The organism is Bacteroides sp. AF32-8BH (genome assembly GCF_003435205.1).
GTDB lineage: Bacteria > Bacteroidota > Bacteroidia > Bacteroidales > Bacteroidaceae > Bacteroides > Bacteroides ovatus.
This window is the reverse complement of sequence record NZ_QVLZ01000055.1, coordinates 1-42,430: the sequence shown is the minus strand read 5'-3', so window position 1 is coordinate 42,430 and position 42,430 is coordinate 1. Positions and strand designations below refer to the sequence as shown.

The window sequence follows — 42,430 nt, the reverse complement described above, 5'->3', positions numbered from 1 at the left end:
CAGTGGGAGAGTAGGTAGCCGCCGTTTTTAAGAAGCCCCTTGATTCATTTTGAATCAAGGGGCTTTCTGTTTTTTTATCACTTCTGAATTAGGGCCTTCTCTAAGGCCGGATAAAAGATAACCTCTTCTCTTCTTCTGCAAATAAAATAGCTGTATTTACTAATGCTAGATGTGAATATGCCTGCGGGAAGTTGCCCAACTGTTCTTTGGTTTCGAAATCAATATCTTCACTAAATAATCCGAGGTGATTGGAATATTTCAGAACTTCGTCAAACAGGCAGCGTGCTTCTTCTTTATGGCCGGTTACAAACAATGCCCGTATAAGCCAGAATGTACAAATCGTAAAAGCAGAAGTAGGCAACCCAAAATCGTCTTTGCTGTTATAGCGATACATAAGTCCTTTATGGAAAAGGGCTTTCTTGACTGCTTCCACTGTTTTATGATAGCGTATATCATCTGCTTCTATAAATCCATAGGGTTCCATCAATAGTAATGAGGAATCCATTGCTTGATTATTATATGTCTGTGTGAAGCTTTGAAGTTCCTTATTCCAGCCATATTTCATCACATCTTTCTTTATTTTTTCGGCTTCCAGTTGCCAACGTTCGCTATAATTATATTTGTTAAGCATTTGAGCGATTTTAGCTCCGCGATCTAAAGCTACCCAACACATCACTTTGGAAGAAACAAAGTGTTGTCCTTCTCCCCGGATCTCCCAGATTCCCTTATCGGGCTTTCTCCAGTTTTCTACTACTTTTGCTAAAATGGTCTTTACCATTTCCCACATGTCTTCAATTTCATCCAGTGTGCCGGGCATGAGGCGATAATATTGGTAAATCAGGTCCATCAGGTAACCAAAAGAGTCGTTTTGTTTCTGATGGTATGCATCATTTCCTATTCGTACAGGTTTGGAGTTCTTATAACCGGATAGATGGTCGAGTATCACTTCGGTTAGTTGGTGCTCGCCCCGGATGCCATACATAATTTGATAATCATGTTTGGAAACGAATGTGGATTGGATAAATTTCATAAAGCGTTTGGCTGCACCGGTATGTCCGATTTGAAACATGGTTTCGATGGACATGGAAGCATCCCGAAGCCAGCAGAAACGATAATCCCAGTTGCGCACTTCTCCTACAGCTTCCGGAAGGCTTGTCGTTAGTGCTGCCAGCACAGCTCCGTTGTGGTAGGACATTAGTTTCAGAACCAATAAACTCCGTTCGATTACGTCATTATATAGAGTGTATTTCTTGCTTCTGTCTGTCCAGTTCAGCCAATATACCAGCGTACGGCAATATTCTATTTTCTCCCTTTCTATGTCGATTGGGATCACTTTCTCGTTATAGGAGAGCAGGAGAAATTCGTCTTTCTCAAGAATGATTTCTTTTTTCTCTTTGATGTCCTGAAGAGACAGGGAAGCATATAAATATTGTCTGTCCTTGTTGTCAAAGGAGCAGTAGGATTCGATATACTGTGGAGTGATATTAAGGATCACTTGTCCCTGCGCATAGTTCGGGGCCGGATGATAGTTGATCTTGAAACGCGGTTTCCCTTTTATCCAATGTATGTAGCGGTATAATTCGGCAGGTAAATAATGCCCTGTTTCGTCTTGTGAACGATAGCAGGGCATATAGTCGAGCACTACGAATTCTCCTTCATCGGAGGAGAATTGGGTAGAAAGAATATTGGTGTGGGGGACATAATTTTGTGTGATGCGATAGTCTCCGGAAACTTCGAATCCGAAAGCTCCTCCTTTCTCCCGGTCGAGCATACTGGCAAAAATAGAAGGAGAATCGAAATCGGGAAAACAGAGCCATTCGATATTTCCGTTCTGCGAAATGAGAGCTGCCGTTCGGCAGTTACCTATCACTCCATAATTTAAATTATTCATATTGATTGCTTTTTATTGAGTTTTTAATAGATCTTTGAGAAAGTCGAAAGCGAAAGTCAGGCGATTCTTAATACTTCCTTCTTTTGTGGCAGTTTTTTGTTTGCCTAGTAAAGACCGTAAGAAAGGAAGTACGTCAGATTGGGCAGACAGGTGATAGTTGGCGGCTTCGGATACGCTACCTATTTTAATGGTGATAGCGCTCATCGGCAATGCCTGAAACATATCTTCATCTGTAGTGTCGTCTCCCATCGCTATAACAAAATCATAACGTCTGTTGGCTAGCAGACGCCCCACCTCCGAACCTTTATTGCAATCCGGTGATTTGATTTCGATCACTTTATTTCCTTGTAGAATTTGTAGTTTCTGCCGGGTACAGAGCGAAATCAGCGTGTTGACGAGTTGTTGGGCTCTTAATGTGCCGAGCCATGCGTCACTTTCACGATAATGCCATGCCAGGGCAGTTTCCTTCACTTCCAGATGGGAACGGGGAGTACGGTCTACAAACATTTGAAGAATAGAGAGAATACCTGCTCCCCATTCTATCTTCTTTATGTTTTTATGCCAAACCCCGTTCTCTTTGTAGAAAGCCCCATGTTCGGCAGCCATAGACACAGGAAGGGAGCCAAGCCATTTTTCTAATGTAAAGTGATCCCGCCCGCTATTGATAACAATATGATTGGCGGGATCGCTAGCCAGTTGTTGTAGAATAGAAATGAGTTCCGGTGTAGGTTGTGCATCCTCGGGACGTGGTTTGAGAGCCGTCAGTGTACCATCATAGTCCAGCAGAATCAGGCGTTGTTTGGCTTGGTTATACTTGAGCTTGATTTGTGCGATGGTGGCAGCTACGATGCGTTTTTTCCGTAACATATCATTTTTCATACATGTCGCGTTCAGTTCATTGACAAAGTCGGCTGCCCATTTGTTGACTGTCTGTACGGACAGAATGCTTTGCATACGTTGCAGGCGTTGTTTTTGTTCCTCTTCGGGCATTTCAAGTGCCTGGCAAATAGCATTTTCTATTTGTTCTGTATCGTTCGGGTTGATTTGGATAGCGTCCGTCAATTCTACGGCGGCACCTGCCATTTCGCTAAGGATAAGTACACCGGGATTGTCGCATTTGGTAGCTACGTATTCTTTGGCTACCAGATTCATTCCGTCCCGAAGTGGAGTGACGAGGGCTATGTCGGCCACATAGTACATGGCAGTCAGTTCTTCCAGTGAAAAGCCATGATAGAAATAACAGACGGGAGTCCAGTTCATTGTGGAGTAACGTCCGTTGATAGAGCCGATTTCTTCGTCAATTTTTGTTTTTAGTTCCGCATAACTGCCTACATGGTCGCGTGAAGGGACAATGACCATTGCCAATGTAACTTTACCGTGATATTCAGCATGATGTTCGAGGAAGGTGGCAAAGCCACGAAGACGGTGCAATATGCCTTTGCTGTAATCCAGTCTGTCTACTGACAGGATCAGTTTATGCTCGCCGAAAAGTTTCCGGGTACGTTCAATAGCTTGGTGCACTTCTTTATTTTCCGAGGCCTTATGATAAGATTCATAGTTGATTCCCATTGGTAATGCCTCTACTCTGGTCACCCGGTTGTTGATCTGTACTTCATCCAATTTAAAATCGAGATGTAATACACGTTCTACAGCACTGATGAAATGACGCATATAGTCGTGGGTGTGGAAAGCAATGAAGTCGGCTCCTAATAAGCCTTTCAGTATCTCGGCGCGCTCCGGCAGAATACGAAAAAGTTCGTAGGAAGGGAACGGGATATGATGGAAATATCCGATACAGAGTTCCGGATATATTTTCCTCAACATTCCCGGAAGTAGCATCAACTGATAATCCTGTATCCATACTTTGTCGCCGGGACGTACCAGTCGGCAAATCTCCTCACAGAAAAGACGGTTGACTTGCTGGTAGGATTGCCAAAAACAGTTCTTATATAAGGTATAAGCATAAAAGTAATGGCATAAAGGCCAGATAGTACTGTTACTGTATCCTTCGTAGTAATTTTCAATTTGCTTTTCCGACAAGAAGACCGGATGAAAATTCATTTCCTGTAGTTTCTCGTTAATCTCCTGTTGGTCCTTTTCTTCATTGGCACATATTCCGGGCCAACCTATCCAGTGCTTCTCATAAGAAGTCTGAAGAGAATCCAAACCTGTTGCCAGTCCGCCTTCGCTACGCGAAAATGCGAATTTACCGTTTGTGCCGGCTACTTTGACAGGTAATCTGTTTGCAATAATATAAAGTTTCATATCTATCTCTTTGCAAAGCATATACCAATAGACCTATATTAGTTGTTAATCTCTTATTATCAGTGTATTATAAGTATTATGTTTCCTTCTCTTGCCTTTTCAAAATGAAAATCCCCCTTTCAAAGTGATAATTTGCTTATTTTTTCTCTTCTGAAATTCTGGAAAAGTACAAAGCTTTTCAAAATAGAATCCTTTTTTCAAAATGGAAGGGTATGTTGGATGGATAGAAAGTTTCTTGTGATGTGTATTTTGTTGAATATTAGTCTGTTATCTGTTGTGTGTTTTGTGTGGCACGCATTTGGCATGAAGGGTGGCGAGTAAAAAAATAATAGTAATCATTTAAAAGGTAAAAACATGGGAATAACACTATCATTTATTTTCTGCCTGTTAAGCGGTTTCGCTTGTTTCTGGCTATTTTGGAAATGTGTAGACTGGTTTGAAAATATTTAAAGAAAAAGGAGAATTGATTATGTACACAGCATTATTCGTATTAGGTATTGCGATCTTCGGTTATTTGATGTACGTGCTCGTCAAACCCGAAAAGTTTTAAAGTAACACACACAGTTTAAGGTAAAAAGTATATGAATACAGAAATTTTAGGCGTGGTTGTTCAGATAGCCTTGATGGTGATTCTGGCTTATCCACTGGGAAAATACATTGCTAAGGTCTACAGAGGAGAAAAGACCTGGTCTGATTTTATGGCTCCTATCGAAAGAGTCATTTATAAAGTTTGTGGAATCGACCCCAATGAAGAAATGAACTGGAAACAATTCCTGAAAGCATTGTTGATTTTGAATGCTTTCTGGTTTTTCTGGGGAATGGTACTCTTGGTTTCACAAGGATGGTTGCCCTTAAATCCGGACGGCAACGGACCGCAGACTCCGGATCAGGCATTTAATACCTGTATTAGTTTTATGGTGAACTGTAACTTGCAGCACTATAGCGGTGAAAGCGGACTGACTTATTTTACTCAACTGTTCGTCATCATGCTATTCCAGTTTATTACCGCAGCAACAGGTATGGCTGCTATGGCAGGTATTATGAAGAGTATTGCTGCAAAAACAACCAAAACGATTGGTAACTTCTGGCAATTTCTGGTAATAAGCTGTACACGTATTTTATTGCCTCTTTCTCTGATTGTAGGTTTTATCCTGATTCTTCAGGGAACCCCGATGGGATTTGATGGTAAGATGAAAGTGACTACGATGGAAGGCCAGGAACAAATGGTTTCTCAAGGTCCTACGGCTGCAATTGTTCCTATCAAGCAATTAGGAACGAATGGTGGTGGTTACTTTGGTGTAAACTCTTCTCATCCGTTGGAAAACCCGACTTATCTTACTAATATGGCAGAATGTTGGTCTATCCTGATTATCCCGATGGCAATGGTATTTGCGCTAGGATTCTATACCCGCAGAAAGAAGTTGGCTTACAGTATATTCGGAGTAATGCTTTTCGCTTTTCTGGTAGGTGTATGTATTAATGTCAGTCAGGAAATGGGCGGTAATCCACGCATTGATGAATTGGGAATTGCGCAGGATAATGGTGCGATGGAAGGTAAAGAAGTTCGTTTGGGGGCCGGAGCAACGGCATTATGGAGTATTGTAACTACTGTAACCTCTAATGGCTCTGTGAATGGTATGCATGATTCTACTATGCCGCTGTCCGGAATGATGGAGATGCTGAATATGCAGATTAACACCTGGTTTGGCGGTGTAGGTGTAGGATGGATGAATTACTATACATTTATTATCATTACAGTGTTTATCAGCGGTTTGATGGTAGGACGTACGCCGGAATTTCTCGGCAAGAAAGTGGAAGCCCGCGAAATGAAAATCGCTACGATTGTAGCTCTGCTTCATCCGTTTGTAATTTTGGTATTTACAGCACTCTCAAGTTATATTTATGTGCACCACCCTGATTTTGTGGAAAGTGAAGGTGGATGGTTGAACAATTTGGGATTCCACGGTTTAAGTGAGCAACTTTACGAGTACACTTCTTGTGCTGCCAATAACGGTTCCGGTTTTGAAGGTTTGGGAGATAATACTTATTTCTGGAATTACACGTGTGGTATCGTTCTGATTTTGAGCCGTTTTATTCCTATCGTCGGACAGGTTGCCATTGCCGGGTTACTGGCACAGAAAAAATTCATTCCGGAAAGTGCCGGCACATTGAAGACCGATACTTTGACTTTCGGAGTCATGACATTTGTGGTTATCTTCATTATTGCTGCGCTGTCATTCTTCCCGGTACATGGATTGAGCACAATTGCTGAACATTTAAGTTTGTAATACTGAATTAGAGAAGATATGAAAGATAATAAATCAGCTTCTTTGTTTCCAAAGGAGCAAGTTATAGAAAGTTTGAAACAGTCATTCGTGAAACTGAACCCGCGGATGATGATAAAGAACCCGATTATGTTTACAGTAGAAGTGGCTACAGTGGTCATGCTGCTCGTAACGCTCTACTCCATTGTAAACTCTTCACAAGGTTCGTTTGCTTACAATATTGCCGTGTTTATCATTCTGTTTGCAACCTTGTTGTTTGCCAATTTTGCTGAAGCTATTGCCGAAGCACGTGGTAAAGCACAGGCCGATAGCTTGCGTAAGACTCGTGAAGAGACACCGGCTAAGAAAGTGGAAGGCAATAAAATCGTTACTGTCAGTTCTTCACAGTTGAAGAAAGGAGATGTATTTGTTTGTGAGGCCGGAGACGTGATTCCTTCCGATGGTGAGATTATTGAAGGCTTGGCTTCTATTGATGAAAGTGCTATCACCGGCGAGTCTGCTCCGGTTATTCGTGAGGCAGGTGGCGATAAGAGTTCTGTAACGGGTGGTACGAAGGTATTGTCCGATCATATAAAAGTAATGGTGACTACTCAACCGGGAGAAAGTTTTCTCGACAAGATGATTGCACTGGTAGAAGGTGCTTCCCGCCAGAAAACCCCGAATGAGATTGCGTTGACTATTCTGTTGGCAGGTTTTACGCTTGTTTTCGTCATAGTGTGTGTTACCTTGAAACCGTTTGCCGACTATAGTAATACGGTCATCACCATTGCTTCGCTTATTTCTTTGTTTGTGTGTCTGATTCCGACAACTATCGGTGGACTTCTCTCTGCTATCGGTATTGCCGGTATGGACCGCGCGCTTCGTGCCAACGTGATTACTAAATCCGGTAAAGCAGTAGAGACTGCCGGTGATATTGATACGTTGTTGCTGGATAAAACAGGTACTATCACAATCGGTAACCGTAAAGCAACTCATTTCCATACGGCTCCGGGTGTCAATTTGCACGATTTTGTGGAGACTTGTCTGTTGTCTTCCTTGTCCGATGAAACGCCGGAGGGTAAGTCTATCGTAGAACTGGGACGCGAGTCGGGCATCCGTATGCGTAACCTGAATACAACGGGAGCGCGTATGATTAAGTTTACGGCTGAAACTAAATGTTCGGGAGTAGACTTGGCAGATGGAACACAGATTCGTAAAGGTGCTTTCGATGCTATCCGTAAGATGGTGGAAGGTGAAGGAAATGAATTTCCGAAAGAAGTGGAAGAGATCATCTCTTCTATCTCTAGCAATGGTGGTACGCCGTTGGTAGTATGTGTAAACAAGAAAGTGACCGGTGTCATTGAGTTGCAGGATATTATCAAACCGGGTATTCAGGAACGTTTCGAACGTCTGCGTAAAATGGGAGTGAAGACGGTCATGGTGACAGGGGATAACCCGTTAACTGCAAAATATATTGCTGAAAAAGCCGGTGTGGATGATTTTATCGCTGAAGCTAAACCGGAAGATAAGATGGAATATATCAAGAAGGAACAGCAGGCTGGTAAATTGGTTGCAATGATGGGAGACGGAACGAACGATGCTCCTGCTCTGGCACAAGCCAATGTGGGTGTAGCCATGAATAGCGGTACACAGGCAGCAAAGGAAGCCGGTAATATGGTCGACTTGGATAACGATCCGACGAAATTGATCGAGATTGTGGAAATCGGTAAACAATTGTTGATGACACGTGGTACGCTGACTACTTTCTCTATTGCCAATGACGTGGCCAAATATTTCGCAATTGTTCCTGCCTTGTTTATGATTGCTATTCCTGAACTGGCTGCTCTGAATATCATGCATCTGCATAGTCCTGAAAGCGCCATTCTTTCGGCAGTCATTTTTAATGCGATTATTATTCCGATTCTGATTCCGCTGGCTTTGCGTGGTGTGCAATACAAACCGATAGGTGCAAGTGCTTTGCTTCGCCGTAATCTGCTGATCTATGGTGTGGGTGGTGTGATTGCTCCTTTCGTGGGAATCAAATTGATAGATTTAGTAGTAGGTTTATTCTTTTAATTAAAAAACAATAGCAATGAAAACTTTATTGAAGTCTTTAAAAATAACACTTGCTTTTTGTGTCTTTTTCTCCGTGTTCTATATCCTTATCCTGTGGGTGTTCGCACAGGTAGCAGGTCCTAATAAAGGAAATGCCGAGGTGGCTACGCTGGATGGGAAAGTAGTGGGAGCGGCCAATGTGGGTCAGATGTTTACAAAAGATATTTATTTCTGGGGACGTCCTTCTTCTGCCGGTGACGGGTATGATGCGACGAGTTCCGCAGGTAGTAATAAAGGGCCTACGAATCAAGAATATCTGGATGAAGTGAAAGCGCGTATTGATACTTTCCTTGTACATCATCCTTATTTGAATCGTGCGGATGTGCCTGCCGAAATGGTTACGGCCAGTGGTTCGGGACTGGATCCTAATATCACTCCTCAATGTGCGTATGTACAAGTGAAGAGAGTAGCACAAGCACGTGGATTAACAGAAAAACAAGTAAGAGCGATTGTTGATAAAAGCATAGAAAAACCGTTTTTGGGGTTGTTGGGAACAGAAAAGGTGAATGTCTTGAAATTGAATATCGCTTTAGAGGAAAGCAATAAGTAGATGAAGATTGAGCAGCGTTCCTGTCCGGACCGTTTGGGTTATGCCGCGGTTCAAATTAACAGGGTTGGATGGGGCGCTGCTTTTTTACAGGAACATAAAATAGAATTAGATAAAAAGTATGAAAAGTTTTTTTAGTAAAAAGAGTATTTTAGGAACAATGGCTGTAGCAGCCGTATGTATGTTGGGAACTAGCAATGCACAAGCACAAGAGTTTACTATACAAGGTGATTTGGTAAGTTCGTATGTATGGCGTGGTATTTATCAGGGGGGAGCCGCTTCCTTTCAGCCGACTTTGGGATTTAGCGTAGGTAATTTCTCGCTTACTGCATGGGGCTCAACCAGTTTGAGTGAGAGTAATAAAGAAATTGACCTAACCGCAGCTTATAAGTTTGGTGAAGCGGGACCGACACTTTCTGTAGCCACTCTTTGGTGGGACGGACAAGCTGATGTGGCTAATGGAGAACTTACCAATAATTATTTCCATTTTAAAAGTGGAGACACCGGACATCATTTTGAAGCAGGGTTAGCTTATACGCTTCCTATTGAAAAGTTCCCGTTATCTATCGCATGGTATACCATGTTTGCCGGTGCTGACAGAAAAACGACTGATGAGGGGGAGGAAAAGCAGGCATACTCTTCTTACGTAGAACTGAATTATCCGTTCAGTGTGAAAGGAGTTGATCTGAATGCTACTTGTGGAGTGGTTCCTTATAAGACTCCGCAGTATAATGTGAATGGGTTTGCAGTGACGAACCTAGCTTTGAAAGCAACGAAAGCAATAAATTTTAATGATAAGTTTTCATTGCCTATATTTGTACAGGCTATATGGAATCCACGTTTGGAGGACGCCCATTTAGTATTTGGCGTAACTTTAAGGCCATAAAATAAACTCATGAATTTTTGTGAAACCCGTGGTGATCGTGATGATTACTACGGGTTAGGATGTTTAAAATAACAGATTGACGTAATGGATGATAGAGAACATAGTGTACAGTATTTTTTGGATCTGATAAAGAAGTCCCACCGGGGCAAATTCAAGGTCTATATCGGTATGATAGCCGGTGTGGGAAAGTCATATCGTATGCTTCAGGAGGCGCATGAACTGCTGGAGAACGGTGTGAACGTGCAAATCGGCTATATCGAAACTCATGGACGTGCCGGGACGGAAGCATTGCTGCAAGGGCTCCCTGTCATTCCGCGTCGCAAAATCTTCTATAAGGGGAAAGAATTGGAAGAAATGGATCTGGATACGATTATCCGTGTCCATCCAGAAATTGTAATTGTGGATGAACTGGCTCATACGAATGTAGAAGGTAGCTTGAACGAGAAACGTTGGCAGGATGTGATAACTTTGCTGGATGAGGGAATCAATGTGATCTCGGCAATCAATATTCAGCACATCGAAAGCGTGAATGAAGAAGTGCAGGAGATTACGGGTATTGAAGTGAAAGAACGAGTGCCCGACAGTGTGCTTCAGGAAGCGGATGAGGTGGTGAATATTGACTTGACGGCAGAGGAACTGATTGCACGTTTGAAAGCGGGAAAGATCTATCGTCCGGAAAAGATTCAGACGGCATTGGACAATTTCTTTCGGACAGAGAATATTCTTCAGTTACGTGAGTTGGCTTTGAAGGAAGTAGCGTTGCGGGTAGAAAAAAAGGTGGAGAATGAGGTGGTGATGGGAGTAGCCGTCGGACTTCGGCACGAGAAATTTATGGCTTGTATCAGTAGTCATGAGAAAACACCTCGGCGAATTATCAGAAAGGCGGCAAAGTTGGCAACCCGGTATAATACTACTTTTATAGCCCTGTATGTTCAGACTCCGAAAGAGAGTATGGATAGAATTGATCTAGCCAGTCAACGGTATCTGTTGAACCATTTTAAGCTTGTGGCGGAACTTGGGGGAGAGGTGGTGCAGGTGCAGTCGAAGGATATTTTGGGGAGCATCGTCAAGGTTTGTAAAGAGAAACAGATATCGACTGTTTGCATGGGAACTCCTAATTTAAGGTTGCCATACGCTATTTGTTCTATACTGGGATATAGAAAGTTTTTAAATAATTTGTCACAAGCTAATGTAGATTTGATTATACTTGCATAATATTAATCGTATGAACGTTATGAATATTAAAACGAAACTGATTCTCGGTATCGGAATGCTGGCCGGAATGATTATTTTGCTGGTAACACTTTCAGTTGTGAATCTTCAAATTCTGACAGCGACAGAACCTGATAGTCCTGCTGCTACGCCCGGATTGGAACGTGCTTTGTTATGGATTTCCGTAACGGGAGGAATCTGTATCTTGACCGGACTGATATTGCTTTATTGGTTGCCCCGTACTATCAGTAAGCCTATTAAAGAACTGAAAGAGGGAATTCTTGAAATAGCCAATCATAATTATGAGAAGCGTCTGCAGATGAATAATAATGAAGAATTCCGGGATGTGGCGGATAGTTTTAACCGGATGGCGGAGCGTTTGACCGAATATCGTGCCAGTACTTTGTCGGATATTCTTTCTGCAAAGAAATTTATTGAAGCAATTGTAAACAGTATAGATGATCCGGTGATCGGCTTGAATATGGAGCGTGAAATTCTGTTTATCAATGAGAAAGCACTCAATGTCTTGAATCTGAAACGGGAGAATGTGATTCGTCAATCGGCGGAGGAACTGGCTTTGAAGAATGACCTGTTGCGGCGGTTGATCCGTGAACTGGTGACGCCAAGCGAGCAGAAGGAACCATTGAAGATATATGCTGACGACAAAGAGAGTTACTTTAAGGCCTCTTATGTCCCTATCATTAATACGGAGGCTGAAAAAGGGGAACCTCGCAAACTGGGTGATGTTATTTTATTAAAGAATATCACGGAATTTAAGGAACTGGATTCTGCCAAGACTACATTTATCTCGACGATATCTCATGAACTGAAGACTCCGATTGCTGCTATTATGATGAGCCTCCAGCTGTTGGAAGATAAGCGTGTCGGTGCATTGAATGATGAACAGGAGCAACTGTCTAAGAGTATCAAGGAGAATAGCGAGCGTTTGTTGAGTATCACCGGAGAATTGCTTAACATGACCCAGGTGGAAGCCGGAAAACTACAGTTTATGCCGAAGATCACCAAACCGATTGAGTTGATCGAATATGCGATCAAAGCTAATCAGGTGCAAGCGGATAAGTTTAATATCCAGATAGAAGTGGAATATCCGGAAGAGAAAATCGGCAAACTCTTTGTCGACAGTGAAAAGATTGCCTGGGTATTGACAAATCTGCTAAGTAATGCTATCCGTTATTCTAAAGAAAACGGGCGTGTGATTATCGGTGCCAAACAGGATGAAAATATGATCGAACTCTATGTTCAGGATTTTGGAAAGGGTATCGACCCGCGTTATCACAAAAGCATCTTCGACCGTTATTTCCGTGTACCCGGAACGAAAGTACAAGGCAGTGGCTTGGGATTATCTATTTCGAAGGATTTTGTGGAAGCTCATGGTGGTACGCTGACGGTAGAGAGTGAATTGGGGAAGGGAAGTCGGTTTGTGATGCGGTTGAAGGCATAGTTTTGAAGGAGTTTATGAAAGAATTAGACTTCCGACAGGCACAAAATCTGCTTGCCGGAAGTTTCTCTATTCTTTCTTTTTATCGTTTTCTTCTTCTCCAGCATATCCAAATGCCACACAGACCAATAATAAATGGAATGCCATAGCAATAGATAATTTTGATAGTGGATAGATCCATAGGAGTCAGGCTGATATCTTTGTCGAGATAAGGGGCTCTGGAAGAAGATACCGGAAATTCATTATAGCATAGCCAACGGAATGAACCGGGAATCATATTGAAGTTGAATGAATAGATACCCGGTCTTGAGCTTTTTTGTAGTTCGGCATTGCTGAAACAGTCTGCATCACCCAACACAATGATCCGTTGTTTTTTATCTTTGCCTTTTATCTTGCGGGTTAACGCTATTGCCGTGGGATAGGCTCCTAGCTTTTCACCTTGAAGAGAGTCCAAAGAAAGGGAATCATTCACAAAATCTTTTGTTTGATACTCAATCCATGTTTGTTGAGCGTTGCTTTGTAATAAAACTATTGGATGGAATTTTGTTGTATCGACAACTTCCAGAGCAACAGCCGATGGCATGGTGACTGCGCTATGCGTCTGCCTGTCAACCATACGTTTGTAGAAGCCTCCTATACTGTCGGCGGCTATCTGGGTAGCTTTCGCGAGAACGAGGTCTCCGGGATTAACATCAGAAGGTTGTGCAATGATTCCCGGCAACAGTTTTAAACCAACTTTCCGGAGTAAAGGATTCATTACTTCCTGACGTCCGACGTCTCCCATAATCATCATATTACCTCCGCGTTCAAGAAAACGATCTATGATTTCTTGTTCTTTGGAACTCATGGAAGAACGCATTTCAGCGATAAGTAATATATTGATATTACTTGGTATATCATTCATATCCTTCAGATTCAGTTCCACCAAATCAAAACCTTGATTAATCATGGAATAACGAAAGCGTCCATGTGTGGCAAAAAGTGAGTAATCCTGATCTCCCTTTTTAGTGGTGGAACGTTCCTGATGTCCTGTGATGGCGCCTACCTTCACAGGAGTAACAAGCATTTTCTTCAATGCTGCGGAGATTTCTGTTTCAGAAGGGTGATATTCCATATCGTCGAACAAGCGAAGGCGGGCTTGTTCACCGGATCCACGCTCAACAACACGCACAAATCGGTAGTTTTCTTTTGCCAAGTCTATTTTTTCTTTCAGTTCTTCGGCACTTTTCAGCTTTTGGGGATTGAAGTTCTTTTTCTTGGCAACTTCATAAGCTATCTCACGAATGTTCTTATTCGGATATTGGCGATAAAGGGCACTGTCTTTCGGTGTGGAGTAATAGTAAACATACTCCATCTTTATCTCCGGTTTGAAACGTGTGTACATTTTGAAGCGTGCCATATCCTCTTTTTGCTCTTTTGGAGAAGCGACATCAAATTCTTTATCGAAAATATTGACGTAAGTTGTGATTGTCATAGGTCCGGATAATTGCTTCATCACTTTCTGACTTTCTTCCGAAAGTGTACGTTGTTTGCTGCGGGTAGCATCATAAAAGCCCATCATTGCCGGACGGGAACTGACAAAGCCGATAACTATAATGGTACATACAGCTAAGGCATAGCGCATTGTTTTTGAAAGGAGTGAACGGTGTGTTTTTTCATTGTTCAGTTTAATGACCGATAGCCAGAGGAATAATAAAATTACGGCAAGGAAATAGATAACGTCATCGCTACATATCAATCCTCCAACCATCTCACTGGCACGTCCTTTAATGGATAGCCAATAAGTAATTTCTCTAAAGAATATGGACTCCTGCCCAATTCCTCCCACATAATTGAGAAATGCTAATGCGGAAAGGGTGGCGACAGCTGCCACAACCTGGTAAGATGTGAGTGTGGTCATAAAGAGACCGATAGAACAATAGGTCAGTATCAACAGAAACATGGATAACAATCCCGCCAAGATAAGTGTAATATCGACATGCGGCACGGAGATAAACATTACGATTGTCGGTAGGGCAAGGATGATGACAAAGATCAGGGCGAATACCACCATTGATACAAACTTGCCGGTAATGATTTGGATACTATTTATCGGTGATGAATAAAGTAGTTTGATAGAGCCTGATGAATATTCACGACTCATCAAGTTCATGGTTAATAAAGGAATATACAGATAGATCGTTTCCTGAATTACTTCATATATTCCTTTGAGACCAAGGACAAAACCGGCTGTGACACTGAAAGTGATCGTGTTGCCCAATGCTTTTATTTTTACTATTTCCGTCAGGATATTCATAAAATCGAATCCTACCTGGCATGTAAATGCAATCAGTAGCAACCATGCGACCGGTGAGTAAAAGAGTACCGCTAGTTCGGTACGGGCTATTCTAAGTATAAGTTTTAAGTTCATCTTTTTCTCTTATTAATTTCTTCTGCGGAAAAACCAGATGCCAACTCCTATAAGTAAGAGGATAGCTGGTATAATGATTATGAAAATAGTTTTCATTGTACCAATATCTTTCACTCCGATCGAAAGTTTGTTATCGGTACAATGGGGACGGCGTACGTCGATCGGAAATTCTCCTCCGGAAAGCCAGCGGAAGCTTTCGATAATCAGATTAAAGTTTCCTGATCTATATCCTTCGCGTGAAAGAGTCAGTTCGGTGTTGCTTATGCAATCTGCATCACCAGAGATGATAATACGCTGCTCTTTATCTTTCAGTTGGCGTGAAAGGGCATAGGCTGTGATATAGGTTTGTTCTTTCTCTCCTGCCGAAGCATTACATTCTACTGGCAATTCCTGTAAATCTGTTTGTTCTTTTTCAATCCATACACCTTTGGCGTTTGTTTCAAGAATCGGAGTATATTGGAAGCCGTAATCGTTGTCGGAGGATGTAAGGGCTACACATCCGGGCATAGAGACGCGTAAATCATATTGGAGAAAATCTTCTTTGAATCCGAATGTAAGTTTTTCCGATTCACGGGTTGCTTTGGCTAGAATCAGATTAGGAGAGAAATCAACGGAAGATTGTGCCAGTTGGTATTCTTCCATTTTGATACCGAATTTGCTTAAAAAAGGATTCATAACTTCTTGCCTGCCTGTATCGGTGAGAATAAATAAATTACCTCCACGAGCCAGGTAAGCCTCCAGTTGATTTTCTCCTTTTTCTGTAAGCGGGGTTCTCATTTCTGCAAGGACCACGATATTGATTAGGGAAGAAATGGTGTCTCCGTGAGAAATGTCGATCTCGCAGACATCAAAGCCTTGATTAATTAAGGCGGCTCTAGAATATTTCTCAATGGAGAAGTTGCTATAATCGCGGTCACCGGATTTGGACACCTCACGTTCACCGTCTCCTTTGATAAAGGCAACAGTGGGAGGAGTTGAAATCATCTTTTTGATGGCTGCTGTAATTTCCGCTTCGGATGGCGTTGCATCCATATCTTCAAAATCACGGATGAAGGTACGTTTTCCATCTTGCGTTTCCATAATGCGAACAAATGTATTTTGTTCTTCACGCAGGTCGATGATTTGGCGGATTTCTTCCGGAGATTTGAATAAATGAGGATTCAAGTTATAAATCATGGTCATATAATCACGCATCTCATCTACTGTTTTGCCTTGAAACTTAGGATTATTTGCAACGCCGTTGGGGGCGAAATCATAATAATAGACATATTTCACTTGCAGGTCCGGTTTAGCGAGACAATAAGGTTCGAAGATTGTTTCATTCGCTTTCTTCATGATAGGGAGGTAGCGATATGATTTGTTATCAAGTAGGTTAACATAATTGGTAATAGTTACCGGTCCTGTCAATTTAGCTAATACGTGTTGGCTATTTTCGGTAAGTGAGTTTAGTTTTGTGCGTGTTGTATCCCATACCTTGATCATTCCCGGACGTGAAGTGAAATAGCCAATTGCCATTGCTGCGACAAAAAATCCCAGATAACTGATTGCTTGCCGGAAACGACTGATAGTTCGTCGGTCGGATGTAAGTTTGAAAGTGGTAAATGTCAGGAAAAGGGTTACTACGACCACGAAATAAATCACATCTTCACTCCGAATTACTCCATTCAGCATATCGATTGTTCTTCCGTTTATTGACAGCCAATAAGTCAGTTCGCGTATAAAATCGTATTCCTGGCCGATATTTCCTACAAAATTCAGTATGGCTAATACAATAAGTGTCCCAACTGCTGCTACTACTTGATAAGTCGTGAGTGAGGACATAAAGAGCCCGATAGCGCAATAGGCGCATATTAATAAATAGAGTCCTAGAAGGGCGACTAGTACAGGAGCCCAATCAAAAGAAGGGATTACCAAACTGCCATAAATAGCACTGGCTATCGGGACAAGCATCAGACAGCAACCAAATCCGATGGCTGCAAGATATTTACCCAATACGATCTGACCACTGGTGACTGGGGATGAATATGCCAGTTTGATTGAACCCGATGCCGTTTCGCGACTGATGAGTCCCATTGTCAACAATGGAATATAGATGTATATGTTTGATACGACGGAGGACAAAAAACCGTAACTACCTAAGAAGCAGATACCGCTCAAAGAAACTTCTTTGCCTCCTGACAGATCATAGTCGGTCACTATATTCTCCATTAATGACGTAAAACTTGATGTTGTCAGGAATGAGAAAACAATCAATATGAACCATGCAATCGGCGAATAGAATAAAATGGCCAGATCGGTTCGGGCAATACGCATTATAATCTTTAAATCCGTCATGTTAGATATTATTTTTAAGTTTTCCCGATAGTTGTGCAAAGATTATGTCAAGAGAGCAGCGTTCCATCGTGATTTCTTTCAGCCGCCATCCGTTTTGTATGCTTAAGGCTACTACTCGTTCAGTTATGTTTTCATCGTCATCAAAGCGTATCCGGAATGTACCGGGATAGAGTTCTTCTATATTCAACACATGTTCTATCTTTGCTAGTTCTTCTATAGAAGGGGGAAGGGCAAATGTAACGGTGAAACTACTTGGAACCACATAGTTGTCAAAGTCTTTCATGCTACCTGAAAATACGACTTTACCATGTTCAATCATACGAATATCATTGCAGGTAGCTTGCACTTCCGACAGGATATGAGTGGAGAGTAGGACAGAATGATCTTCAGCAATTTCTTTAATCAGATTGCGTATTTCGACAATTTGGTTAGGATCAAGCCCGTTTGTAGGTTCATCAAGTACTACGAATGGAGGATTATGTACAATAGCCTGTGCAATTCCTACTCTTTGTTGATATCCGCCTGAAAGATTTTTTATCAGCCGTTTGCTAAAATGGGCAATAGCGCAACGTTCTTTGGCTATTTCTACGGCTTCACGAACTTTTGATTTCTCTATTCTCCGCAATGTGGCACAGTGTATGAGATATTCGTCGACAGTCAAGTCTGGATGGAGAGGTGGCTTTTGAGGTAAGAAACCAATATGTTTTTTGGCTTCAACCGGATTTTTTCGTAGATCGATGCCATTGATAAATACATCCCCTTCCGTTTGATTTAAAACTCCACAGATGATATTCATAGTGGTGGATTTACCTGCTCCATTAGACCCTAACAGACCTAATATTCCTGTTTTTTCAATAGAAAAATTGATATCGCGAATGGCCCAATCGACACTATAACGATGGGATAAATGCTTGACTTCGACAATAGGAGTACTCATACTTTTTATTTTAAATGATTAATAGATTTCTTATTCATATTACCATGCAACCCCTCTTGAAATATCCATCCGGTTCGATTTGATTTTTCTGAATTTCCAGGAGAAATTTATGGTAAAATACCGCCCGAAGTTCTCTCTGTCAATATAACTGGTATGGTTATCTTTCATTTGGATAATACGGTTATGATATGAATTTAATAAGTCAAATGCTGTAATGCTTACTTCTGCCTGTCGGTTGAATACTTTCGCTCCAGCATAAATATTTAAGATATTTTCTTTATCAATTTGATGATAGGTTTTGTTGTTCTGATGTTGATAGGTATATGATACCTTTGTAAAGAAGTACTTCAACATGGGAGTGCACGTCATGTCTACCGTTAAACGATTTGTTAATATCCGGTTCGATTGGTCATTCACTTTATTGGAGGCTTGTCGATAGTGGATGCTCCAATAGGCTGATGCACGTAATCGAGGAATCAGATTGGTAGCGAATCTGGTTCCTATCCTTGTTGTGCTTATTTTCGTTATATCCCGTATATTATCATAGTAGTAAGGCAAATGTTCATACTTATTGTTAATATTAACATCTAAATTGGATTTGATTTTTACGATGGGATACATCCAGGAAATATCCCAATCTATATTCCATGCTCCATTTAGATTGTCGTAACTGCTGAGCGTACTATTTGCAATAGCCGTATAGTTAAAATCAGGCAAGTAAGTTGCTTTGTTAAAATAAGTGCTCCTATTGGAGATGCTGTTTTTTATGAAAGCTAGAGTTAATTCCGAATTTATCAAATGTCCGTAGTCATTAAAGCGATACTGTTCTTTCCACCAAATTTTATGTATGGTACTGGCTTTCAGATTTGGATTTCCACTGCTGATAAAGTAAGGATTAGAGTTGTTGACTTCTGAACGTAGTTGTGCTATATTGGGGAGTTGACTATTTATGGTATATTTGATTGTGTGCTCTGCTTTTTCACTAAATCTTCCTCCTAAAGAAATTTGTACTTCTCCTTTTAATGCGTTAAATGATTTTTCAAATTTTGTTTGTGCCGTTTCTTTTCTATCCTTAATAATGGAATGTTTCCACCCTGCTGAAATATCAATGTTGAAGATTCCCAAATCGGGTAGAATAACGGTCGTTTCAGGGGTATGTTCTATCAGGGAATTTCGGTAATTATATGTATTTGTAGGGTCTGTTTCTCCTGTTATTTTGTTCCATGCAAGCTGATTGATATGGCGATTGTCCGATACAAAATTGTATATTAATTCGATGAATGAATATTTATCTTTTGATAACATGCGCTTTAATCCTGTTTTGGCTTCCCATTTATTTCCTCTTCCATTTGTTGGAATGGCTATGATCTCTTGTAGACTTCCACTAGCCTCATTTTGTGTTTTGTTTTCCCGGTTTTCTTCTCCGTTGGACGAGCTATTCGAATAGTTCGCGTTGACGGAATAGTTCCAGTCTCCGAAGAATTTATTCCAACTAACTGCTCCTTGCATCTCTTGAGATTTACCATTGCCATTTTGTTGTAAAATGCCGGTAGATTGGATCTCATCTATGCTATTTGTTATTTGTTGCAATGTATGTTGTTTTGAATGATTAGTCGATAATGTATAATCAATAATCAGATTGCCCCATTTCTTATCATTCATACTGAATCCAGTACTCATAGTATGTTTATTATACTGATTTGTGTTCTGATATTGGTTTAGATAGCTCTTTTGCCAGAAGGCATCTGTAGCGAAGTATTCTTGTTCAGTTCGGGTATTTGCTTCTGTTGCGCTTCGTGCAAACTGATAGCTGCCTTTTATTTCTTTATAAAATCCTGTCTCTTTTTCCCAACGACGGGACAGATTGATGCCTCCAAAGCTATTTTCACTGTAAGTTTGCGATGGGTTCTTGGTACTGAGGAACATTTGCGGTTGATTGGTTGTTCTATTTAAATTGTTGTGCATGGTATTGATCGCTACCAACATTTTCTCTGAGAAGAAGTTAAATGTACCTCCTATGCCATAGCGTACATCATGGTCTGCAAGTTGTTTTTTTTCCATATTTCCTCCGATACTTGCTATTAGATTCCCTTCCTTCGAGTTTACTAATTTGCTTTTTGTCTCAATATTCAGAACTCTGCGTTTCTTACCTTTTCTGTTTTTACGTGTTTGCTCTTTATGCTCATCTTCATCATAAGCGGATATATATACAACATCATTGGCAGGAAGGTGATTCAATGCATTCATTGGATTCTCTCCAAAAATCTTTTTGCCGTCAACGTATGTCTTTTCTACATCTTTTCCAGCAACTTTTACACTCTTTTCCGAAACTTCTACTCCCGGCATTTGTTCCAGAATATTTCGTGCCACATCATCTTCCAATATGTTGATTCCTTGTGGATTAAAACGGATAGTATCGCCTCGATATACCATAGCGGGAATTTTGCCTTTTATTGTTACGGCCTGTAATTGTATAACGCGGTCGGTCAGATAAAAGTCTTTTTGTGTAGTTTGTCCCTCGTGTACATAAAGTGTATCGGAATCTGCGATGAATCCGTCGGCCCACACGATGGCTCGTGCGATACCGACGGGAACTTTATTCCAAAAGAAAAAAACTGAACTTTTATAATCTTCTTTCAATGTATCTTTACCACATATCAGATTTGCCTTGACTGCATCAAGACTTACTTGCATAATACTTGTGCGCAGCTTTACTTTTCCATATTTAGTAACCTTTTGTTGTATAGTAGTGGAATCTGGTGGAGTTATCTTTTGAGCATACAGTATGTGTATATTACAGAGAGAGAGTAATATACATGAAATATAGATTATAGAAGTTACATTTTTCATCGAAGGCTACATTTAAAAATTAGATTTTGTAAATGGAAATAAGTTTTCAGATGTATAATCTAACTGTTGAGCATCAGAACGCATCTGTACTCTAATGACACCTGTATTTGCTTTAATTGTAACTTCCATAGGTATACCTATATAAGAAAAAGCTAATATAAGATTCATATTTTGCCGGACATCGGCCTATATTCGCGTATGCTTCCGTCATTTGTAGTACCTTCGTAGTTCGATTTCACTTTACCAAACCGATAAGCAAAATTTATGGTGAAAAACCGTCCATAATAATTTGTCCACGTGTTTTGAATGTAGTTGGAATACATTTGGCTGTTGAAAGTCCGATGACTATTTAGTAGATCATATGCGGCAATACTAATGTCTCCTTTGCGATTTAACACTTTACAGCCTACATTCAAGTTTAGGGTGTGATTGCGATTAATCTCTTTATTGATTCCATAATCACGGCTGAAAATGAAATTATAATGACTACTTAGATAGAAGTATTTACATATTTGGCTTATATCTAACATTGCTCCTGCCGTCTGATAGAATGTTTTACCTGTATAATTTTCAGTATTGATGCTATGTACATAATGGGTATTGGCACTGATTGTTACTTTTAATCTTTTAGTTAGGCTGCAAAGTAGGAAATGTTCGAGCGATGGATCATAGGTACGTGTTGTTGTCTTATTTTCTCCTATATAATATGGGTTATGTTCGTAGTTGAATCCGGTAGATAAGGTATATTTGGATTTTATGCTACGTATAGGCGCCTGCCATATCAATTTGCCTTTTATGTCCCAATATCCTTCTACGTTTTCAAAACTAATTAGAGAACTGTGTGCAGGTGCTGTATATTGCAATTCCGGTAGATAAGTTTCGGCATTGTAATAGGTTGTCTTTGCAACAGGAGAGTGTTGGCGGATAGAGGCATTGATAATAACACCTATGGTGTGGTTATGTTTTCCTAACATACGATTGCAATTGAAGAGGAACGAATGTAGATATGATTGTTTTAAGTTGGGATTTCCACTGCGCAGCATGTAAGGATTGCTGTTATCTATTTGTGGGCGTAACTGCACTATGTTTGGTGCAAAATTATGCAGTCTGTAAGCGGCACTCCATGACTTTGTTATATCTGTATGCACAAAAGATATTGCTACTGTTGGAGAGATGAATGTTTTACGGTAGTTGTCCATTTCTTTTTCTTTCCGCTTAAGTGTACTTTCCTTCAGTCCGGCTGAAATGTCACAACTTGTTTTTTGAAAAGGAAAAAAGTGAAATGAAACTTCCTGTTTTTGTGTCAGGTTATTTATTTTATAACTATATGTATTGGCTTCGTCTGTTTGTGGATTTGTGGGGCTCAACATATTCCAAGCGAATTGGTGTTTCCATCCGTTTTCGTATTTAACGGAATAGTCAAAAGATATTTGGGTGTCATTTTCTGGATTCAGTATATATATTAATTGCGCATTGCCGTTCCACTCCGTATTGCGGAGTTTTGATGGAATAGTCAGATAAGTTTGTGTTGTCGAACTTTCTAATGTGTCTATCCGTAATGAATGATTTTTGCCTTTATTTATATCTACTGAACTTTCTAATGTATATCCGATTCTGTCGGTAATACTGTTGACATAACTGACATCTTCCTTCACATGAAAATTCTTGTTTAGATTATCGTAATGCATCAGGCTTTTCGATGTTTGAAGATTGTTTTCTTCATTATAGATGTAAAGCGATTGCCAATCTTTGTTGTTGTTATATGTTATAAGCTGGTTCCAACGGAATTCTCCCCATTTGTCATTTGAATTGGAGAAAGAAAATTCGGAATAGTGATTTTGTTTTCTGTCACTGTTGCTATTTTGTTCTTCATAAAGGCGCTGCTGATAATTGTTGCTAGGAAAATAATGTTGTTCGGATCGTGTATTTGTATTATCGCGATTATATCCGAAAGTGTAAAATGCTCTAAATGTACCGTATGTTCCATTTTCTGTGTCCCATGAGCGTTCCGTAGCCAGATCTGCATAAGTCGTTTCGTTGTAAGTACTACCAGGATCGGAAATGGAAAGAACATTTTTGATATTATTTGATTTTCGGTTGATATTATTGTGAAATACATTACTTGTGAGTAAAAATTTCTCGGAGAAAAAGTTAGTGGTGAGTCCGAGCCCTTTACGGAACTTTCCTCTGTCGTTCTTTGAGTCCATGTTGCTGCCTGTACTAGCCAATAGGTGTGCCTTCCATGAGCTGATGAGTTTGCTTTTGGTTTCTATGTTGAGCACTCTGGTGAGATCCCCTCTGTACATTAGTTTTTTTGTTTTCGTATTTTCATATTCATCATAAGCCTTGATTTTTAATACATCTGTTGCAGAAAGATTCTTTAGTGCTGCCATTGGGTCACTTCCGAATATTAGTCTGCCGTCTATATAAGTTTTGGTTACTTGTTTTCCCATGATTTTGACGGAATGGTCGTCAGTCTCTGTTCCGGGAAGTTGCTCGACTATATTCATAGCGACATCCCCTTCTTGTACGTTGACTGCCTTCGGGTTGAATATTAGCGTGTCGCCATTTTGGGTCACAATGGGGATTCTGCCCTTGATGGTGACTTCCTCCAGTTGGATGGATTCATCCAAAATTTCTATGTAAAGATTAGAATTCTTTCCAGCTATTATATTTAATTCTTTTTCAACTTTCCGACACCCTATTGCAGTGATAATGAGTTTTGCTTTTCCTGTTTTTATGGGTTTGAAACGGAATACTCCATTTATGCTTGTTGTTTTCAGTGTGTCTTTTGCATAGATCAAAAAGATATTGGCACCGTCTAATGAACCATTAGATCCATTTTCTTGTTTGTGTATAATAAATCCCGATAGCTCATTTGTTTTATCTTGAGCATTTATCGGTAAAGTAATGTATAACAATAAAAAAATAGAAATAAATCTTTTCATATTGCTGTTTTATAAAAAGTTTAGTGATAGTATGTGATTCTTGTTATTTCTGTAGGGTTTGTGTATCTTCTACTAAAAAGAAATTAACAACTTCATGCCCTCCAATTTTTTGGGCTTGTGTTACATATCCTATATAGCTTGCTACGAGTATTTTTTGACTCGCATTAGAAACTCTTAGACTATATTGGCCATCAATGTCAGTAACTGTCCCATTAGAAGTCCCCAATTCGACAACATTAGCTCCAATTATTGGTTCTCTTGTTCCAGCATCATACACAATTCCTTTTATTAATTTTCCAAATATTCCTTTTGATGAGATACCAAACTGATCTTTATTGTTTTCTAGAATTTGTTCGCTATTTTTTTCATCTTTGACTTTTGTTGTTGGAGAAGAATTTGAATTCTGTGCAAATGTGCACGTCATTGTAGTAAATATGAATACAATGAATAAAATAATCTGCTTCATAATATAATTTTTTTAATTGTTATACATTTTACTATCACTAAACTTTTTATAAACATACACGTTGAATGGTGAGGAAAGGCTAAATTACCCTGTCAATCATCGCTATCAAATAATCGCATTTTCCACGTTCAATATCATTACTAGCCAAAGAACGAGCTTGTATCAAATAGCGACGTGCACTTTTCAACTTATCATAGCAAATGGCTTCGATATCTGTACCGGAGTAAAAATTAACAGAAGTCATAGGTTCCATACCAGATTGTTTTTCTGTTGCAGATATAGGGGCTAAAGTTGTCAGCAATCCTAATGCTTGTAACTTATGATTAGTTTGCTCGTTGAGAGCAATAGAAGTAATTTTTGTTGATACAGCCTTATCAATAGCCTTTAATGTAGGACACATTCCTTTTAAAGAACTGATATATACAGACAGTTGTGCAATCATTGGAGCACTTAAAGGTTTCCCATTTAAAGTTTCTTTGAATAATTGTTTCTCTATATCATTCAAATATGCTTCCTGGGTATATGGTTTAGTTGATTTCTCTACGCTCAATCCCATGCGCATCAAACGAAACATTAATGACATCATTGGATACCCGTTATTGTAAATCCATGTTGACATATCAGGATTGACACCACCTAAACGCAAAAAATCCTTATTAGAGTCTAGCCAACTTAAATCATAGAAGGTACTGAATATCTTTTGTAAGACTTTCTTTTGCATATCTGCCGATACCGGTTGATATGAAGGTACATTGCTTTTTTCGTTGGCTTCATTGATATAAATACCTCCGATATAAGAAGATACAGGTGACAATGTTTTATTGATTAATTCAATAATCACAAAATCAGGAAATAACTCCCGGTAATCATTGGGAATATTATTGTCGTGAAACCAGGCAGGACTATTTTTAACTACATACTTCACATGAGCGATTTGTGCATTTAAAGAGGCTATCGGATCATTACCTAAATCATAGTTTTGGCAACGCGGGTCTGTAGCATAAGCTGGTGAACGCTTTCCATAGAAATAGCGTGGATCTCCATCGTGTTCCATAGCCCATTTCTTCAACATGTCTGATTCATTTTCACTGGTGGCGGCATACAGATATTTGAGCGTAAATGCATCACATACACCCGGTTTGTCGACAATCAATACCACTCCTTTTTCTTTATCACCGGGCTGTGCCAGATAATTGTATAATACGTTGTCCATGACTGAAGCTGTGATACCATATTTTTGAGTAAACTCGGGTGAACGCAGTTCTTCAGGGGAATATGCTGCAGAACCAGCCAAATTAGTTGCCAATCCCAAACTAATCCCAAATGCTTTTAGCATACGTGCTGTTAGATTCTCACAGATCACCTCATCGGCAATGTAATAAGTCCGGAAGCGCGGATCAATCTCTGCCATTTGGTATACTCCATTGCGACGTACGCTGACGGCAAGGTCGCGTGGTACTCCTATCTTGGTACTTAAGATTTCTCCAGTGCGTAAGTCAGTGACATTGTACGCGGTAACTTCCGAGTTGTTGTTATTCAGGAAAGCAATCGTATTTATCATTGGGTTATTAGCACGGAAAGTTGAACCTTTCTCATACGGTTTTATTATGATTGGTTTTCCTATTCCTAAATCTTCAAATATTATATTCCATTCATCTGCACTTTTTTGGATGGCTTTTACCCAGCTATCTTGAATCAGAGTGTCGATGTAGAAGACAACAGGTTGTTGCGTCGTTATATTACGCCGTGTAACATAATATCCTTTCTTGAAACGTTTTTCATTACGATAGTCCGTGTATGAGATATAACCTGTTCCTACACGTGGGTTGGCTTCGCGGGTGTTCATTTTTTCTTTCGACAGTAGGGCTAGTGTCGTTTGTACCGACATGGTTAATTCCGGTTGTTCTTTGGAGACGAATCCCATGATGCTGATGCTCAACTTTGCAGTACAGTTTTGAGTGATACTGATACAATTGTCGAATGCATCTGCAGAGTCCACAAAAGATGTTTTACTTTGAGGGGAAGCGCTTGCAATTGTGAGCATACCTCCATAACTGCGTCCGCTAAGATTGAGTACATCTTTATTGGAACAAGAGAAATAGGAAGTGGCATTAAATACAACAGCCGTTGAATCGCTGGTGTATCCTTCAATTGGAAATGCTTTGTAAATAGCATTACTACGAGATAATGCAAAAGCCGCTTCTTGATTATCGTCCTGTTCGTTGAGGCGAACATTGTATTTCGGATCTCGGAATAATATTAATGAATCGGTTTTATCAATAATCAGATACCTGCTTTGAGCAGCTTTTGTGCCCGCCAGCGAAATGTCACTTGCAGTAGTGATGGCAGAGTTTACTAAAAAATCCCGTCCCATTAATTCAATCGGTAGTTCCAGATAAATCTTATCCTCGTACTGATGAACTGTGATTGTCCCTTTATTGACTGTATGTTTCTTCTTATCTTTGAAAAGCTTGTCGTAGACACTCTTTTTTTTCTTTTGAACACTGTCAGTCTGTTGTTCGGTTTTTGCTTTTCCTTTTTTCTTTTTGGAGCGGGCATTGGCTTCATTTGTTGATCCGATAATCAACAAAATTGGCATCAACCATAAAAATAGTATTTTCATCTTTTGTCCCTCCCTTATTTTAAGTTGATGTCGAGCATCTTTAATAATAATTCATAGTGAGCTTTCGTCTTCCCTGATGCACTGGCTGCCTTTTGTTTCATCAGTTGTTTGGCTTTAGCTATATATGCGTATACATCTGCTTGTGTAACTTTAGCCGTCATAGAAAAACGATTCAACGGTCTCCATTCAAAACCTGCTACAGGGTTGTGTATAACATCCTCTTTGATAGCATGTCCTTGGCAACAAGTATATCCGAACTGGCGGTGATTGATGTCAAGTGGTTTTTCTCCGGCCAATGCTTTCCCAGCTCCTTTGATTGTGAAACCGGCAGTTTGCATCATCATGTATATATATTGTTTCTGGAGATTCATTTGGGATTCTGTTAATGTACATCCGGAAATGGTCGGTTTCCATACAAAATTGTATATCATGTTGAAAGCCTCGGCAGCAGTAAATGAATCTTTTTCTAATCCTTCGTATTGTGATACCTGAAAAGGTACAGGCAGTATATATCTCAACATGAAGTTTTGAATAGTTTGTTTAGGGGAACCGGAAATTGGGAATTTAGTTAACAAGTTTTTGTTGTCAAGCCAATTCAGATCGTTATAAATCTCGAATAGGTAATTCAGGGCTTCTTTTTGTTGTGCCTTTGGGATCTGTGCAAAACGTGGCATTGTGTCCCCTTCTTTAACTTCGTTGACAAAATAGCCGCCTACATTGCCTGCTACATGGGTAACGTACATTGCAAGTTGTTCTACGATACCAATAAATAAATCTTCACGGTATTCGTATGTATCGTCACCTTCGGAAATCCAACTTTCCAGATTATTCATGATATACTTAAGGTTCTTGATGCCATATCGAGTTGCTTTCATAGAGTTGTCACCAATATCTTCCGTTTGTGAACGGGGATCAACAACTCCATATACTTGTTGTTTTCCATATCGGTACACTGGATTCTCTTTAATGGCATCACTGATCCATTTGCCTGTTATAATTGCTTCTTCCTCTGCAGAATTAACATTGAATACTGGAGTATACGTCCATTTAATGAGGTATTTGTCGTATTCACCAAAGCGGGGAGGAGTCAATTTAACGCCACGTTCTTTATCGCCAGGTTGTGCTACATAGTTGAAGCGTGCATAGTCCATGATGGAAGGAGTGGTACCATACTTCTGTGTGAATTCCGGTGAACGTAAAGAATCTACCGGGAAGGTGGAAGAAGCTCCCATGTTATGCATAAACCCTAAACAGTGCCCGATTTCATGTGAAAGTACATAGCGCAACGCATCTCCAACCATTTCATCCGGAATATTGACTGTGCGTACATCTTTATCGGCTTGTGCTGTTTGCACGAACAACCAGTTGCTGATAAGTTTGATGACATTGTGATATAGATATACGGAGGCATTCAGGATTTCTCCGCTTCGCGGGTCTACCCATGATGGTCCCATTGCATTTTCAATGCTTGATGGAGCATAGCGGACACATGAATATTTGATATTGTCGGGATCGAATTCCGGATCATCTGTCGGGAAATCTTTGGCTGCTACAACATCTTTGAATCCAATCTGTTCAAATAATTCATTCCATTGGGTGACTCCTTCCCGCAGATATGGTTTCCATTTCTCTGGGAAAGTATTATCGATGTAGAAGACAATCTGTTTAGTGGGTTTCACTTTCTCTCCACGTAAGTAGGCGGCGGTGTCGGACGGTTGTATATCCCATCGATTGGCATAGTAAACGGGTACGGTCGTTTTAGCTCCTTCGCCTAGTTGTTCGCGTCCGGTAAAAAATACACCGATCCGGTAATCTGCCATACGTGGACGATAAGGCTTTTCTTTTAACAGCATGATGGAACGTGTCATTTCTGCGGTGAATGGACGGTCTTTTATGAGTGATGTTCCTTGTGAATTGCTGACAGAGAATGTATATGACAGACAGCTTTTAATAGAAACATTATCTTTGAAAGCCTTGATTTGTGAAATGTACGAGCAGTCGGATTGATAATTCTCTGTACGATTGTACATTCCATAAATAGAATTTTTGTCGAAGGGACTCATCTTTTTATTGTCGCCCAGGAAGACGCTGCTCATATCAAAAACGATAGCAGTAGAGTCATTATTGTATGCTTGAATCTTTTGGTTGCTTAAAATTGCTCCCAGTGTACTTTTGCGTAAAGCTTCATCAATTTGTGTGTTACCAGTAATATAGTCAGTGTTTACCTGACGTAACTGTACATGTGTTTTATTGCGTGTGAATACTACGTGAAGAAGATCGGTCGGTTTAGAACCGACTACTGCATTGCCATTATCAGAGATACTGGTGACAGTGGAACCAATAAGCATATCTTTATTGATTAAATTCACAGGAAGTTCAAAATATACTTTTCCATCCAGCAGATGGAGAGTAATCAGTCCTTTGGCTATTTCATGCTTTTTCTTGAATAGTTTGTCATATTCACTTTCTTTTTTAGCAGGAGTTGTTTGTTCTGTTTTTGCCTTCTTTTTTTTCCAGAAGAATGGAAATTTACGCTGTGCGTCAATGGTGGTAGACGAAGCTACCACCATTGCTGCAAGTAAGAGGATTTTCTTTTTCATATCAGTTCTTTAATGTATTTTTATGAAATTAGATTAATATCCGGTTGTTGTTACATCTAGGATTTTACCAAAACCATCATAGATTAGGGCTTTAGAAATATCCAAGGTTCCTGCACCGGCCTGTTTCATCGGAACAATTGAGACTTTTCCGTTAAATTCTGCGGATTGGGTCACAATAATGAGGGCTTTGTTATTCCATGCATTTGGGGCAATAGTTGGTGGATTACCAGTCATTACATTAATTTGATTAGTGTATTGTCCTTGTTGATATAGCTTGGCTTTTGTGATTTTTTCTCCGTTACTGGGGGTAAACTGTGAGGTGGTGGAGACAGATACTTCATTTCCCATACCGTAAGTAAATGAGTATATAGCTGCATCTGTTACTACATATAATACATTATTTGTATGTCCGAAGAAAATAGATACAGCTTTGTCTAGTAAGGTTTTTCCTGTCGTTGGAATAATATATTTGTTTTTTGCAGCTGCTGGTTGTTCTGGTGAAGTCACAATCCATCCCTCCCAATTATCAGGATCTTCATAATGTCCTTCTTCTGCTTTATATTGGCTTAAAGTGTAAATAGCATAATTTCCACTATTATCGTCTTTAAGTAAGAAAGTGGCCAATGAGCCATCTTGAGAACTTGTTGCGGCAATAGCTGTTTGACTTCCCATGTCATTAGGATCGAAATCTGGATTTGAGATATACGGAGTACATGTGTTATAACTCGTGCCATTTAAGGAATAAAAGGCACCTTTGGGTTTATCTAACCATACTAAATGGTTGTCCCCAATACTAAATGAAGAATTTGCTGCATATACATTGTTATTGATTTCAAATCCATTAAAAACAGAATTAGGCATAGAGAATTTGTTACCTGCTACGTTTAAGAATGAATATAGTCCATTATTTGTATAAGCGATGAAAAGTTGTGAAGAACGAATATAAGATTTTACTTGAAAATCGGTGGGGCAATATAAAAATATTTTTTCATCTTCCCATGTCCCGTTTATTGAATAGTCCTCACAGTTGAAACGAATGCTTTTTCCTGTGGAAGAAATAGCCCAAATCTGATTTAAGTGAGAACTACCAAGTATTGCTGTGTTCCCCATCACCTCATAGGTTAATGAAGTCAATAATTCATCATATGCTGCTCCATTAGCAGTTTCTAGTATGTGACGAAATATTCTTTCTTCTTTTGTATATTGATTTGTTATTTGAGAATTGTTAATCAAAGTGAGATCTGTTGTTGTTCCGTTTTCACTATCTGCGATTAACAATCCGTCTAGGAAGCTACTTTGTACATATAATTCCCAAGAATAAATATATTGTAAGTTATCATTTGCTACATCTGTTACAGTCAATTTTAACGTATAGGCTCCATTTGATATAGGACGATTTATAATACCATGAAAGTCTTTTTCTGTACCAATAATTTCATAAACAGGATTGCTAGTTGAGGGTTCCTCGGTTACAGCCCATTCATAGCGCAAATTAGAACCATCAAAACCATCTTGGGTAATAGATGGTACAATATCGACAGGAGATTGATAACCTACGTATATTGAATTTTCTTGATTTTTATCGTTTATACTAATTTGTACTTCTGGAATAAGGTTTGTTACAAATGAACTTTTATCCTCATAACAAGAAGTAAACCAGAGAATATTAGGCAGCAGTAATATTATTAATTGAGTTATATTATTTTTCTTCATAATTTTATAGAATTATATAAATTAATATGTTCTGGCTTCTATAATTTGTCCTTTCAAATTACCTTCGTTATGAACTAGGGGGGCATCGGGATGTTCTTTCTGATACTTTTTTAGATAATCCGCTAATTTTGCAGCATAAGCTTCATATGATTTGTCTGTTACGAATAATCTATAATTGGCGAGATATTTATATGTAAAATATGTTGGTCTCTGTGGTTGGTCAGGATGCGCAGTCATATCGTCCCAATCATCCCAGTCTAAAGCTGTTACAATTGTTTTTAAAGCATTGGAACTATAAGCCGTTGTAGAAGAAGAGGTTGGAGCTAGAGATGATTTTATTAGTGAGTTATATGTCATCCATAAATATCGTTCAGTTGCCGGAGGGGCAATGATATTGCTGTTCCAACTTAACGTTGCTGTGATATATTCTTTAGGTCCTAACCCTAGAGTTGATGACTCCTTTAGCTGGATATAAAGTTTATATGATGCTCCATTTTGTATTTCATCAGTATTAAACAGCCTTATTTTTATTGTTCCTTTTAAACTATTTGCGGGAATCACTGCAGCAGTTATTTCATAACTGTTTTCGGGGGCAGTGGTTTCCTCCGCATTGATTACATAATTCACAGTACGGTCTTCTGTCGATACATTTCCGACCAAAACTAAAGGCAATTCATATTCACCATATTTATCAAAGGGATTCTCCAGAAAAGAATAATTCCCTTTAAATATGTCGGTTTCTGCATCGTACTCATTCGTAGAATTGAATCTGACAGCATTATATTGACTGTCAAAATATGGTATTTCTTCCTTGCCGCAACTAATGAGGCATAAAGAGAAACAGCTTATCGCTAAGACTGATTTTATAATTATTTTTTTCATATTAATATTGTTTATTGTACACGACCGGATTGTATTTCGAAGGTAGGATAAGGCAATAAATATTGCGTATCTGTCATCTCTTCACTATAATTAGGAATGGATTTACACCCTGTTCGCTTATAGTAATAGAACATGACACCTTCGGAAATGAATTCTTTGTGATATTCTTTTTGTATTTCTTTTATGATTTGATCTGCATTTAGATCTTCAAGAGGGGTGCTGATACCTCTGTTTTCGCGAATCTTATTTAGCCTTTGTAATGCCATGTCAAGATTTGGGGTTGCACTTGTTGCATAGCATTCTGCAGCAATATAGAATATTTCAGGCAAGCGTATTAGAGACAAGCGGTTCTTATTGAATTCGTCTAAACTTGCTTGATGAATTTTCATAGGGACATATCCTCTGGAATCACTTTGGGTTTGATCTAACATTCGTGTGAAACGAACATCTGAATTTATGCCTTCATATATATTTTCAACATCTGTTGGAGATATATACATAGCTGTATAGTCTGTGTTGACGAAGTTGGGTATTATATATGAGGTAATTTTGGACGTAACGTCTGAAACATTTAGGCTAAATAAAGCTTCGGATGCTAGAGAACGGTTAGATTGAGAAATTTCTGGTAACAGGTAGGAGTAAGTGTACATATCGTCCATAACAATTCCATTATCACCGATAGCTGTGATTATCTCTTCAGTAGCATTTAAAGCTTTGTCTATGCTTTCTTTACTGCCTTCCCATAAATATACACGTGCTTCCAATGCTTTGACTGCATAATAATTGAGTCGTAAAGTTCTATCTTTGAAGAAACCATCTGCATCTATACTTGTGTAATAAGAAGCCGGATGTTTTTTTGTGATCGGGTCGTATTCCTTTAATAATTTTTCTGCGGCTTCCAAATCGTTGATAATCATTTGAAGTGTCTCCTTTCCTGTGCGTTGAGGAGTTGGGATCGATGATAAAGTTGTTACATATGGAATCGTTTTTTTAGAATTTAGTTCTGCGGAACGGTTTTTCCAATCACCATATCCATATAGGCGCAACAGATCAAAATGCATATATGCACGAATGGCAAGAAGTTCTCCTTTGATAACATGATAATAGACTTCGTTCAGACTTGACTCCTGTCCTTCCATATTAGTTAATGCTTCATTGGCATTGGCTATTACAGAATATGCTTTAGCCCAGATATTTTCGATGTCCGAGAATATTTGTGTGTGGTCGTAATTGAATTTTTCATATTCTTGCATTTCTTTACTATTACTTGAATTGGAAGTCACAGGATTAAATTGATGACCTAATATTTCAATTGCATACCAAGATAGTTCTTTACCATAAAGGATATTATCTGTCATGCTAATATAACAACCTATTAAGGATTGTTGGAATCCGGCAAGAGTGCTATAATGATCTTTTTCTCGAATTTCAGATCCTGAAGTAACATCGAACCAGTCGCTGCAAGAGGATAATGTTACTACGGATGTTAATAGGATTAATATGTATTTTTTCATCTTTATAAAATTTAGAGAGTGGCTGTTAATGAGAACGACATATTTCTTGCGAAAGGATAAGTTAAACCTCGTTCTATTTTTATAGAAGAGAACGTTGCAATATCATTTAAATAGAATGATAAACGCAGGCGTTGCATACTTAATTTCCTATAAATGGAACTGGGAAACTCATAATATGCACTGATGGAAGAGAGTGATAATTCACGCCGATCCTGTACAAAGCGAGTGGTAGCACGTGTGGTTGTTTCAGAATTAAATTTCTTGTATGGTGTTACTTGTCCGGGAGTAGTCCAACGACCAATTAGCAATCGGCGATCCACATTGTAAGCAATATTTGCATTTTCCACCCGACTGACGAGGGTTGAATTATACATTTGACAACCAGCAAGATAACTTATAGTAGCGCTTAATCCGATACCTTTATACTCGGCTGTGAAACCGCCTGTACCACGATACTTAGGATCGGAGTTACCAGCAGCGACCATATCATTGGCTGAATAAGTATAAGTGTAGGTACCATCTTTTTTAATGTATATTTCTTGTCCGGTTTGCGGATCAATACCGGCTGAAGGGACTGCCCATATTGTTTTCATAGATAATCCGTCTTGATACATTAATACAGGTGCAGAGGTATTATTATCTTCTGCTTGTTTCATCATTTTTTCATTGTAAGCCCGCATACTCTCTGACAAACGAATTATTTTATTTCGGTTATAGGCAAATGTTCCATATACATTTACAAAACCTTCTTTTCCTTGCCATATTGTATAATTAGCTTTAGCTTCAACTCCAGAATTACGTACCAATCCTAAATTATCTTTTACTATTGCGAATCCTGTAGAAGTTGGGATTGTTACATCGGTTAACATATTCTTGGTATCTGCTGAGTAATAGTCAACAGAAAGGGATAATCCGGCAACTCTCATATCAATTCCTATATTATGATCCTTTTTCTGTTCCCATTTTAATTTGGAGTTAGGCATGGATGCTAAATATGCTCCTGTAAATTTGCCAGCTAAGCCTCCATATACGACGCCTGTGTAATAATTATATGTAGCAATTGCTGCGTTAGTATCAAAGTTTTGATTTCCAGTCAAACCAATCGAAGCTCGAAGTTTTAACTGTTTAATCCATCCAACACCTTTCAAGATGGCTTCATTGTGCAGGTTCCATCCAATACCAAAAGACCAGCTATTGGCCCAACGGTTATCTGAACCGTATAAGGAAGATGCGCTTTCCCGAACAGTTGCATCGGCTAAATAACGATTGTCATAATCATACGAAGCGGCTAATAGGAAGCTGGCTTCACGGTTAATTGTGGAATAACCAGTAGGGGTACTGTTTTCTGCATATTGTTTTGCGAATGAAATATCTGCCTTCTGATTATTTGGGAAACCTTCTGCCGTATGTCGATATGCTGATGATTTTTCTCCGGAGATAAAGGCACCGGCATTTCCAAAGATAGTATGTTTACCAAATTGATTATTATAGTTTATATTCAAGTCTCCGGAAATAGAACTGGATTTACCATTTTCTATAATATACTTACCACGCTTAAGTATATCATTAACATTTGCAAAAATGGAATGTGAGGCGGGATAGAAATCATCCATATCATTTCGTTTTTCAGAGACTCCTATACGTGCTGTTGCTTTCCAATTTTTATCAACTTGCCATTCTGCATAAAAATTATTGGTGAATTGTAAATAACTGGAAGTAAAGCTGGTTCCGATAATAGAATTATACATAGGGTTAGCTACTTTGGTTGATGTTGAGCCAATTTGTTCTACCCATTGAACTATATTCCCATTTTCATCAGTTGCTTGCCAATATGGATTCATTCTGGAATATTCGCTAAATTCTCCATAAGGGGACTCATTACTTTTGTTAGATATGATTGATAGGATATTCTTTAGTAATAGTTTGTTATGTCTGTATGATAAATTTATATCACCCGATATATTGCGGCGGTCAGATCCCTTCATAACCCCAGTAATCTGATTATAAGTAAGGTCTAAGATTGCACGTAAATTTTGGGAATCGCCTAATTCTATATTTAGGTTATGTTTATGTCCTATGCCAGTGTGAAGTGGCTTGGATAACCAGTATGTATCTAATCCTTCTAATGCAAGTTTTCGTCGTCCATTATATAATTGATCTAATTGGATTTGTGTATTGGCGCTACTACTTGTATATACTCCGTCTAAACGTTCTGCTTCCAATTTTTCAAATGCATTACAAAGGTCATAACTGGTTAAATCTGGCATTTCCAAAGAAATACTACCATTATACGTAATACGCTGTTGATTTCCGGTTAAACGTTTTGTTTCAATAACAATTACACCATTGGCTGCTTTAGAACCGTAGAGAGCTTTTGCTGAGGCGTCTTTTAAAATTGTAATGCTTTCAATTCGGTTCATGTCCATGTCCATTATTGTTTCAGCAGTTGTTTCAAAACCATCAAGAATGAATAAAGGTTGATTGGGTTGATTTTGATAGTTGCTGCGCAAAGAACTGCTTTCTGTCGTTGGAAAACTGGAAGTTCCACGCATTGACATATCCGGAACACTGTTGGGATTGGAGCCCATATCAAAATTATCTGCAATGTATATTGTAGGATCCAGATTTTTCAAGCTCTGGAACACATTCTGATTTCCGACACGCATCAGATCTTTGCTCGAAATAGTAGTTGCTGCTCCAGTAAAACTTTCCGCTTTACGAGTATAAATTCCAGTAACGATAACCTCATCTAATTTAGTATCACTTTTTAGAGTAATATTTTTTCGTACATCATTCCGACCACTATTAATCATCACTTGTTGAGTAGACATTCCGATATATGAAAAGGTGATGGTACATGCGGTATTAGTTGGAATCTCTATATTATATTTACCATTGTTGTCGGTTATGGCAAATCGTTGAAGATCACTAATCACAACATTAACACCAGGCAGGGGGGATCCTTCTTCATCTGATACAATACCGGTTGCGGAACGTTTATCCCCTTGTTGTTCCACTTTAGAGATGGTAACAATATCTCTTTCCATACTATAAGTAAGCCCTGTACCATTAAGAACAGTACGTAGTACGTTATCCACAGTTTCATCTTTTACATGGATAGTGATGGGTTTCAGTGACTTTGTCTGTTCTGTATTGTAGACAAAGCTTAATCCGGTTTGTTGTCTTAAAGCATCGAAAAAATCTTTGACAGTGACAGATTCCAGATTTAAAGTTACTTTTTTGCCACTTTCTGGAATGGCAAACATCATTGTGGGTAATAGTAATAATACTACTACCAGAGAAAGTATTCGGATTCTTTCTCTACTTTTTGTCTTTCTCATTCTTTCTTCTTGTTTAATTAGTAATTAATTGTCTGTGATTAAAATCTCTCTTCCTTCTATTTTTATTTGTAAATTCGTAGTACGTGCTATTGCTTTTAATATCGGGCTGATTGTGGCATAACGATCCATATTACCAGTAAATCGCAGTTGTTTAAGCTCGGAAGTGCCAAAGGAAATATTAACATTATACCAATGTTCTAGAATTTCGACAATATTTTCTAAAGTACGATTTTCGAAAATAAGTCGTCCTTCATTCCATGCTATGTAGGGAGTGAGGTCTACATTGTATATAGATATATTGTTACCTTTCTGTTCAATGTGTGCCAATTGGCCCGGCTCTATGAGTTGTTCTTGTGTACTTCCTTGAGGAATAATACTGATACTCCCTTTCACTAATGCGACTTCTGTTCGTCCAGAGGCGAATGTATTAACATTAAATTCTGTACCATACTGTTTGATTATTCCTTGGTCAGTGACAACGTAGAAAGGACGAGTATCTTTGGCTATTTTAAAATAGGCTTCCCCTTTTAGATAAACCATGCGTTTAGACTTACTAAACCTTACAGGATACCGTATTTCTGTATTATAATTGAGGTGTACGGTTGTTCCATCTTCAAAGGTTACTCTGAATTCGTTTCCTTGTTCAGTTGTTAATGTGTTTTTTTCTACTGTTTCAGGCTGCTGTTTTTGAGGTATATCTATATTTATATTGGGTGTTGATGGATAGATGAGCGCACCATTTTGAGCTATAGCAGTTGTGGAATGATTAACTTTAACTGGTGTTGGATATGTTGGAGTAAGTGATTGCTTGTCATTCCCGGCTAAAATTAATGTCGCTTTAGGAATTCCTGGCTGTATGGCATCTCCTAAGGCTAGATTGTCAGATATTTGTTTTTCAGAAGCAGTATAAAAGTACCATCCTCCTGCTGTTATTATTATAGGTAATATTAAAATAGCTGCATATTTTAGGAGAATTGATGTGACTGATACTTGGTAATATTTCTTTTTGAAATGTTTCCATGCCTGGTGTGAGTTAATCTGTGTATATGCCTCGTAACGCTTACGAAACGATGCGCTTGTTCGTAAACGATTGAAAAACTCTTCGTGTTGTGGAGAGGTCTTGATCCAATTGTCAAGTTGTTTTTTTTCGTGCTCTGTAATATCACCGAAGAGATATTTGGCTATTAATTCTTCTGTACCAGATTTTATTTTCATATATCTATTGTCTTATCATTTGTTAATAAGACAACATGAAGATTAAAAAGAGGTACAAACTTTCTAAAAAAGATTATTTTGGTTACGAAAAAAACTTCGAACTATACAAAATGTCACATAAGGGGAGCAAGAAGTAGCATGTACCCATCTGTTCTTTGATAGATTGTATAGCTCTTTTCTTTTGTGTCTTTACTGTTTCGATCGAAATTCCTAGTACAGTAGCTATTTCTTCATTCTTTTTTCCATCCATATGCAATAGGAATATTTCCCGGCAGCGTGCTGGCAATTTATCGATAGCACGAAATAGTAGTCGGTATACTTCTTCTTCATTGGTATCTTCTTCTTCTGTGATTTCTCGATAAGTGCTTGCCAAGCGTTCAAGATAGAGAGATTCTACATTCTGATGTTTTAAATAATTAAGAGAGGCATTTCGTATAGAATTATAAAGATAAGTTCGGAAAGAAGGCAATGATAAGAATCTCATTTTCTTTTCCCACATAGTTGCAAAAAGATCCTGTACAATATCTTCGGCAGCTTGTTGGGAAGAGAGAAAGTTGATGGCATACAACACCAATGCTTTATAATATTCATTATAAAGCTGATGATAAGCGGTTGGGCGTTGCTCATTTATACCTTTTATAAAGGAACTTTTCTCTTCGTTCATGGTGAAATATTATGTTTTATGCAGCAAATGTATAAAATATCTAGCATAAAAGAAGCCTTTCAAACCCTATAGTGTTTGTGAATGCTACTTTTTTCTTTAGTTCATACAACAATAATAATGTTGTTATAGAGAAATAGCCCTTTCCTTATTTTATAAAATATTGTTCTTGCTGCCTGTTTGTAACATCATTTTTTTATTTGGAATAATATTACAGCAAAAAACGTTACTCTGTTCTGAAACTTTAGAGAATCAATGCATTATAGTCTCTCTAAAAATCTTTATATTTGCAGACCGTTTGAAAATGATAGTGAATAATAACAATACAATAACTTAAAAACAACCAAAATCAGATGAAGCAGGATATGATTGTTATCCTTGACTTGGGTAGTCATGAGAATACGGTATTGGCTCGCGCCATCCGTGCATTAGGAGTTTATAGTGAGATTTATCCTCACGATATCACAGTAGAAGAACTGAAAGCATTGCCCAATGTAAAGGGTATTATTATCAATGGTGGCCCGAATAATGTAATCGATGGCGTTGCTATTGATATAAATCCGGCTATCTATACTTTGGGAATTCCTGTCATGGCTGCAGGGCATGATAAAGCAACTTGTGAAGTGAAGTTGGCAGAATTTACAGATGATATCGAGGCTATAAAGGCTGCAGTAAAGTCTTTTGTTTTCGATACTTGTAAAGCTGAAGCTAACTGGAACATGAAGAACTTTGTCAATGACCAGATAGAATTGATTAAGCGTCAGGTGGGCGATAAGAAAGTATTGTTGGCCCTGTCGGGTGGAGTTGATAGCTCTGTGGTAGCTGCTTTACTTCTGAAAGCTATTGGTAACAATCTGGTATGCGTACATGTTAATCATGGTTTGATGCGTAAGGGAGAGTCTGAAGATGTGGTTGAGGTATTCAGCAACCAGTTGAAGGCAAATCTTGTGTATGTAGATGTAACCGATCGTTTTCTGAATAAGTTGGCTGGTGTAGAAGATCCGGAGCAGAAACGTAAAATTATTGGTGGCGAGTTTATTCGTGTGTTCGAAGAAGAAGCGCGTAAGCTGAACGGTATTGATTTCTTAGGTCAAGGTACTATTTATCCGGATATTGTGGAAAGTGGAACGAAAACGGCTAAAATGGTGAAATCTCACCATAATGTAGGTGGTTTGCCCGAAGATTTAAAATTCCAACTTGTAGAACCATTGCGCCAATTATTTAAAGATGAAGTTCGTGCTTGTGGCTTGGAGTTAGGTTTACCTTATGAAATGGTTTACCGTCAACCGTTCCCTGGACCTGGTTTGGGTGTACGTTGTTTAGGTGCTATTACACGTGATCGTTTGGAGGCAGTGCGTGAATCCGATGCCATTCTGCGTGAGGAGTTCCAACTTGCCGGACTGGATAAAAAAGTATGGCAATACTTTACAGTAGTGCCTGATTTTAAATCTGTGGGTGTACGTGATAATGCTCGTTCTTTTGATTGGCCGGTTATTATTCGCGCTGTCAATACGGTGGATGCTATGACGGCTACTATTGAGCCGATTGATTGGCCTATCCTGATGAAGATAACAGACCGTATTCTGAAAGAAGTGAAGAATGTAAATCGCGTTTGTTATGATATGTCGCCGAAACCTAATGCGACTATAGAATGGGAATAGAAAAACTTTTTAAATGATATTTCGATAGCCTCAATTTTTTGTAAGTTGAGGCTATTTTTATTGTTCAACGTTGGCTTCTGGTAGAAATGTAATTGAAGATTTCACAATGATTTCGCGAAGAGATAAAAAGAAAAAGACACCCAGAAGTGGAAGCCTCCCAAATGCCTTATTCTTATCAAGTAGCGGGACCCGGGATTGAACCGGGGACCTCATGATTATGAATCTGCGTCTTCCAAAGGCTAAGCCTTTGAAAGCTATCAGCAGAGCTACTGAATATGAGTCATTTATGGAGATTTTGGCTTTTGCTAAATCTTGTATCTGACTTCTAAAATATCTCCTATTTGCTTAGCGGTGTAAACCGTAGCGCAAACCAAAATGTGACAATAATATGTTACGTTATGGATGCTAATATAGGCATTATTTGTTTTAAATCAAAAGTTTTAGCTAATGGAGAACATCCGTTAATGTTGAGAATTAGCCAAGGTAAGTTACGTTACTTTAAATCTTTGGGAATTTCAATCAAAGCTTCTTGTTGGAATTTTGATAAGGAAGAACCTAAAAGAAACTATCCCAATCGTGAACAGTTATTGAATATCATGAATCAAACGAGACAAGAATATGTCAATATGATGTTTGAACTGAAAACACTTGGTAAAGACTTTACTCCACAATCTTTGGCTGAATACGTGGAACGAAGTTGTAATAAACAGAATGTGGGAGATTATATTCAATACATCATACAGTATATGACTGCCGAGAAACGGTTAGGTAATGCCAAAGCTTACATTAGTTGTTATAATTCTGTATTGAGATTCGCAGGTAACTTGGATATACCTTTCACGGATATTGATGTAAATTGGTTAAAGCGTTATGAACTTTATCTTCGTAAACGTGGTAATTCTGATAATACGATTGGAATACGAATGAGAGAATTACGTGCTGTTTATAATAAAGCAATAGAAGATAATGTGGTGAACGAGAAGTATTATCCTTTTGTAAAATTCAAAATATCTCATTATCGCAAGGGTAAATGTAAGAGGGCAATTACTAAGGCTGAAATACATAAAATAATGAATGTTGATTTAATGGAGATAACAACTTATTATAGTCCATTACTTTATTTGACTAAAGACTTATTTTCTTTTAGTTATCTTGGTTGTGGTATGAATATGATTGATATAGCATATTTGAAGTATTCAGATATTGTGAATAATCGAATATGCTTTGTACGACATAAGACAAAGCAGCCTATTACATTTCAACTTTTACCTCAAGCTGTACAAATTGTAGATAAATATAGGAAACCAAACTCACAACTGAATGATTATGTTTTCCCAATATTAGACCGTAATTTTCATATTACTGAACAACAGCAATATGACAGGATTAGAAAAGTGATAAAAGGCATGAATAAAGCTCTTAAAAAGATAGGGGCTCATTTGGATATTAGTATTCCGCTGACAACCTATGTTGCACGTCATTCATTTGCAACGGTATTAAAACGTTCTGGTGTAAACATCGCATTGATAAGTGAATCATTGGGACATACAAGTTTGTCAACGACACAGTATTATCTTGATAGCTTTGAAAATGAGCAGATAGATGAAGCAATGAAGAATCTTCTTTAAAATAAAAT

Annotated in this window: 25 protein-coding genes; 9 read left to right on the top strand and 16 right to left on the bottom strand. The window is 38.8% G+C overall.

What is annotated here, in order from left to right; all coding sequences use genetic code 11:
* Positions 1-100 precede the first annotated feature (100 nt).
* Positions 101-1,891 carry a glycoside hydrolase family 15 protein gene (locus tag DWZ47_RS26635; protein ID WP_004323567.1) on the bottom strand — a complete coding sequence of 597 codons (1,791 nt, stop codon included), beginning with the start codon at positions 1,889-1,891 and terminating at the stop codon, positions 101-103.
* A 12-nt stretch (positions 1,892-1,903) separates the two neighbouring features.
* Positions 1,904-4,177, bottom strand: a complete 2,274-nt coding sequence (locus tag DWZ47_RS26630; protein WP_182281660.1) for a bifunctional alpha,alpha-trehalose-phosphate synthase (UDP-forming)/trehalose-phosphatase — start codon at positions 4,175-4,177, stop codon at positions 1,904-1,906.
* A gap of 448 nt (positions 4,178-4,625) precedes the next feature.
* On the opposite strand from DWZ47_RS26630, the gene DWZ47_RS31430 reads away from it, so the two are divergent.
* From DWZ47_RS31430 to DWZ47_RS26590, 7 genes are all read left to right on the top strand, one after another.
* On the top strand, positions 4,626-4,706 hold the full coding sequence (locus DWZ47_RS31430; RefSeq protein WP_073343870.1) for a potassium-transporting ATPase subunit F: 81 nt from the start codon (positions 4,626-4,628) through the stop codon (positions 4,704-4,706).
* Between the two features lie 31 nt (positions 4,707-4,737).
* On the top strand, positions 4,738-6,444 hold the full coding sequence (kdpA, locus tag DWZ47_RS26615; RefSeq protein WP_117515272.1) for a potassium-transporting ATPase subunit KdpA: 1,707 nt from the start codon (positions 4,738-4,740) through the stop codon (positions 6,442-6,444).
* Between the two features lie 18 nt (positions 6,445-6,462).
* Positions 6,463-8,496 carry a potassium-transporting ATPase subunit KdpB gene (kdpB, locus tag DWZ47_RS26610; RefSeq protein WP_004306396.1) on the top strand — a complete coding sequence of 678 codons (2,034 nt, stop codon included), beginning with the start codon at positions 6,463-6,465 and terminating at the stop codon, positions 8,494-8,496.
* A gap of 16 nt (positions 8,497-8,512) precedes the next feature.
* Positions 8,513-9,085: a K(+)-transporting ATPase subunit C gene (locus DWZ47_RS26605; protein WP_004306397.1), complete on the top strand. Its 573-nt coding sequence runs from the start codon at positions 8,513-8,515 to the stop codon at positions 9,083-9,085.
* A gap of 118 nt (positions 9,086-9,203) precedes the next feature.
* On the top strand, positions 9,204-9,968 hold the full coding sequence (locus tag DWZ47_RS26600; RefSeq protein ID WP_004306399.1) for a hypothetical protein: 765 nt from the start codon (positions 9,204-9,206) through the stop codon (positions 9,966-9,968).
* Positions 9,969-10,052: 84 nt separating this feature from the next.
* Positions 10,053-11,183 carry a sensor protein KdpD gene (locus tag DWZ47_RS26595; RefSeq protein ID WP_004309023.1) on the top strand — a complete coding sequence of 377 codons (1,131 nt, stop codon included), beginning with the start codon at positions 10,053-10,055 and terminating at the stop codon, positions 11,181-11,183.
* 19 nt (positions 11,184-11,202) lie between these two features.
* On the top strand, positions 11,203-12,642 hold the full coding sequence (locus tag DWZ47_RS26590) for an ATP-binding protein (RefSeq protein WP_032849834.1): 1,440 nt from the start codon (positions 11,203-11,205) through the stop codon (positions 12,640-12,642).
* Positions 12,643-12,721: 79 nt separating this feature from the next.
* Here the strand turns inward: DWZ47_RS26590 and DWZ47_RS26585 are convergent, their stop codons facing one another.
* The 14 genes from DWZ47_RS26585 to DWZ47_RS26520 all read right to left on the bottom strand — a co-directional run bounded on the left by DWZ47_RS26585 (position 12,722) and on the right by DWZ47_RS26520 (position 39,136).
* A complete protein-coding gene (locus DWZ47_RS26585; protein ID WP_117515270.1) occupies positions 12,722-15,049 on the bottom strand; it encodes a Gldg family protein in 2,328 nt (775 codons plus the stop codon).
* A gap of 12 nt (positions 15,050-15,061) precedes the next feature.
* A complete protein-coding gene (locus tag DWZ47_RS26580) occupies positions 15,062-17,383 on the bottom strand; it encodes a Gldg family protein (RefSeq protein WP_117515268.1) in 2,322 nt (773 codons plus the stop codon).
* Position 17,384: 1 nt separating this feature from the next.
* The gene (locus DWZ47_RS26575) at positions 17,385-18,320 is read right to left on the bottom strand and encodes an ABC transporter ATP-binding protein (protein ID WP_008999065.1); all 936 of its coding nucleotides are present in this window, start codon (positions 18,318-18,320) and stop codon (positions 17,385-17,387) included.
* A gap of 39 nt (positions 18,321-18,359) precedes the next feature.
* Complete coding sequence (locus DWZ47_RS26570; protein WP_158570398.1) at positions 18,360-21,014, bottom strand: outer membrane beta-barrel protein; 2,655 nt, start codon at positions 21,012-21,014, stop codon at positions 18,360-18,362.
* A gap of 320 nt (positions 21,015-21,334) precedes the next feature.
* Positions 21,335-24,118: an outer membrane beta-barrel protein gene (locus DWZ47_RS26565; protein ID WP_117515264.1), complete on the bottom strand. Its 2,784-nt coding sequence runs from the start codon at positions 24,116-24,118 to the stop codon at positions 21,335-21,337.
* A 43-nt stretch (positions 24,119-24,161) separates the two neighbouring features.
* Entirely contained in the window at positions 24,162-24,584 is a 423-nt protein-coding gene (locus tag DWZ47_RS26560) for a carboxypeptidase-like regulatory domain-containing protein (RefSeq protein WP_008649977.1), read from the bottom strand.
* A gap of 79 nt (positions 24,585-24,663) precedes the next feature.
* Positions 24,664-27,207, bottom strand: a complete 2,544-nt coding sequence (locus tag DWZ47_RS26555; RefSeq protein ID WP_022198960.1) for a zinc-dependent metalloprotease — start codon at positions 27,205-27,207, stop codon at positions 24,664-24,666.
* 14 nt (positions 27,208-27,221) lie between these two features.
* A complete protein-coding gene (locus tag DWZ47_RS26550) occupies positions 27,222-29,807 on the bottom strand; it encodes a zinc-dependent metalloprotease (RefSeq protein ID WP_117515262.1) in 2,586 nt (861 codons plus the stop codon).
* A gap of 33 nt (positions 29,808-29,840) precedes the next feature.
* Positions 29,841-31,520 (bottom strand): PKD-like family lipoprotein, encoded by a 1,680-nt coding sequence (locus DWZ47_RS26545; protein ID WP_008649980.1) that lies wholly within the window; start codon positions 31,518-31,520, stop codon positions 29,841-29,843.
* 21 nt (positions 31,521-31,541) lie between these two features.
* Positions 31,542-32,402, bottom strand: coding sequence for a DUF4843 domain-containing protein (locus DWZ47_RS26540; protein WP_117515260.1), 861 nt, complete (start codon positions 32,400-32,402; stop codon positions 31,542-31,544).
* 11 nt (positions 32,403-32,413) lie between these two features.
* Positions 32,414-33,916: a RagB/SusD family nutrient uptake outer membrane protein gene (locus DWZ47_RS26535; RefSeq protein ID WP_117515258.1), complete on the bottom strand. Its 1,503-nt coding sequence runs from the start codon at positions 33,914-33,916 to the stop codon at positions 32,414-32,416.
* Between the two features lie 11 nt (positions 33,917-33,927).
* Positions 33,928-37,257, bottom strand: a complete 3,330-nt coding sequence (locus tag DWZ47_RS26530; RefSeq protein WP_004309040.1) for a SusC/RagA family TonB-linked outer membrane protein — start codon at positions 37,255-37,257, stop codon at positions 33,928-33,930.
* 24 nt (positions 37,258-37,281) lie between these two features.
* The gene (locus DWZ47_RS26525) at positions 37,282-38,472 is read right to left on the bottom strand and encodes a FecR family protein (protein WP_117515256.1); all 1,191 of its coding nucleotides are present in this window, start codon (positions 38,470-38,472) and stop codon (positions 37,282-37,284) included.
* 82 nt (positions 38,473-38,554) lie between these two features.
* Positions 38,555-39,136 (bottom strand): RNA polymerase sigma-70 factor, encoded by a 582-nt coding sequence (locus DWZ47_RS26520; RefSeq protein WP_004309044.1) that lies wholly within the window; start codon positions 39,134-39,136, stop codon positions 38,555-38,557.
* 350 nt (positions 39,137-39,486) lie between these two features.
* Here DWZ47_RS26520 and guaA point away from each other — a divergent pair, with 350 nt between their 5' ends.
* Together guaA and DWZ47_RS26510 are read left to right on the top strand one after the other, a co-directional pair.
* A complete protein-coding gene (gene guaA, locus DWZ47_RS26515; protein ID WP_004299035.1) occupies positions 39,487-40,794 on the top strand; it encodes a glutamine-hydrolyzing GMP synthase in 1,308 nt (435 codons plus the stop codon).
* A 398-nt stretch (positions 40,795-41,192) separates the two neighbouring features.
* Positions 41,193-42,422 (top strand): site-specific integrase, encoded by a 1,230-nt coding sequence (locus DWZ47_RS26510; protein ID WP_015531304.1) that lies wholly within the window; start codon positions 41,193-41,195, stop codon positions 42,420-42,422.
* Positions 42,423-42,430 lie beyond the last annotated feature (8 nt).

What these genes read in the sequence shown, in the direction of transcription:
- DWZ47_RS26635 (WP_004323567.1), bottom strand. Translation starts at nt 1,891, where the DNA reads ATGAATAATTTAAATTATGGAGTGATAGGTAACTGCCGAACGGCAGCT.
- DWZ47_RS26630 (WP_182281660.1), bottom strand. Translation starts at nt 4,177, where the DNA reads ATGCTTTGCAAAGAGATAGATATGAAACTTTATATTATTGCAAACAGA.
- DWZ47_RS31430 (WP_073343870.1), top strand. Translation starts at nt 4,626, where the DNA reads ATGTACACAGCATTATTCGTATTAGGTATTGCGATCTTCGGTTATTTG.
- kdpA (WP_117515272.1), top strand. Translation starts at nt 4,738, where the DNA reads ATGAATACAGAAATTTTAGGCGTGGTTGTTCAGATAGCCTTGATGGTG.
- kdpB (WP_004306396.1), top strand. Translation starts at nt 6,463, where the DNA reads ATGAAAGATAATAAATCAGCTTCTTTGTTTCCAAAGGAGCAAGTTATA.
- DWZ47_RS26605 (WP_004306397.1), top strand. Translation starts at nt 8,513, where the DNA reads ATGAAAACTTTATTGAAGTCTTTAAAAATAACACTTGCTTTTTGTGTC.
- DWZ47_RS26600 (WP_004306399.1), top strand. Translation starts at nt 9,204, where the DNA reads ATGAAAAGTTTTTTTAGTAAAAAGAGTATTTTAGGAACAATGGCTGTA.
- DWZ47_RS26595 (WP_004309023.1), top strand. Translation starts at nt 10,053, where the DNA reads ATGGATGATAGAGAACATAGTGTACAGTATTTTTTGGATCTGATAAAG.
- DWZ47_RS26590 (WP_032849834.1), top strand. Translation starts at nt 11,203, where the DNA reads ATGAATATTAAAACGAAACTGATTCTCGGTATCGGAATGCTGGCCGGA.
- DWZ47_RS26585 (WP_117515270.1), bottom strand. Translation starts at nt 15,049, where the DNA reads ATGAACTTAAAACTTATACTTAGAATAGCCCGTACCGAACTAGCGGTA.
- DWZ47_RS26580 (WP_117515268.1), bottom strand. Translation starts at nt 17,383, where the DNA reads ATGACGGATTTAAAGATTATAATGCGTATTGCCCGAACCGATCTGGCC.
- DWZ47_RS26575 (WP_008999065.1), bottom strand. Translation starts at nt 18,320, where the DNA reads ATGAGTACTCCTATTGTCGAAGTCAAGCATTTATCCCATCGTTATAGT.
- DWZ47_RS26570 (WP_158570398.1), bottom strand. Translation starts at nt 21,014, where the DNA reads ATGCAAGTAAGTCTTGATGCAGTCAAGGCAAATCTGATATGTGGTAAA.
- DWZ47_RS26565 (WP_117515264.1), bottom strand. Translation starts at nt 24,118, where the DNA reads ATGAAAAGATTTATTTCTATTTTTTTATTGTTATACATTACTTTACCG.
- DWZ47_RS26560 (WP_008649977.1), bottom strand. Translation starts at nt 24,584, where the DNA reads ATGAAGCAGATTATTTTATTCATTGTATTCATATTTACTACAATGACG.
- DWZ47_RS26555 (WP_022198960.1), bottom strand. Translation starts at nt 27,207, where the DNA reads ATGAAAATACTATTTTTATGGTTGATGCCAATTTTGTTGATTATCGGA.
- DWZ47_RS26550 (WP_117515262.1), bottom strand. Translation starts at nt 29,807, where the DNA reads ATGAAAAAGAAAATCCTCTTACTTGCAGCAATGGTGGTAGCTTCGTCT.
- DWZ47_RS26545 (WP_008649980.1), bottom strand. Translation starts at nt 31,520, where the DNA reads ATGAAGAAAAATAATATAACTCAATTAATAATATTACTGCTGCCTAAT.
- DWZ47_RS26540 (WP_117515260.1), bottom strand. Translation starts at nt 32,402, where the DNA reads ATGAAAAAAATAATTATAAAATCAGTCTTAGCGATAAGCTGTTTCTCT.
- DWZ47_RS26535 (WP_117515258.1), bottom strand. Translation starts at nt 33,916, where the DNA reads ATGAAAAAATACATATTAATCCTATTAACATCCGTAGTAACATTATCC.
- DWZ47_RS26530 (WP_004309040.1), bottom strand. Translation starts at nt 37,257, where the DNA reads ATGAGAAAGACAAAAAGTAGAGAAAGAATCCGAATACTTTCTCTGGTA.
- DWZ47_RS26525 (WP_117515256.1), bottom strand. Translation starts at nt 38,472, where the DNA reads ATGAAAATAAAATCTGGTACAGAAGAATTAATAGCCAAATATCTCTTC.
- DWZ47_RS26520 (WP_004309044.1), bottom strand. Translation starts at nt 39,136, where the DNA reads ATGAACGAAGAGAAAAGTTCCTTTATAAAAGGTATAAATGAGCAACGC.
- guaA (WP_004299035.1), top strand. Translation starts at nt 39,487, where the DNA reads ATGAAGCAGGATATGATTGTTATCCTTGACTTGGGTAGTCATGAGAAT.
- DWZ47_RS26510 (WP_015531304.1), top strand. Translation starts at nt 41,193, where the DNA reads ATGGATGCTAATATAGGCATTATTTGTTTTAAATCAAAAGTTTTAGCT.